This is a genomic window from Pseudomonas sp. NPDC047961 (genome assembly GCF_050272435.1).
Taxonomy (GTDB): Bacteria; Pseudomonadota; Gammaproteobacteria; order Pseudomonadales; family Pseudomonadaceae; genus Stutzerimonas.
In genome coordinates, this window is record NZ_JBNNMD010000002.1 from 340,138 (window position 1) to 396,228 (window position 56,091).

The 56,091-nt window shown below is 61.9% G+C and carries 55 protein-coding genes (1 of these 55 only partly in view); 33 read left to right on the forward strand and 22 right to left on the reverse strand.

The genetic code is table 11. The annotated features are described in order from the left end of the window. The first annotated feature begins 283 nt into the window (after positions 1–283). The 8 genes from ACQKIK_RS07905 to ACQKIK_RS07940 all read left to right on the forward strand — a co-directional run bounded on the left by ACQKIK_RS07905 (position 284) and on the right by ACQKIK_RS07940 (position 8,546). The gene (locus ACQKIK_RS07905; RefSeq protein WP_499135514.1) at positions 284–1,117 is read left to right on the forward strand and encodes an urease accessory protein UreD; all 834 of its coding nucleotides are present in this window, start codon (positions 284–286) and stop codon (positions 1,115–1,117) included. A gap of 139 nt (positions 1,118–1,256) precedes the next feature. After that, positions 1,257–1,559 carry an urease subunit gamma gene (ureA, locus tag ACQKIK_RS07910; RefSeq protein ID WP_127840168.1) on the forward strand — a complete coding sequence of 101 codons (303 nt, stop codon included), beginning with the start codon at positions 1,257–1,259 and terminating at the stop codon, positions 1,557–1,559. A 72-nt stretch (positions 1,560–1,631) separates the two neighbouring features. After that, positions 1,632–2,144 carry a GNAT family N-acetyltransferase gene (locus tag ACQKIK_RS07915; protein ID WP_046161800.1) on the forward strand — a complete coding sequence of 171 codons (513 nt, stop codon included), beginning with the start codon at positions 1,632–1,634 and terminating at the stop codon, positions 2,142–2,144. Continuing rightward, positions 2,141–2,713 (forward strand): GNAT family N-acetyltransferase, encoded by a 573-nt coding sequence (locus ACQKIK_RS07920; protein ID WP_499135515.1) that lies wholly within the window; start codon positions 2,141–2,143, stop codon positions 2,711–2,713. Before ACQKIK_RS07915 ends, ACQKIK_RS07920 begins: the two co-directional genes overlap by 4 nt. After that, positions 2,710–3,015 carry an urease subunit beta gene (locus ACQKIK_RS07925; RefSeq protein ID WP_127840170.1) on the forward strand — a complete coding sequence of 102 codons (306 nt, stop codon included), beginning with the start codon at positions 2,710–2,712 and terminating at the stop codon, positions 3,013–3,015. Before ACQKIK_RS07920 ends, ACQKIK_RS07925 begins: the two co-directional genes overlap by 4 nt. Before the next feature lie 121 nt (positions 3,016–3,136). Beyond that, complete coding sequence (gene ureC, locus ACQKIK_RS07930) at positions 3,137–4,837, forward strand: urease subunit alpha (protein WP_499135516.1); 1,701 nt, start codon at positions 3,137–3,139, stop codon at positions 4,835–4,837. A gap of 935 nt (positions 4,838–5,772) precedes the next feature. Then, on the forward strand, positions 5,773–7,245 hold the full coding sequence (locus tag ACQKIK_RS07935; protein ID WP_045424143.1) for an NCS1 family nucleobase:cation symporter-1: 1,473 nt from the start codon (positions 5,773–5,775) through the stop codon (positions 7,243–7,245). Positions 7,246–7,358: 113 nt separating this feature from the next. Further along, complete coding sequence (locus ACQKIK_RS07940; protein WP_499135517.1) at positions 7,359–8,546, forward strand: GAF domain-containing sensor histidine kinase; 1,188 nt, start codon at positions 7,359–7,361, stop codon at positions 8,544–8,546. Here ACQKIK_RS07940 and ACQKIK_RS07945 read toward each other — a convergent pair. Next, positions 8,543–8,989: a hemerythrin domain-containing protein gene (locus tag ACQKIK_RS07945; protein ID WP_499135518.1), complete on the reverse strand. Its 447-nt coding sequence runs from the start codon at positions 8,987–8,989 to the stop codon at positions 8,543–8,545. The two genes, ACQKIK_RS07940 and ACQKIK_RS07945, sit on opposite strands and share 4 nt — an antisense overlap. A gap of 97 nt (positions 8,990–9,086) precedes the next feature. Next, positions 9,087–9,353, reverse strand: coding sequence for a DksA/TraR family C4-type zinc finger protein (locus ACQKIK_RS07950; RefSeq protein WP_045424134.1), 267 nt, complete (start codon positions 9,351–9,353; stop codon positions 9,087–9,089). Between the two features lie 284 nt (positions 9,354–9,637). Here ACQKIK_RS07950 and ACQKIK_RS07955 point away from each other — a divergent pair, with 284 nt between their 5' ends. Then, positions 9,638–10,357, forward strand: coding sequence for a TorF family putative porin (locus tag ACQKIK_RS07955; RefSeq protein WP_046161795.1), 720 nt, complete (start codon positions 9,638–9,640; stop codon positions 10,355–10,357). Positions 10,358–10,368: 11 nt separating this feature from the next. Here the strand turns inward: ACQKIK_RS07955 and ACQKIK_RS07960 are convergent, their stop codons facing one another. The 3 genes from ACQKIK_RS07960 to ACQKIK_RS07970 all read right to left on the reverse strand — a co-directional run bounded on the left by ACQKIK_RS07960 (position 10,369) and on the right by ACQKIK_RS07970 (position 13,417). After that, positions 10,369–11,526 (reverse strand): MFS transporter, encoded by a 1,158-nt coding sequence (locus ACQKIK_RS07960; RefSeq protein WP_499135519.1) that lies wholly within the window; start codon positions 11,524–11,526, stop codon positions 10,369–10,371. Between the two features lie 60 nt (positions 11,527–11,586). After that, entirely contained in the window at positions 11,587–12,450 is an 864-nt protein-coding gene (locus tag ACQKIK_RS07965) for an isocitrate lyase/PEP mutase family protein (RefSeq protein ID WP_046161793.1), read from the reverse strand. 94 nt (positions 12,451–12,544) lie between these two features. Further along, on the reverse strand, positions 12,545–13,417 hold the full coding sequence (locus ACQKIK_RS07970; RefSeq protein WP_499135520.1) for a DMT family transporter: 873 nt from the start codon (positions 13,415–13,417) through the stop codon (positions 12,545–12,547). A 319-nt stretch (positions 13,418–13,736) separates the two neighbouring features. Here ACQKIK_RS07970 and ACQKIK_RS07975 point away from each other — a divergent pair, with 319 nt between their 5' ends. The 7 genes from ACQKIK_RS07975 (at position 13,737) to ACQKIK_RS08005 (ending at position 19,504) form a co-directional block, all read left to right on the forward strand. Continuing rightward, positions 13,737–14,219: a GNAT family N-acetyltransferase gene (locus ACQKIK_RS07975; protein WP_064480660.1), complete on the forward strand. Its 483-nt coding sequence runs from the start codon at positions 13,737–13,739 to the stop codon at positions 14,217–14,219. 165 nt (positions 14,220–14,384) lie between these two features. Beyond that, positions 14,385–14,885 (forward strand): urease accessory protein UreE, encoded by a 501-nt coding sequence (gene ureE, locus ACQKIK_RS07980; RefSeq protein WP_463287971.1) that lies wholly within the window; start codon positions 14,385–14,387, stop codon positions 14,883–14,885. Next, on the forward strand, positions 14,882–15,559 hold the full coding sequence (locus tag ACQKIK_RS07985; protein ID WP_499135521.1) for an urease accessory protein UreF: 678 nt from the start codon (positions 14,882–14,884) through the stop codon (positions 15,557–15,559). Before ureE ends, ACQKIK_RS07985 begins: the two co-directional genes overlap by 4 nt. A gap of 28 nt (positions 15,560–15,587) precedes the next feature. Then, entirely contained in the window at positions 15,588–16,202 is a 615-nt protein-coding gene (gene ureG / locus ACQKIK_RS07990; protein ID WP_499135522.1) for an urease accessory protein UreG, read from the forward strand. Positions 16,203–16,369: 167 nt separating this feature from the next. Beyond that, positions 16,370–16,945 carry a HupE/UreJ family protein gene (locus tag ACQKIK_RS07995; RefSeq protein WP_499135523.1) on the forward strand — a complete coding sequence of 192 codons (576 nt, stop codon included), beginning with the start codon at positions 16,370–16,372 and terminating at the stop codon, positions 16,943–16,945. Between the two features lie 121 nt (positions 16,946–17,066). Continuing rightward, the gene (locus ACQKIK_RS08000) at positions 17,067–17,438 is read left to right on the forward strand and encodes a glucose dehydrogenase (RefSeq protein WP_499135524.1); all 372 of its coding nucleotides are present in this window, start codon (positions 17,067–17,069) and stop codon (positions 17,436–17,438) included. Next, positions 17,435–19,504, forward strand: coding sequence for a pyrroloquinoline quinone-dependent dehydrogenase (locus ACQKIK_RS08005; RefSeq protein ID WP_499135525.1), 2,070 nt, complete (start codon positions 17,435–17,437; stop codon positions 19,502–19,504). The genes ACQKIK_RS08000 and ACQKIK_RS08005 overlap by 4 nt, the downstream gene beginning before the upstream one ends. Before the next feature lie 23 nt (positions 19,505–19,527). Here the strand turns inward: ACQKIK_RS08005 and amn are convergent, their stop codons facing one another. After that, on the reverse strand, positions 19,528–21,000 hold the full coding sequence (gene amn, locus ACQKIK_RS08010; RefSeq protein ID WP_499135526.1) for an AMP nucleosidase: 1,473 nt from the start codon (positions 20,998–21,000) through the stop codon (positions 19,528–19,530). A gap of 76 nt (positions 21,001–21,076) precedes the next feature. Beyond that, positions 21,077–22,417, reverse strand: coding sequence for an aminotransferase-like domain-containing protein (locus ACQKIK_RS08015; RefSeq protein WP_499135527.1), 1,341 nt, complete (start codon positions 22,415–22,417; stop codon positions 21,077–21,079). An 80-nt stretch (positions 22,418–22,497) separates the two neighbouring features. Here ACQKIK_RS08015 and ACQKIK_RS08020 point away from each other — a divergent pair, with 80 nt between their 5' ends. Then, on the forward strand, positions 22,498–23,478 hold the full coding sequence (locus tag ACQKIK_RS08020; RefSeq protein ID WP_499135528.1) for a threonine dehydratase: 981 nt from the start codon (positions 22,498–22,500) through the stop codon (positions 23,476–23,478). Positions 23,479–23,481: 3 nt separating this feature from the next. Here the strand turns inward: ACQKIK_RS08020 and ACQKIK_RS08025 are convergent, their stop codons facing one another. Together ACQKIK_RS08025 and ACQKIK_RS08030 are read right to left on the reverse strand one after the other, a co-directional pair. Next, a complete protein-coding gene (locus ACQKIK_RS08025; RefSeq protein ID WP_499135529.1) occupies positions 23,482–25,131 on the reverse strand; it encodes an acyl-CoA dehydrogenase family protein in 1,650 nt (549 codons plus the stop codon). A gap of 241 nt (positions 25,132–25,372) precedes the next feature. Further along, positions 25,373–27,313: a sensor histidine kinase gene (locus ACQKIK_RS08030; protein WP_499135530.1), complete on the reverse strand. Its 1,941-nt coding sequence runs from the start codon at positions 27,311–27,313 to the stop codon at positions 25,373–25,375. A gap of 265 nt (positions 27,314–27,578) precedes the next feature. Between ACQKIK_RS08030 and ACQKIK_RS08035 the strand changes: the two genes are divergently transcribed. The 10 genes from ACQKIK_RS08035 (at position 27,579) to lnt (ending at position 37,253) form a co-directional block, all read left to right on the forward strand. Further along, positions 27,579–28,373 (forward strand): hydroxymethylpyrimidine/phosphomethylpyrimidine kinase, encoded by a 795-nt coding sequence (locus tag ACQKIK_RS08035; RefSeq protein ID WP_045424087.1) that lies wholly within the window; start codon positions 27,579–27,581, stop codon positions 28,371–28,373. A 13-nt stretch (positions 28,374–28,386) separates the two neighbouring features. Next, positions 28,387–29,025, forward strand: coding sequence for a thiamine phosphate synthase (thiE, locus tag ACQKIK_RS08040; RefSeq protein ID WP_463287978.1), 639 nt, complete (start codon positions 28,387–28,389; stop codon positions 29,023–29,025). A 60-nt stretch (positions 29,026–29,085) separates the two neighbouring features. Next, positions 29,086–30,369 (forward strand): glutamate-1-semialdehyde 2,1-aminomutase, encoded by a 1,284-nt coding sequence (gene hemL, locus ACQKIK_RS08045; protein WP_499135531.1) that lies wholly within the window; start codon positions 29,086–29,088, stop codon positions 30,367–30,369. Continuing rightward, on the forward strand, positions 30,366–31,004 hold the full coding sequence (locus tag ACQKIK_RS08050) for a hypothetical protein (protein ID WP_499135532.1): 639 nt from the start codon (positions 30,366–30,368) through the stop codon (positions 31,002–31,004). Before hemL ends, ACQKIK_RS08050 begins: the two co-directional genes overlap by 4 nt. A gap of 123 nt (positions 31,005–31,127) precedes the next feature. Continuing rightward, entirely contained in the window at positions 31,128–31,652 is a 525-nt protein-coding gene (locus ACQKIK_RS08055) for a tetratricopeptide repeat protein (RefSeq protein WP_046161781.1), read from the forward strand. A gap of 165 nt (positions 31,653–31,817) precedes the next feature. After that, entirely contained in the window at positions 31,818–33,158 is a 1,341-nt protein-coding gene (miaB, locus tag ACQKIK_RS08060) for a tRNA (N6-isopentenyl adenosine(37)-C2)-methylthiotransferase MiaB (protein ID WP_499135533.1), read from the forward strand. Between the two features lie 144 nt (positions 33,159–33,302). Continuing rightward, on the forward strand, positions 33,303–34,310 hold the full coding sequence (locus ACQKIK_RS08065) for a PhoH family protein (RefSeq protein ID WP_499135534.1): 1,008 nt from the start codon (positions 33,303–33,305) through the stop codon (positions 34,308–34,310). After that, a complete protein-coding gene (ybeY, locus tag ACQKIK_RS08070; protein ID WP_499135535.1) occupies positions 34,303–34,755 on the forward strand; it encodes an rRNA maturation RNase YbeY in 453 nt (150 codons plus the stop codon). The genes ACQKIK_RS08065 and ybeY overlap by 8 nt, the downstream gene beginning before the upstream one ends. 39 nt (positions 34,756–34,794) lie before the next feature. After that, a complete protein-coding gene (locus ACQKIK_RS08075; protein WP_045424070.1) occupies positions 34,795–35,643 on the forward strand; it encodes a CorC family transporter in 849 nt (282 codons plus the stop codon). A gap of 98 nt (positions 35,644–35,741) precedes the next feature. Then, a complete protein-coding gene (lnt, locus tag ACQKIK_RS08080) occupies positions 35,742–37,253 on the forward strand; it encodes an apolipoprotein N-acyltransferase (RefSeq protein ID WP_499135536.1) in 1,512 nt (503 codons plus the stop codon). A gap of 33 nt (positions 37,254–37,286) precedes the next feature. Here the strand turns inward: lnt and ACQKIK_RS08085 are convergent, their stop codons facing one another. Both ACQKIK_RS08085 and ACQKIK_RS08090 read right to left on the reverse strand, forming a co-directional pair. Then, complete coding sequence (locus ACQKIK_RS08085) at positions 37,287–38,060, reverse strand: YdcF family protein (protein ID WP_499135537.1); 774 nt, start codon at positions 38,058–38,060, stop codon at positions 37,287–37,289. A gap of 71 nt (positions 38,061–38,131) precedes the next feature. After that, positions 38,132–38,584: a hypothetical protein gene (locus ACQKIK_RS08090; protein WP_499135538.1), complete on the reverse strand. Its 453-nt coding sequence runs from the start codon at positions 38,582–38,584 to the stop codon at positions 38,132–38,134. Between the two features lie 256 nt (positions 38,585–38,840). Here ACQKIK_RS08090 and leuS point away from each other — a divergent pair, with 256 nt between their 5' ends. From leuS to lipA, 6 genes are all read left to right on the forward strand, one after another. Continuing rightward, positions 38,841–41,447, forward strand: coding sequence for a leucine--tRNA ligase (gene leuS, locus ACQKIK_RS08095; RefSeq protein ID WP_499135539.1), 2,607 nt, complete (start codon positions 38,841–38,843; stop codon positions 41,445–41,447). 42 nt (positions 41,448–41,489) lie between these two features. Then, positions 41,490–42,095, forward strand: coding sequence for an LPS-assembly lipoprotein LptE (locus tag ACQKIK_RS08100; RefSeq protein ID WP_499135540.1), 606 nt, complete (start codon positions 41,490–41,492; stop codon positions 42,093–42,095). Positions 42,096–42,135: 40 nt separating this feature from the next. Beyond that, on the forward strand, positions 42,136–43,164 hold the full coding sequence (holA, locus tag ACQKIK_RS08105) for a DNA polymerase III subunit delta (RefSeq protein WP_499135541.1): 1,029 nt from the start codon (positions 42,136–42,138) through the stop codon (positions 43,162–43,164). 156 nt (positions 43,165–43,320) lie between these two features. Continuing rightward, on the forward strand, positions 43,321–43,479 hold the full coding sequence (gene arfA / locus ACQKIK_RS08110) for an alternative ribosome rescue factor ArfA (RefSeq protein WP_021209677.1): 159 nt from the start codon (positions 43,321–43,323) through the stop codon (positions 43,477–43,479). Positions 43,480–43,539: 60 nt separating this feature from the next. After that, complete coding sequence (locus ACQKIK_RS08115) at positions 43,540–44,841, forward strand: lytic murein transglycosylase (RefSeq protein WP_499135542.1); 1,302 nt, start codon at positions 43,540–43,542, stop codon at positions 44,839–44,841. A gap of 277 nt (positions 44,842–45,118) precedes the next feature. Continuing rightward, entirely contained in the window at positions 45,119–46,171 is a 1,053-nt protein-coding gene (lipA, locus tag ACQKIK_RS08120; protein WP_127840198.1) for a lipoyl synthase, read from the forward strand. Positions 46,172–46,263: 92 nt separating this feature from the next. Here lipA and lipB read toward each other — a convergent pair whose 3' ends face one another. The 11 genes from lipB to ACQKIK_RS08175 all read right to left on the reverse strand — a co-directional run. Next, positions 46,264–46,920, reverse strand: coding sequence for a lipoyl(octanoyl) transferase LipB (lipB, locus tag ACQKIK_RS08125; RefSeq protein WP_045424053.1), 657 nt, complete (start codon positions 46,918–46,920; stop codon positions 46,264–46,266). Between the two features lie 61 nt (positions 46,921–46,981). After that, a complete protein-coding gene (locus tag ACQKIK_RS08130) occupies positions 46,982–47,266 on the reverse strand; it encodes a DUF493 domain-containing protein (protein WP_045424051.1) in 285 nt (94 codons plus the stop codon). Positions 47,267–47,326: 60 nt separating this feature from the next. Then, positions 47,327–48,484: a D-alanyl-D-alanine carboxypeptidase family protein gene (locus ACQKIK_RS08135; protein ID WP_499135543.1), complete on the reverse strand. Its 1,158-nt coding sequence runs from the start codon at positions 48,482–48,484 to the stop codon at positions 47,327–47,329. 75 nt (positions 48,485–48,559) lie between these two features. Continuing rightward, positions 48,560–49,543: a septal ring lytic transglycosylase RlpA family protein gene (locus ACQKIK_RS08140; protein WP_499135544.1), complete on the reverse strand. Its 984-nt coding sequence runs from the start codon at positions 49,541–49,543 to the stop codon at positions 48,560–48,562. Beyond that, complete coding sequence (gene mltB, locus ACQKIK_RS08145) at positions 49,540–50,589, reverse strand: lytic murein transglycosylase B (RefSeq protein ID WP_499135545.1); 1,050 nt, start codon at positions 50,587–50,589, stop codon at positions 49,540–49,542. Before mltB ends, ACQKIK_RS08140 begins: the two co-directional genes overlap by 4 nt. Then, positions 50,571–51,674 carry a rod shape-determining protein RodA gene (gene rodA, locus ACQKIK_RS08150; protein ID WP_177327056.1) on the reverse strand — a complete coding sequence of 368 codons (1,104 nt, stop codon included), beginning with the start codon at positions 51,672–51,674 and terminating at the stop codon, positions 50,571–50,573. The genes mltB and rodA overlap by 19 nt, the downstream gene beginning before the upstream one ends. A gap of 38 nt (positions 51,675–51,712) precedes the next feature. Next, on the reverse strand, positions 51,713–53,602 hold the full coding sequence (mrdA, locus tag ACQKIK_RS08155; RefSeq protein WP_499135546.1) for a penicillin-binding protein 2: 1,890 nt from the start codon (positions 53,600–53,602) through the stop codon (positions 51,713–51,715). Between the two features lie 16 nt (positions 53,603–53,618). Next, a complete protein-coding gene (gene rlmH, locus ACQKIK_RS08160) occupies positions 53,619–54,086 on the reverse strand; it encodes a 23S rRNA (pseudouridine(1915)-N(3))-methyltransferase RlmH (RefSeq protein WP_499135547.1) in 468 nt (155 codons plus the stop codon). Between the two features lie 7 nt (positions 54,087–54,093). Continuing rightward, positions 54,094–54,453 carry a ribosome silencing factor gene (gene rsfS / locus ACQKIK_RS08165; RefSeq protein WP_045424039.1) on the reverse strand — a complete coding sequence of 120 codons (360 nt, stop codon included), beginning with the start codon at positions 54,451–54,453 and terminating at the stop codon, positions 54,094–54,096. Between the two features lie 14 nt (positions 54,454–54,467). Further along, positions 54,468–55,127 (reverse strand): nicotinate-nucleotide adenylyltransferase, encoded by a 660-nt coding sequence (gene nadD / locus ACQKIK_RS08170; protein ID WP_064480684.1) that lies wholly within the window; start codon positions 55,125–55,127, stop codon positions 54,468–54,470. Continuing rightward, positions 55,127–56,091, reverse strand: partial view of a glutamate-5-semialdehyde dehydrogenase gene (locus ACQKIK_RS08175; protein WP_499135886.1) — the 3' portion only. 301 nt of this gene lie beyond the right edge of the window; the window shows 965 of its 1,266 coding nt (coding positions 302–1,266); its start codon lies beyond the right edge, outside the window; its stop codon occupies positions 55,127–55,129. Before ACQKIK_RS08175 ends, nadD begins: the two co-directional genes overlap by 1 nt.

Below are 56,091 nucleotides of genomic sequence, written 5' to 3' on the forward strand. Positions count from 1 at the left end.
TATTCCAGTGACTGCTCGGTCGCTCAGATCAAGCTTCAACGAATCGCCGCTCGATCAAGCCGAGCACGTCGCAACAAGGCCTCACTGAAGCGCACCAAAGTGGATCACTCGTCACGCAAAACCTTTCGCGCGCACCATTGGAGGGCATCAAAAGCGGGCGACCTCACCATCGACCGGCACTCTTACTCGCCCACCAGGCTAGTAAGCGCCGCAGCGCACCGCGTTGGCGCGAGAGGCACGACTATTGCTCGCTTGGTTCAACCACTTGCTGATCTCACGGTTCATGACTGCTCTGACTCCGCTGTTCACGCCCCACTGGAACGCCGAACTCGAACTGGGCTATGCCCGCTTTGACGGTGGGACACGCCCGGTATTACGCCGTCACAGCGGCCCATTGAGGGTCCAGAAGCATCTCTATCCTGAGGGTCCGGAGGTTTGTCAGCACATCATCGTGCACCCACCGGGCGGGATTGCCGGCGGTGATCGGTTGGACATCAGTGTCACGGTCGGCAGCGGCGCCTGGGCCCAGCTGACCAGTCCTGGCGCGGCGAAGTGGTATCGCGCTGGCGGCCCGGCTTTTCAGAACGTGCACTTGCGCGTCGAGGCCGGCGCGACGCTGGAATGGCTGCCACAAGAAACCATCGTTTATTGCGCAGCGCAGGCCGAGCTGAGCACATCCATCGAATTAGAAGGCGATGCGCGGCTGTTCTACTGGGACATCATCGCGCTGGGGCGACCGGCCAGCGGCGAGCGCTTCGACGCGGGCCATTTCCAGGCACAGCTGAACATCAGCCGCGACGGCGAACTGCTCTGGCACGAGCGTCAGCGTGTAACAGGCAACGACGGGCTACTGGACTCGCCGATCGGTCTCGACGGCCACCCCGTATTCGCCACCATGATTGTCAGTGGCGAGATCAGTGCCGAGCTGCTGGACCGCTGTCGTGCACTACCGAACCGGGTGCGGGCCGATCTGACACAGTTGCCGGGCATGCTCGTCGGGCGTTGCCTGGCTGGCGAGGCGTTGCATGCACGGGCCTGGCTGATCGATCTGTGGCGGTTGTTGCGACCTGAACTGCTTGATCGCGACGCGGTGCCACCGAGGATCTGGAGTACATGAACTACGGTGGGTAAGGCTCCGCCGTTACCCACCCTACGCCGGCCAGCAGGTGCATGGCCGCCCCGCAATTCGCTGTGTGGTTGCCACCACCAGCCGGTGGATGCGAAAAGCGATATCCACCGCCACGATTGGAGCCGTTATGGATTTGTCGCCGAGAGAAAAAGACAAGATGTTGATTTTCACCGCAGGGCTGGTGGCTGAGCGTCGCCTCGCCCGCGGTGTAAAGCTCAACTACCCGGAAGCCATGGCCTACATCTCCGCGGCGCTGCTGGAAGGGGCGCGCGACGGCCAGACGGTCGCCGAGCTGATGCACTACGGCACAACACTGCTGGCTCGTGATCAGGTCATGGAAGGCGTGCCGGAAATGATCCCAGAGATCCAGGTCGAGGCCACTTTCCCGGACGGCACCAAGCTGGTCACCGTACATCAACCAATCGCTTGAAACACGGGTCAATGTCTACTGCGGCGAAAGCCGCAACGATGATGATCCCGAAACGCTTGGAAGGAATTGAACGTGCAGATACGTGACGCCCTGGACGCCGACCTCGGAGGCATCCTAGAAATATACAACGACGCGGTACAGAACAGCACGGCGATCTGGAACGACCAGCCGGTCGACCTCGACAACCGCCGCGCGTGGCTGGCCGAGCGCCACGAACAAGGCTATCCCGTGCTGGTCGCGATCGACGAGGACGGACAGGTCGCGGGCTACGCCTCGTTCGGCCCGTGGCGCCCCCACGACGGCTTTCGTCATACCGTCGAAAATTCAGTGTATGTCAGCCCTGACCACCGCGGCAGCGGCATCGGCCGCAGCCTAATGCAGACCCTTATCGAGCGCGCCCGGCAGCTTGGTAAGCACGTAATGGTCGCGGCAATCGAAAGCGAGAACCGCGCGTCGGTCCATATGCACCAACAACTCGGATTCACTCATGCAGCCCAGATGCGCCAGGTGGGCTGCAAATTCGATCGCTGGCTGGATCTGACTTTGATGCAGCTGGTACTGACACCGGAGAGGAAGCTGCCATGACTGCTCCGCTCGACCAGGTCGTCGGCCATCGAAACGATGTGATCAACATCGTCTCGGTGGATGCCGGTGAATTCGCCTCGTACCGCGACGGCCTGGTCGAGTTGCTGCTTGATGCGGTCAGACAGGGCGCTTCTGTCGGTTTCCTTGATGATCTGGAGGCAGGACAGGCGCACGCCTACTTCGACGGGGTCGAGCAGGCGCTCCGCGCCCGTCAGTCTCTCCTGTGGGTGGCAACCGAGGGCCAAAGCGTCATCGGAAGCGTCCAGCTTGCACTTTGTCTCAAACCCAACGGACTCAATCGCGCCGAGGTCAACAAACTACTGGTCCATCAGGCTGCTCGCCGGCGCGGCATCGGCGCGCGTTTGATGCAGGCGCTTGAGCATCAAGCGGTACGCACGCAACGCGGTTTGCTGTACCTCGATACAGAAGCGGGCAGTCCCGCTGAAGCCTTTTACCAACGGCTCGGGTATCAACGTGCAGGAGAAATCCCCGACTACGCCGCACGGCCTGACGGCACCTATCACCCCACCGTTCTCTACTACAAACGTCTCTCCATGAGGTCTTCATGATTCCCGGTGAATACCAGATCCAGGACGGCGACATCGAGCTCAACGCCGGCCGCCGTACTCTGACCCTCTGTGTGGCCAACAGCGGCGACCGTCCGATCCAGGTCGGCTCGCACTACCACTTTTTCGAAACCAACGATGCGCTCGCCTTCGACCGCGCCGCAGCGCGTGGCATGCGGCTGAACATTCCGGCCGGCACCGCCGTGCGTTTCGAGCCGGGTCAGAGCCGCGACGTGGAGCTGGTCGATTTGGCCGGGGACCGCCGGGTGTTCGGCTTTGCCGGACGGGTGATGGGCGCACTCTGACGCAGCGTTATTTCGTTGGGTGGATGGCCACCCCCGTGGAAAACGCCGAAGGCTTTTCCACCACCCAGATTGCTGGTGGACAAGCTTCGCGTTGTCCACCCTACGGACAGGATGAGATTCAATGAAGATTTCCCGCCAAGCCTACGCCGACATGTTCGGCCCCACCGTCGGCGACAAGGTGCGCCTGGCCGACACCGAGTTGTGGATTGAGGTCGAGAAAGACTTCACCACCTATGGCGAGGAAGTGAAATTCGGCGGCGGCAAGGTGATCCGTGACGGTATGGGCCAGGGGCAGCTGTGCGCCGCCGACGTGGTCGACACCCTGATTACCAACGCGCTGATCCTCGATCACTGGGGCATCGTCAAGGCGGACGTGGGCCTTAAGGACGGGCGCATCGCCGCCATCGGCAAGGCCGGCAATCCGGACATCCAGCCGGACGTGACCATTGCCATCGGCGCCGCGACCGAAGTCATCGCCGGTGAAGGGATGATCCTCACCGCCGGCGGCATCGACTCGCACATCCACTTCATCTGCCCGCAGCAGATCGAAGAAGCCTTGATGAGCGGCGTCACCACCATGATTGGCGGCGGCACCGGACCGGCCACCGGCACCAACGCCACCACGGTGACACCCGGCCCCTGGCACATGGCGATGATGCTCAAGGCCGCTGACGCCTTCCCGATGAATATCGGCTTCACCGGCAAGGGCAACGCCTCGCTGCCCGAGCCGCTGATCGAGCAAGTCAAGGCCGGCGCCATCGGCCTCAAGCTGCACGAAGACTGGGGCACCACGCCGGCGGCCATCGATAACTGCCTGAACGTGGCGGACCAGTACGACGTGCAGGTGGCGATCCATACCGACACCCTGAACGAATCCGGCTTCGTCGAGACGACCCTGGGCGCATTCAAGGGCCGCACCATCCACACCTACCACACCGAGGGTGCCGGCGGCGGCCACGCGCCGGACATCATCAAGGCCTGCGGTTTGCCCAATGTGCTGCCCAGCTCCACCAACCCCACCCGACCATTCACCCGCAACACCATCGACGAGCATCTGGACATGCTCATGGTCTGCCACCACCTCGACCCAAGCATTGCCGAGGACGTCGCCTTCGCCGAGAGCCGTATCCGCCGCGAGACCATCGCCGCCGAAGACATCCTCCACGACCTCGGCGCCTTCTCGATGATCAGCTCGGACAGCCAGGCCATGGGCCGCGTCGGCGAGGTGATCACCCGCACCTGGCAGACCGCCGACAAGATGAAAAAGCAGCGCGGCGCCCTGCCCGGTGACGGCGCGGGCAACGACAACTTCCGCGCCAAGCGCTACATCGCCAAGTACACCATCAACCCGGCGATTACCCATGGCGTCAGCCACGAGGTGGGCTCGATCGAAGTGGGCAAGTGGGCCGATCTGGTGCTCTGGCGCCCGGCGTTCTTTGGCGTGAAGCCGACGCTGATCCTCAAGGGCGGCGCTATTGCCGCGAGCCTGATGGGCGATGCCAACGCCTCGATCCCGACACCGCAGCCGGTGCACTACCGCCCAATGTTCGCCAGCTACGGCGGCTCGCTGCACGCATCGAGCTTTACCTTCATCAGCCAGGCGGCGTTCGACGCTGGCGTGCCCGAGCAGCTGGGATTGAAGAAGAAGATCGGCGTGGTGAAGGGCTGCCGTTCGGTGCAGAAAAAGGACCTGATCCACAACGACTACACGCCGGACATCGAGGTCGACCCGCAGAACTACCAGGTGCGCGCCGACGGGCAATTGCTCTGGTGCGAGCCGGCCGAGGTGCTGCCGATGGCGCAGCGGTACTTCCTGTTCTGATCAGATAGCCAGGCGGGAATCTTGAGTAGTGAGGGGCGGCAGCGAAGAGCAGCAGTCCGGGCTGCCCCCCGCCACACCACCCCGCAGGAGCCAGGGGGACGCCCAGTCCTTGCTGGCGATCCATGTTCGGTTGTTGCGAAGCCGCGCCAGCACCTGATCGCGAGCAAGCTCGCTCCTACGAAAAGCGCTGTGCTCGGTTCGCAATGATCGCCGCGGCATCTGTAGGAGCCAGGGGGACGCCCGGTCCTTGCTGGCGATCCATGTTCTGTTGCTACGAAGCCGCGCCAGCACCTGATCGCGAGCAAGCTCGCTCCTACGAAAAGCGCTGTGCTCGGTTCGCGATGATCGCCGTGGCATCTGTAGGAGCCAGGGGGACGCCCAGTCCTTGCTGGCGATCCAAGTTCAGTTGATACGAAGCCGCGCCGGCACCTGATCGCGAGCAAGCTCGCTCCTACGAAAAGCGCCGTGCTTGGTTCGCAATGATCGCCGCGGCATCTGTAGGAGCCAGGGGGACGCCCAGTCTTTGCTGGCGATCCATGTTCTGTTGTTACGAAGCCGCGCCAGCACCTGATCGCGAGCAAGCTCGCTCCTACAGGGGCGACAACGGTGTCCGTTGACGCTCAGAGCTACTGGTTGGTCGTGCCGTAGACATTCACACCCGCTCATGCAGCTAAGAATTGCCCCCGACTGCACGCTTAGCGTGCGTCATCGAACGCCGTGCTTCAGGAATGAGCAAAGGATTAACCGAATCGCTCAGCATCACACCATTCTTTGTATACAAAAAAATCTAACGATAACTCCCGCCGTGTCTAACCTTTGTTGAGGCGTAGACCAGATTGACCATCGGTCGACCCTTAAATTCTCGCGATCCTGCCATACGCGGAACAAGAACTGCATACAAAAAGCGAACAATAATCTGCACAGAGCGCCCACCTATGAATCACGACGATTTCCGAATCAAGCAAATAGACCCCACTCTGTACAACGAAGACCTCGCCCCGCTCGCCCCCGCCAAACGCAAGTGGGGGTGGTTCGAGATCTTCAACGTCTGGTCGAACGATATCCAGAGTCTGTTCGGCTACACCCTCGCCGCGACTCTGTTCATCAGTTACGGCCTGAACGGTTGGGCCGTGCTTGCCGGGATCGTGCTGGCGGGTTTCATCGTCATGGGGCTGGTGCAGCTGACCGGCAAACCCAGCGTCAAATACGGCATCCCCTTCCCGGTCATGGCGCGCGCCAGCATGGGCGTACGCGGCGCTAACTTTCCGGCTGTGGTGCGCGGCATCGTGGCGATCTTCTGGTACGGGGTGCAGACCTATTTCGCCTCGACCGCGGTGGCGCTGCTGATCCGCACTCTGGCGGGCCCTGGCTCGGAAGCCACGCTGCTGGGACTGACCGCCATCGACTGGATCGCCTATGTGATCGTCTGCGTCTTCCAGGTTGCGCTGTTCATCAGAGGCGTGGACTGGGTGACGCGCTTTCTGAACTGGGCTGGGCCGCTGGTCTATCTGGTGATGATCGCGATGATGATCGCCATCTGCTACAAGGCGGGCCCCAGCCTTGCTGGCGCGCTGGGTACGATCTTCAGCGGCACTGGCAGCTACGCTGGTGGTCCCATCGCTGCCTTCGCCGCCGTGGTCGGCACCATGGTGGCGTACTTCGCAGCCGTGGTGATCAATTACGGCGACTTTGCCCGCTTCGTGAAGAGCGAGCGCCAGATGCGCATCGGCAATTTTCTCGGTTTGCCGGTGAGTCTGGCGATCTTTTCGCTGATTGCGCTGGTGATCACCGCCGGTACCGTTGTGGTGTTCGGCGAGACGCTGACCAACCCGACCGACATCGTTGCGCGCATCGACAACGTCGGCCTCACGCTGATCGCTGCGATTACCTTCTTCGCCGCCACAGTGGGCATCAACCTGGTCGCCAACTTCATCCCGCCAGCCTACGACATCGCCAATCTGGCGCCAGCACACATCAGCGCCCGCACCGGCGGTTTCATCACCGCCGCTATCGCGTTTTTCATCGGTGCGTTGTGGGTATCGTTCATCAGTGCGGTGGGCATCGCCGCCTTCGTCGATACGCTGGGCGCCGTGCTGGCACCGCTATACGGCATCATCGTCGCCGACTATTACCTGGTTCGTCGGCAGCGGCTGGACGTACAACAACTGTTCTGCGCGGAACCCGGATCGACCTACTACTTCAACGCCGGCTGGAACCGTAAAGCGGTCATCGCGTTTGGCGTGAGCTCGATCTTTTCCGTTGCGTCGGTCTGGACGCCGGGGCTGGAAAGCCTGTCGGGCTTCGCCTGGTTGTTGGGCGCCTTGTTTGGCGCCGTGGTGCATTACCTGCTGATGCGCAAACAAATCGTTCCGGCCGTTGCTAACCCTCCCCTGACGACCCAAGCGTAATGCCCTGAACGGGTCGGGTCGGGGCGGGTCGGCAGGTGGTCGGCTCGATTCCGCTCTTCGAAACGGTGCGTGATAAAGTGCACGGCCATCATCACGCGCCGCCATGACATTGCATGAACCGATCGATAACCGACGACATTTCGGCGATCAGCCGTATCAACGCCGTGCCGGCGATCCTCCGGGTGATCTCAGAGACCACCGGGTTACGGTTCGCCGCCGTTGCGCGAGTTACCGAAGATTCCTGGACAGCGTGCGCCGTGCTCGACCGGACCAACTTCGGTCTGCAGGTCGGCGGCGAGCTGGACGTGACCACTACGCTGTGCCACGAAATCCGCGCATCTCACGAAACCATCATCATCAGCAAGGTGAGTGAGGACGGGCGTTACTGCAACCATCACACGCCCAAGATGTATGGCTTCGAGAGCTACATTTCGACCCCGGTGTTTCGCACCGATGGCAGTTTTTTCGGCACCGTCTGCGCACTCGATCCGCTGCCTGCGAATCTGTCGGAAATGCCGATCCTGCCGATGATGGAATCGTTCGCCAAGCTGCTGGCCATTCAGCTGGAGGCGGAAGAGCAGTTCGAAGCCACCGAGGCAGCCCTGCTCGATGCGCAGCAGACGGCAGAACTGCGGGAGCAATTCATCGCCCTGCTCGGGCATGACCTTCGCAATCCGCTCTCCTCGATTCTGTCCGGCGCGCAGCTGTTGATGAGGCGCACCAAGGACGCCTCGATCACCGGCATTGCCGAGCACATGCTCACTGCGACCCGTCGCGCATCACGCCTGGTTGACGATGTACTGGACTTCGCTCGCGGCCGGCTGGGCAATGGCATTCCGCTGCAGAACCGCGAATGCAAGGACCTTCACGTCACCCTGACGCATATCGTTTCGGAGATGCAGAGCGTCAATCCGCAACGCGCAATCGAAGCCGACATCGCTCCGCTCGACGGGGTCCGCTGCGATGCGGATCGCGTCGCGCAGTTGCTGTCCAACCTGCTCGCCAATGCGCTGGTGCATGGGTCAACGGATGGCCGGGTACAGGTCCGCGCGGTGATCGAAAATGAATGGCTGTTGCTGTCGGTGAACAACCAGGGCGAGCCGATTCCACCGGAACGGCTGGATCATCTGTTTCAGCCTTACTGGCGCGAGCCCTCGAGCAGCCAGTCCGGCCTCGGTCTGGGGCTCTACATCGCCAATGAAATTGCGCGCTCGCATGGCGGCAGCATGCGCGCAGAATCAACAGCCGAAGCGGGCACGACCTTCGTTTTCAGCATGCCCACCGAAGCGCGTGCGCTCTAGGCGTGCTCAGCCTTCATGACGTCGTAAGCGCCCAGGTACGCACCGGCTAGCTGACTCTTTTGCTGATCGCTGAGGATCTTGCCGGCCATCTGGAAGAATTTGTGCTCTTCTTCCTGAAGATGGTGATGAACCTTGTCTGACAGTTTGCGTGCCTGCACAAGCCAGCTCGGACTGCTGGGATCGGTTGCTTCCAACGCCTCGACCATCTCATCCATTTCATGGTGTTCGGCGATCGCATGACGGGACAGGTCGACCCCGCTGTCATCACGCATTAGCGGGATATAGAAATGGCGCTCTTCGGCCACCGAATGCACCCAGAGTTCGTGCTTGAGCTCAGCGAAAATCGCTTGCCGCTCGGCGCTGTCGCCGCGGGTCTGTACCAACTTTTCAGACAGATCACGCTGGATATCGTGGCTTTGGCGCAACGCTTCGAAAATCATCATGGGTATATTCCTCTTCCGTGAACCTGTGGGGACGCGGTGTGTGACAGGCACAGGAGCGCCGAGTGCGCCCTTACCGGCGCGTTTTTTTGTCACGCACTCAGCGCAGCTGGCTGTCCTTGCTGCCGCGGCGGTTGTAACCGCTGAATTTGGCTTCCTGCTTGTCCCGTTCGGTTTGGCATTTGACGCACAACCTGACACCAGGCACGGCCTGCCGCCGCGCCTCGGGAATCTTTGCGTCGCATTCCTCGCAGTGCGTCAGGCTCTCGCCCTGCCCCAGCCGACTGCGCGCTCGCTGCACAGCATCTTCGATGGTGCTGTCGATCTGTTCCTGAACCGCACCCTCATTCGCCCAACCCGTAGCCATCGCGACCTCCCAGCAAGCCAGGTCTAACTGTGTATTAGCTTGGAACATCTGCCCCGGGCACCGTTCAGTAATGCGACTGACGTGACGCGCAGTCCGTTTCGCCAACCGAAAACCACCCGTCGATCCGTTGGCGTCAAATCGACGAACGGACCTCAGCGCCACATTGCATTGTCTATCCTTCCAGCCGATTGAACGGCAAGCCCACCACAGATGCTCTATCTCGGGACTTGCCTCGTCGAGGTCGTCCGCCGACCTTCTGTAAACACACCCCCAGGGAAGCGGTGATGCACACGAAGATCCTGCCGGCGCTGTTAATTGGCCTGAGCGGATGCGCCAGCCAGCCGGAAGTGCTTGAACGCGAAGTCGGCCAATTCGACCTGCGTCTCGGCACGACCCCCACCCGTAGCATGGCCCAAGGGCTGGTGAACCCGACGGCCGCCAGCACCTTCCGCGGCGGACTGGACCTGACTCACGACAGTGGCCTGTATGTCGGCCAGTGGGCGCCCAGCATGGGCATCATCGAGGGCAACCAGTTGGAGCTGGACAGCTACATCGGCTATGTCCAGCCCCGCTTCGACCAGGCGCCAGGCTACGAGCTGGGTGTGATCCGCTACAGCTTCCCCGAGCTGGACGGAGCGGATCATCACGAAGTCTATGCAGGCTTCAATCTGGCTGGCAGTCGGCTGGGTGGCGCGTTGAGCAGCCGACCGGGGCGCACCGACAGCACCCTGCTGCTGGAGCTGGGTGCTCTCAGCCCACTCGATCTGGACCTGCGCCTGAAATATGCCAGCCACTCGATGGACAGTCCGATGTACCACCCCGGTGGCAGTGTTGAAGTTTTTAATGACTGGTCGTTGAACCTGTCTCGCCCCTGGCTGGGCGTGCGCCTGGATCTTTCCTACACCGACTCGAGCCTTCGCGGCCGCGAGTGCGGCGTCTACTCCGGGCAGAACACCTATTGCGAGAGCTATTTCATGTTCAAGGCCGAGCGGTCGCTGTTCTAACGATGCTCCGATCAGCCTTGCTTGAAGCGCATCCTCGCGTGCCATACGGCGACAAGAAAGGCCGTGGCCGCAAAGCCATACAGCAGGCCAAGATTGCCGTCCTGGTAGAGCCATGAGCCAAGCACCGGCCCGGTGGCCATGCCCATGAAGCGGAAGAAGTTGTAGCTGCCCACGGCGGTGGCGCGATTGTGCGGGTACAGGTCCATCAGCAGGCTGGTCTGCACCGGCAGCGAAAGGCCGAGAAACAGCCCGAACGCACTCACCGCGACCACCAGCGCCGCCAGCGACCACTGCGCAACCGCGAGAAACAGCAGCAGACTGAGCGCATTGAGTGCCGCGGTCGTCACCAGCACCGGACGGGGACGCCAGCGCCCCAACAGTCGCCCACCGGCGAAGCTGCCGATCACAACAGCAATCGACAGTGGCAGAAACACCAAGCCCTTTTCGCTGGCACTCAGCCCATAGCTGGCATCGAGCACGCGTGGCATGAACACCAGGTAATTGTAGAACGCGTAGTACTGAACAAAGCTCAGCACCATGATCGCCAGGCCCTGGCGATTGCGCGCCACATCCAGGTACTCCCTGGGATGAAAGGCGCGAGGCGTGCTCCCGGCCGGGCGGGTTTCCTGCAGCCAGATGGCGTTGCTCAGCAGCGCAACGCCACCGACCACCGCGAGCAGCAGAAATACGTAATGGAAGTCGACGTGCTCGCCGATGAAGCCGCCCACCACCGGGCCAACCACCGGCCCCAGCGCCACCATCATCTGGAACGAGCCCATCGCCCGAACACGCTCGGCGCCTTCGAACCGATCCCCGATCACCGTCACTGCCACCACCGCACCGGCAGCGATACCCACCGCCTGCAGCGCACGAAACACTAGCAGCGTCTCGATATTGGTCGAGAGAAAACAGCCGATGGAAGCGCCGATGTAGCACGCCAGCCCCAGCAACAGGGTGCGCCTGCGGCCACTTCGATCCACCAGCGGGCCGTAGACGATCTGCATGAATGCCAACACGAAGGTGAAGATCGAAATGCTGAGGTTGATCAGCAGCGGCGTCGTCTGCAGCGCCTCGCCCAACTCCGGCAAAATCGGTGCGTAGACCGTCTGCGTGAACGGGCCGAGAAAGGCGGCGAATGCCACCATGAAGGTCAGCAGGCGTGGGCTCATCGGATCTCCGCTAACGCATCGAAAAGAGGCCTGGCGGCGCGCGCCGCCAGGCGGGAGGGGTCACTCCTTGACCTGCATGTATTCCTCGGCCCATACCATGTATTCCTCGGCGGTCGAATATTTGACCGAAAGCTGCGAGGCGTTGAGATCGGACGCATCGATCTGACGCTGCTCGCGCAGGCAGTCGTAGGTCGCCTTGATCGCGGCAAAGTAGGCCGCGTGACCGTTGACCACGATGCGCACGCCAAGCGCAGCCAGACGGGTGTTGTCGCGCAACTTGGGGTTGCCATAGGTCACCAGCATCAGCGGTACGCTGAGTTTTTCCGCGACCTGCTCCAGCTGCTCGAAATCCTCGATACCGACCAGGCAGATCCCATCGGCGCCAGCTGCCTCGTAGGCCTGCACGCGCGCGATCACCTCTTCCAGGCCGATCACACCCGCGTTGGTCCGCGCGATGATCGCGAGCTCCGGATCGATACGCGCCTCTAGCGCCGCACGGATCTTGCCGACCGCCTCGAACATGCCGATCAGGTCGGTGGACTTGCGCCCGAATTTGGCCGGCAGCAGCGTGTCTTCGATCGTCAGCGCCGCGATGCCGGCGCGCTCCAGCTCGACCACCGTGCGCATCACGTTGAGCGCGTTGCCATAGCCATGGTCGGCGTCGGCGATGATTGGCAGCCGCGATACGCGACCGATGCGTGTGGCCTGCTCGACAAATTCACTCAGGGTGATCAGCGCAAAGTCGGGCGCGGCCAGGACCTGTAACGAGGCGACCGAGCCACCGAGAATGCCGACTTCGAATTCCAGATCGGCGGCGATACGCGCCGACATCGGGTCGAATACCGATGCAGTGTGGTAGCAGCGATCGGAGGCCAGCAGCCGACGAAACTCGCTGCGCAGGGTGTGGTGAGAGATACGTTGCATGGGGGTTCCTGATGAATCGCACGCAAGGGTCGAGTCGCCCTTGTCTGTTCAGTGTTGGTAACGGTACGGACGGCCTATTGCACGTCTCGGTGTTTCACAGTGCCGGGCGCGGTTGTCGCCCTTGCACATACGCCATGACCAGCCCGCTGACGATGATGATGGCCATGCCGACAATGGCGCCGAAATCCGGCGTATGTCCAAAGGCAACCAGGCCTACCACCCCGGCAAAGATGATCTGCGAATAGGTGAAGGGTGCCAGCGCGGCGGCACTGGCAAAGCGAAACGCATTGGTCAGCAACAGATGACCGCTCATGGCCATGGCACCAAGCCCGGCCATCATTAGCGCGTCATGCAGCGTTGGCGTCTGCCAGTTGAAGAAGACCAACACGCTCATCACCAGACTGCCAACCACGCTGGTGATGAAGTTGCTGGTGACCGGGTGATCCGTGGCGCTGAGTCGAAGGGTGATCAACTGATAGACCGTGAAGCTCAGCGCCGCGCCGAACGGCAACAAGATCGCCGGCGTGAACAAGGCTCCGCCCGGCCGCACGATGATCATCACGCCGATCAGCCCACAGCCGACCGCCAGCCATTGGGCACGACTGACCTGTTCGCCGAGCAAGGCGGACGCGATGGTAACCAGCAATGGGGTCAGGAAGATGACTGCAGTCGCTTCGGCCAGTGGGATGTAACTCAGACCGCTGATGAACAGCATGCTGACGCTGACCAGGCTCAGGCCACGGCAGATCTGCAGCTTCGGCCGCAGGGTATGAAACACACGACGCCCCATGTGTGGCGTGAACAGGGTGAGCATCAGCACCGTCTGCGCCATATAACGCGCCCAGATAACCAGAAACACGGGGTAGAGCTGCGTCAGATACTTGGACAGCCCGTCGTGACTGGCGAGCGTCAGGCAAGAAACCAGAATCAGCGACACGCCAAGCAGGGGCCGGTGAGAGTTATTCAATGAGGGAAACCGCGACAATAGGTAGCAAGCTATGAATTATGCCCATAAATCGGCATTTCGTCAGTGGTGACGTGAGCCGATCCGACCAGAAGAGGTGCGCCCCAGCCTGCCACGCAGGTTCATCTCACACGTCGATGCGTCTGCTGAACGTCGATTCGTGACCTGATCACGCAACTGTCATCCCGCCAGGCTGAAATGCGCTACGTCTGTCGGCGCCCGCTCCGCTCGCCCGACAATCGCGTATGATCGCCGCCCCCGTGCGAGCCTCGTTACCGGCCGCTTCAGTCCGAGTGTTGTTTTGATGTTCAAGATACGAGCGATGCAGGTGCGCGATATACCTGCGGTGATGTCGATTCAGGAAGAATCCTATGCTGCCGAAGTCCACGAGGACGAAGCGGTGATCCTCAACCGCCTCGCCGCCTGTCCGCAGCTGGCCTGGGTGGCCGAGGACGATCAGGGCGTTTGCGCCTATCTCTTCGCCTACCACTCACGGGTCGGCAAGGTGACGCCACTGGATGGCGACTTCGAATCCCACGCCAAAGCCGACTGCCTGTATCTGCACGACCTTGCCGTATCCCGGCGGGCCAGTGGCCAGGGCATCGGGCCGGCGCTGGTGCAGAAGAACCTCGAGCAGGCACGCACTCAGAAGCTGCGCTACTCGGCGCTGGTTTCGGTGCAGGAGTCCGAGGCCTTCTGGTCTCGCCTCGGCTATGCAGCGCACACGGAACTCGAGCCGCCCCAAGCCAGCAACCTTGCCAGCTATCAGATTCCCGCCGTCTATATGGTGCGGGCGCTGCACTGAATGCACGCATATGGTGCGACCAAGATGCAGACGCACCATAACAGGACAGCCTAAAGCCCCATATTCAAGCACGGACAACCCGCAAGCTGCGGGGCGCTTCTGTTGTGGCGGGTTGGCAAGGGCCTTGCTCTGCTTGTGCCAATCGCACAACCGGAACTGCTCGCTATGCTGGTCATCCATCACCGCACCTCCCCGCAGGCCAATGCCGACGCCGAGCTGGAGTTGACCTTCGAAGCCCGTAGCAAATCGCGTCTGCGGTGCTTCTCCACCACAGGAGAAGATGTCGGCCTGTTCCTCGAGCGCGGCCAGCAACCGCTGCATGACGGCGAATGCCTGCGCGCCGAGGATGGCCGTATCGTCCGTGTGCGGGCCCGCGCCGAACAGCTCCTTCATGTGACCTGCAGCAGCGCGTTCGAACTGACGCGCGCCGCCTATCACTTGGGCAACCGCCATGTGGCACTGCAGGTCGGCGACGGCTGGCTGAGGCTGCTCGACGACTACGTACTGAAAGACATGCTGCTGCAGCTGGGCGCCAGTGTCGAAGCCATCGAGGCGCCCTTCCAGCCCGAGCACGGCGCCTACGGGGGCGGCCATCATCACTCCCACGCAGGCGAAGCCGAGTTCAGCTACGCACCACGTCTGCATCAGTTTGGTGTACGCACGTGAATCCGGCTGCGTTCGCGCTGCTGCGGCTTGCCAGCCCGCAGTTGCCGATCGGTGGATACAGTTATTCGCAAGGCCTGGAAATGGCGGTCGAATGCGAGCGAGTACGCGACGAAGCCAGCGCCCGCCGTTGGCTGGGCGACCAGCTGTTACTGAATCTGACGCGCTTTGAAGCGCCGCTGCTGCTGGCGCACTGCCAGGCGGCAGCGGCTGAAGACTGGACAGAACTCGAGCGACTTGCCGATTGCCATCGCGCCAGTCGCGAAACCCGTGAGCTACGGCTGGAAAGCCGGCAGATGGGCTTTTCACTGAAGCAACTGCTGGACAATCTGCCCGAACTCGACGCCCCTGCCCGCGCTCTGTTTCAGCGCATCGACGAGCCAGGCCTCGCCCTTGGCTGGGCTCTGGCCGCACGTGCCTGGGACATCGGCCCCGAGGATGCACTGACCGCCTGGCTTTGGGGCTGGCTGGAAAACCAGCTGGCGGTGCTGATGAAAACCCTGCCGCTCGGCCAGCAAGCGGCACAACGCTTGACCTCCCAACTGCTGCCGACCCTGCAGCAGGCCCAGCGCGACGCAACCCTTATCGAGCCGGAGCACTGGGGCAGCGCCGCCTTTGGCCTGTCCCTGACGAGCATGGCGCATGAGCGCCAATACAGCCGGCTGTTCCGCTCATGAGCACCGCTTTCACACGAGGAAACAGACGATGAACACCCAACCCCTGCGCATCGGCATCGGCGGGCCGGTCGGCTCCGGCAAAACTGCCCTGACACTCGCCCTCTGCCTGGCCCTGCGCGAGCGCTACAACCTGGCCGTGGTCACCAACGACATCTACACCCAGGAAGACGCGCAATTTCTGGTACGCAACGAGGCCCTGGCGCCCGAGCGCATCATCGGCGTGGAAACCGGCGGCTGCCCGCACACCGCGATCCGCGAGGATGCTTCGATCAATCTGGAAGCCGTCGAACAGCTAAACCGGCGCTTCCCAGGGCTGGACCTGATCATCGTCGAGTCCGGTGGCGACAATCTGTCGGCCACCTTCAGTCCGGAGCTGTCGGACCTGACCATCTATGTGATCGACGTATCGGCCGGCGACAAGCTGCCACGCAAGGGCGGGCCGGGCATCTGCAAATCCGATCTGCTGGTGATCAACAAGGTCGACCTGGCTCCCATGGTCGGCGCCTCGCTGGAGGTCATGGATCGCGACACCCGCAAGATGCGCGGCGACAAACCCTTCGTGTTCAGCAATCAGAAGGTTGGCCAGGGCCTCGACGAGATCATCGCCTTCATCGAAAAAAAGGGAATGCTCAGCGCTGCCTGAATGGAACCACTGCGGAGGGAGCGAGGGGGGCGCCCAGTCCCTGCGCGCGGAGTAGCAACGGCTCTAAGCGCTTCGTTAGCAAGCTGGCTCCTACGAAAACTAGCCATCCGGCTCCTGTGGATCGCCTGCGACGATCCGCGAGCCATGCACACCAGAGGCAACACCCTATGAAACTGAAGAGAAAACTCGTCGTTGCGTCCGCCCTGTTGCTGAGCCCTGCCTTGGCCATCGCCCATCCTGGCCACGACCACGCCGGCGTGATGTCGGGTATCGCCCATCCGGTCTTCGGCCTCGACCATCTGCTGGCGATGCTGGCCGTCGGCCTCTGGGCGGCACAGCAGCAGGGCAGCGCGCGCTGGATGTTGCCGCTGACCTTCGTCGCCACCATGCTATTCGGCGGGCTGCTCGGCTTCGCCGGCATTGAAATGCCGCTGATGGAAACCGGCATCGCCGGCTCGGTGTTGGCCCTCGGGCTCTTGGTGGCGTTGGCGGTGCGTCCGCCGCTCGCCGTTGCGGCTGGACCGACCGCGCTGTTTGCCCTCAGTCATGGCGTTGCCCATGGCCTGGAGCTGCCGGCACTGTCCAGCCCATGGGGTTACGCCGCTGGCTTCGTCATCGCCACCGCCGCGCTGCATGGCATCGGCTATGCCGTCGCCCGCAACCTGCCGCAACTCGCCACGCCCTTGGTTCGCATCGCAGGCGCTGCCTCCGCGCTGGCGGGTGCCTGGTTGCTTGCGACCTGAATTCGACACAAACCGAAACATTCACGGAACCTGAGCGCCCCCTGAGACCCAAAAGTTGAGTTACGCCGCCGATTGCATTCGGTGGTGCCTCATTCACCGGTCTTCAGGGAGCAAGCGCCACGTGTCCGGATCCTCTCACGCCCGCGGCTTCGCCTATTGGGCACTGAAAGTCTTCTCCATCATCGTCGCCCTGTTCGGGCTCGCCCTTGCTGCTGGCGGCGTCTGGCTCATCACCCTCGGCGGTTCCTGGTACTACCTCATCGCTGGAGCCGGCATGCTGGCTTCTGGCGTACTGCTGTTCATGCAGCGCATCAGCGGCGTCTTGCTCTACTGGCTGGTGTTTATCGGCACCTTGATCTGGGCGATCTGGGAGGTCGGCCTCGACCCTTGGGCGTTGGTGCCACGCCTGGTGGCGCTGGCCGTGATTGCCGTTCTGACACTGGCATTCATCCCGGTGCTGCGGCGCCACACTCGCAGGGAGGCGCACCCATGACTTATATGCTTCGACTCGTTGGCCTGTTAAGCCTGACCTGGCTACCGTTCAGCTACGCCCAAACGACTGCGGCGGACCCTTCACTCGAGCCCGCCACCACGGTTTCGCCGGGACCGGCGGGTGCCGAACCCGAACCAGCCGACTGGACGGCCTATGGACGCAACAATGCGGCCACGCGCTACTCGCCGCTGGAGCGGATCAACCGCGACAACGTTGCCGATCTCAAGCCGGTTTGGGGCTATCGCACCGGCAATCTGCCCGATCAGTCGGTGGTCGACAAGAAGTGGGCACCGGAAACCACGCCGCTCAAGGTCGGTGACAACCTCTACCTGTGCGATGCGCTGAACGTGCTGATCTCGCTGGACGCCAGCACCGGTCGGGAACGTTGGCGCTACGACCCGAAGGTTTCCACCGACCATATTCCCTATTCAGCGACCTGCCGCGGCGTGAGTTACTACGAGGTGCCGGATGCACCCGATGATGCCGCCTGCAAGCGCCGTGTCATCGAGGGCACACTCGATGCCGAGCTGGTGGCGGTGGATGCCGATACCGGCGTGCCCTGCGCCGATTTCGGCCACGCCGGGCACGTCGATCTGATGGAAGGCATGGGCGACTCCGTGCCCGGCTACGTCGCGGTGACTTCGCCGCCAACCATCGTCCGCGGCATCGCCGTGGTCGGGCATCAGGTGCTCGACGGCCAGAAGGAAGACGCGCCGTCCGGCGTGATTCGCGGGTACGACGCAGCCACCGGCGAGCTGGCCTGGGCCTGGGACATGGGCCGCCCTGGCGAGACCGGGCTGCCCGAAGGAGATGATGTCTACACCCGAGGTACCCCCAACGCCTGGACGATCTTCTCCGGCGACGAGGACCTCGGCCTTGTCTACGTGCCGATGGGCAATTCGTCGGTCGACTACTGGAGCGGCAACCGCAGAGAATTCGAGAAACCCTACTCGACCGCATTGGTGGCCCTGGACGTTACCAACGGATCATTGCGCTGGGTCTTTCAGACCGTGCATAACGATGTCTGGGACTATGACCTTGGCTCCCAAGGCAGCCTGATTGACTTCCCGGTCGACGGCCGCACAGTTCCAGCGGTCGTGTTGCCCACTAAAATGGGCGATATCTACGTCCTCGACCGCCGCACTGGCGAGCCGCTGACGCCTGTCGAGGAACGCCCGGTGCCGGCCAGCCCGCTGCCTGACGAAACGCTTTCAGAGACTCAGCCATTTTCCACCGGCATGCCGTCGATGCCGCGCGAGCCGCTGACCGAGAGCGATGCCTGGGGCGTGACGCCGCTGGACCAGCTGTGGTGCCGGATCCAGTTCAAGCGCGCCAACTATGAAGGCATGTACACACCGCCGAGCGTTGACAGGCCATTCCTGCAATGGCCGAGTTACAACGGCGGTAACGACTGGGGCAGCGCAGCGGTCAACACCGACCGCAACATCCTGGTGCTGAACTACAACCACATCGCCATGCATGACCAGCTTATCCCGCGTGACAAGGCCTACGAGCGCGGCATGGTCCCGCTTGGCGTACCGGGCGGCAGCACTTCGTCCGGCGGCTCGGTACCGCAGTCAGGTTCGCCCTACGCCGTGTCCATCCAGGCTTGGCGCAACAGCCTGACAGGCGTGCCCTGCTCCCGCCCGCCGTTTGGCGGCATCATGGCCATCGACCTCAACACCCGCGAGGTGCTGTGGAACGAACCGCTAGGCACCGCCCGGCGTAACGGGCCGTTCGGGATCTCGTCGCACCTGCCGGTGAAAGTGGGTACACCGAATAACGGTGGACCGGTGATTACCGCAGGTGGCTTGGTCTTCATCGCGGCGGCAACAGACAACCTAATCCGCGCGATCGATATCGATACCGGTGAGGTGCTGTGGGAGGACGTGCTGCCCGCCGGCGGGCAGGCGACGCCGATGACCTACGAGGCAAACGGGCGCCAGTACTTGGTGATCGTCGCCGGCGGCCATCACTTTATGGAGACGCCGCCGGGCGACTATGTGGTCGCCTACAGCCTTCCGGCCAAAGGCGACCCGAAATTGCCGGAGTTCCTGAAGGACTGAGCGTCTCGGCGAGCCGCCATCCGTTAGCGGAACGGCGGCTCGTCGAAGCTGCGCAGCTTGCGCGAGTGCAGCGAGTTGAGCTGAGTGCGCAAGAGGTCGAGCGCGGCGATGCCGATCTTCAGGTGCTGGGTCACGGCACGCTCATAGAAAGCGTTGGCCGAGCCTGGCAGCTTGATCTCGCTGTGCAGCGGCTTGTCCGACACGCAGAGCAGCGTCCCGTAGGGCACCCGCAGGCGATAACCCTGAGCGGCGATGGTGCCGCTTTCCATGTCCACCGCGACCGCACGGGAGAGGTTGATCAGCGGCCGCTCCTGAGCCCAGCGCAATTCCCAGTTGCGATCATCGTAGGTCAGCACCGTACCGGTGCGCAGGCGCCGCTTGAGCGCTTCGCCCTGCTCCCCGGTCACCTGCGCCGCGGCTTCCTGTAGCGCCTGCTGGACTTCCGCCAGCGCCGGCAGCGGGATATGCGGCGGCAGCACCCGGTCGAGAATGCCGTCACGGCGCATGTAAGCGTGGGCCAGCACGTAGTCGCCGATGGACTGCGACTGCCGCAAGCCGCCGCAGTGGCCGATCATCAACCAGCAATGCGGGCGCAGGACTGCTAGGTGATCGGTGATGTTCTTGGCATTCGATGGACCGACGCCGATATTCACCAGGGTGACGCCATCGCCATCTTTGGCCTGCAGGTGATAGGCCGGCATCTGGTAGCGATGCCAGAGCACACCGCCAATGATCGCCTGGGCTTCGCCCTCTTCCATGCCGCGCTCGATGATGATGTTACCCGGCAGCACCATGCGCACGAAACGGGTGTCGTCGCGCAGCATGTCGAGACCATGACGGATGAACTGATCGACGTAGCGGTGATAGTTGGTCAGCAGGATCCAGGGCTGCACGTGGCGCCAGTCGCTACCGGTGTAATGCACCAGCCGGCGCAGCGAGAAATCCACCCGCGCACCATCGAAGAGCGCCAGCGGGTAGGGATCGGCATGCTCCCAGTCATACAGGCCGTCGGCGATGTCATCGGTGGCGGCGGATAGATCGGTGCTGGGGAACACCCGCGCCAGTTCGGCAGCAGTCACACCGGTTCCGGCCAGTTCGTCGCCATGCTCGATCACATAGGGATAGGGAATATTGCGTTCACTGATGCCCACCTCGACTTTGACGCCGAAGTCCTTAATCAGCGGTCGCAGCTGGTCGAGCAGGTAGCTGCGAAACGACGCCGGATGGGTCACGGTCACGCTGTACACACCCGGCGCCTGCACCTTGGCGTAGGCACGGGTGGAAGCCGGCACCTCGCCATGGCACTCGTAGGTCAGGCGCAGCTCGGGATAGTGGAAAAGCGCGCGCTCGGCGGCATCGGGCTCTTCGCGCGTCGTGACGTAGCGCTTGAGCGCCTGATTCAGTGCACGGGTGGCCTGTTGATGCAGCTCGGCAAGGTGGTCCACGGCCGCTTCAGCGCTGGTGGCAATGCGAAAGGTCTCGCCTGCTGGATTCATGGTGGGTTTCCTTGTTGATTCGTTGAAAACATCTTGCCTGCTGTTCGATGACAGCGGTAGCACCGCAGTGCTGCGATCATCGATCAGACGCGGCTATTCGCAGCGCCAGCAACTCCAACCGCGCCTTCAACATCGCCAGGCTGGGCGCCGCAGTCAGGCTCAGACGCAGCGCATTCGGCGCGCCATGGCCGACCGAGAACACGGCCGCTGCAGCTGCTTCGATCCGCGCATCCCGGCACAGCTCCGGCAGACTTTGATCGTCTGCCAATTCCAGCCAGAGATGCGGCGAGGCATTTGACGAGGCAGACCCAAGCAGTTTCTGCGCCAGCCGCCAACGACGGGTCATCTGCTCACGTTGCCAGGCCAGCCGACGCGCCGCGGTGCCGTCTTCAAGCCATTCGCAGCCGATCTGCAGGCATAGCGTCGATAAGGCCCAACTGGTCGCCTGCCGTTCCGGATCGATACGCGACAACCACTCGTCCGGTCCGGCGATAAAGCCGAGGCGCAACCCAGGCGCGACCGTCTTCGACAGACTGCTGATCAGCAGGGTGCGTTCAGGCAACGTGGCGGCCAGTGGTGGCTCGCCGCCAAGTGCGCCGTAGATATCGTCTTCGATGATCAGCAAGCCTCGCCGTCGCGCCACGGCGGCGATAGCCTCGCGGCGCTGCGTATCCATGCTCACGGCGGTCGGGTTCTGCATGCACGGCGTCAGGACCGCCACGCGGGCCGAGGTAGCGCGGGCCAGACGGTCGAGATCGTCCGGCAGAATGCCGAACTCGTCCATTGCGACCCCGTGCAGCGGCAGTCGTAACTGACGCCCGGCGGCCTTGATACCGGGGGACGTCAGGGCTTCGACCAGTACCGGCTCGCCTGGCTCGCACAATCCGATCAGCGCAGCGAACACGCCCTGCTGCGCCCCGGCGCAGAGCATCACCTGCTGCGGCGGAAGCTCGAGCGCCCGACCACGCAACCAGGCGCTCACCGCCAGCTGGCCACGCTGCAGACTGCGCGCCGAGGGATAACCCTGCAGGCTCGCCAGCTCACCCATCGCGCACAGTGACGCCATGCTGCGTTGCATGGCGTCATCGTCGGGGTCGAGGACCGGCAGGTTGGTCGAGAGGTCGACCAGTTCCGGATGGGCCTCCGGCGTCTTCAGCCGGAACAGGCTGGCCTCGCGGCTGCTGGCGAGTACATAAGTACCACGCCCTACCTCGCCACCGACGAGATGCCGACGCGCCGCTTCGCGGTAGGCCTGCATTGCCGTGCTGGGATTGAGGCCGAGCGCCCAGGCCAGCCGCCGCTGCGGCGGCAGTCGATCCCCCGGCCGCAGCTCGCCACGTGCAATGGCCGATGCAATGGCATCGACCAGCGCCAGGTAGCGCGGTTGGTCATCAGATTCGAGTTTGGGTAACCACATTGTTTGCCATGCAATATAGATATTTACCCATACAATGCCCGCCACCTAGGATCGACGTCAAACCCGCCAAGGAGCCGTCGATGTTCGATCTACACCAACTGCGTCAGGCAGCCGAACTGATTCACCAGAGCGTACCGCCAACCCCGCAATACGCGTGGCCGCTGCTGGCCGAACGGCTTGGCTGCCAAGTCTGGGTCAAGCACGAGAACCACACGCCAGCCGGTGCTTTCAAGGTGCGCGGCGGTGTGCTCTATATCCATGAGCTGATCAAGCGTGAACCGCGCTTGCCGGGCCTCGTCACCGCAACCCGTGGCAATCACGGCATCAGCCTGGCGATGGCCGCACGCAACGCAGGTTTACGCCTGCAGGTTCTGGTCCCTGAAGGCAACTCGACGGAAAAGAACGCCGCCATGCGGGCCTGCGGTGCTGAGGTCGTCGAGCACGGTCGCGACTTCGATACTGCCCGCCAGCGCGCCGCGGAGCTGGCTGAGGTCAACGGCTGGCATTTTGTCCCTTCACTGCATCCGGACCTGATCAAAGGCGTCGCCACCTATGCGCTGGAATTCCTCGAAGCGGTGCCGGACCTGCGACGGGTTTATGTGCCCATCGGGCTCGGCTCAGGCATCTGCGGGATGATCCGAACCCGCGACTTGCTGGGTCTGAATACGGAGATCATAGGCGTGGTGTCCAGCGCTGCCGATGCCTATGCACAGAGCTTCGAGCAGGCGGGCATCGTCTGTACGGAAACAGCCAACACCTTTGCCGATGGGATGGCATGCCGCATGCCATCTCCCGACGCTCTGGAGATCATTCGCAAAGGCGCGGCGCGCATCGTGCGCGTCGATGACGCCGAAATCCGTCAGGCCATCGTCGCCTTCCATGAAGACACCCATAACCCCGCCGAAGGCGCCGGCGCTGCCGCGCTGGCCGCCGCGATGCAGGAGCGCGAACACAACCGTGGCGAGCGCATTGGAGTGGTGCTCAGTGGTGCCAACATCGACCGCGAGGTGTTGGCAGGGATTCTGGCTGAGCCGCGCCAAGCGGCTGGCCAGACCGCCTGAACCTCACTCGATGAACGGCCCACTGCGCGCCAGCAGCGCACTGATGTCGAGGCCGCGCGGCAGCGTGCCGAAGGCCCGGCCGTTGCCCGCCAGGCGGCTGGTGATGAACGCATCCGAGACTTTATCGTTACCCGCTTCAAGCAGCACCTTGGCCTGCAGCGCGACGGCTACACCTTCGGTGAGCTGACGCGCGCGGTACTGGATGTCGCCTTTATCGGCGAAAGCCGTTTGCAGCCCTTTGATGTGGTGCTGCAGACGCACATCGCCATGACCGTCGCCCAGCTCGGCGAACAGTACTTCCAGCACACCAGCCTCCTTGGACAGCGCACGCAGGACATCCAGGCACTGCACATTGCCTGAGCCTTCCCAGATGGAGTTCACCGGCGCTTCGCGATAGAGGCGCGGCATGATCGTCTCCTCAACGTAGCCGGCGCCGCCGAGGCATTCGCTGGCTTCGGCGACCATTTCCGGGGCGCGTTTGCAGATCCAGTATTTGCCGATCGCCGTGACCAGCCGGGCGAACTTCTCCTCCTGCTCGTCGAACGGATTGTCCAGCGCCCGACCCATGCGCATGGTCAGCGCCAGTGCTGCCTCGCTCTCCAGCGCCAGGTCGGCCAGCACGTTCTGCATCAGCGGTTGTTCAATCAAGGCTCGACCACCCACCTGCCGATGCGTGCAATGGTGCATGGCCTGGGTCAGCGCTTGGCGCATCAATGAGCTGGAGCCGATCATGCAATCAAAACGGGTCGAGGAGACCATTTCGATGATGGTCGGCACACCGCGCCCCTCCTCACCGATCATCCAGGCCAGCGCGCCGCGGTATTCGACTTCGCTGGATGCATTCGACCAGTTGCCCAGTTTGTTTTTCAGCCGCTGGATATAGAACTGGTTACGGCTGCCATCGGGTCTATGCCGCGGCAGAAGGAAGCATGACAAGCCTTGTTCGGTCTGCGCCAGGGTCAGGAAGGCATCACACATCGGCGCCGAACAGAACCACTTGTGCCCGACCAGCTCGTACTCCTGGCCTGGCCCGCGCGCCCCGACGGCGTGTGCACGAGTGGTGTTGGCACGCACGTCGGTGCCGCCCTGTTTTTCGGTCATGGCCATGCCGATGGTGACGCCGCTTTTCTGCTCCATCGGCAGGTTGCGTGGGTCGTATTCCCGGCTGAGGATCTTTGGCAGCCAGACGTCGGCAATCCCAGGCTGCTGTCGCAGGGCGGGAACGCTGGCGTAGGTCATGGTCAACGGGCAGCTGCTGCCGGCCTCGGCCTGATTGTGCAAATACATCAAACCGGCACGCGCCACCTGGGCGCCGGATTGCGGATCGGTCCAGGGCAGTGACGGGATGCCATGGGCAATTGCGGCACTCATCAGCTGGTGATAAGCCGGATGAAACTCCACCAGGTCAATGCGGTGTCCGTAGCGGTCATGGCTCTTGAACACCGGCTTGTTCTCGTTGGCCAGAAACCCGGCAGCCATCAGCGGCCCACCGGCCAACGCGCCGTAAGCATCCAGCCGCGATTCGGCCCAGCCGCCCCGGTATCGCCTCACCCAGTCCTGCAGCGGCAGGTCTAGACGGTACAGGTTGGCACCGTCCAATGGCGGGACCTGATTCAGCACCTCGTGGGTTTCAGCGTATTGCAGCAGGCTCATATCGGGTCTCCTCGGCAGATGCGGCAAGGGGCCCGACGGCATGCAACGGGGGATTAGCGTTGCTCACCGCTGTCACCGCGAATGAATCGCCGGGCCGATGCGGGGCACCGGCTGGTGGCACCCACCAAAGAAGTGAAGCACGCAGGTATGCCGGGCAAAAGTGAGGTTTCGGCCAAAAGTCTGCGCGTTGCAAGGGCGAAACAGGCCGCAGCCTTAGGCGCAGGCGCTTAGCGTTGCACCCTCAGGTCAGCTCTACCGGTAGCAATACCTGAAAGCGGCTGCCGCGACCCGGTTCGGATTGGCAGGAGACCGTTCCGCCCTGCAACTCAACCAGCTGTTTGCACAGAGACAGGCCGATTCCCAGCCCACCGTACTGGCGAGTCATGCTGCCATCGAGTTGACGGAAATACTCGAACAGCGAGTCATCGACCGGCGCGTCGAACCCCAATCCGGTATCGATCACCGTTACATCCAGCATGTAACCGGGCGCTGTCTCGTATCCGTTGACCGAAAGCGTGACGCCCCCGCGCAAGGTGAACTTGATGGCGTTGTCGAGCAGATAGCCAAGGCTCTGTTTTAGTTTGCCGGCGTCGCCAGCCAGTATTTCCGGTAGCTGCCCATCGAGTTCGAGATCGAAGCTCAACCCGCGCGTTGCAGCCCGCGCACCGTATTCCGCATAAAGCTCATCGGCCAACAGCCGCAAGCTGAACGGCGCATTGCGCACGCGCAACTTGCCCGCCTGCAGCTCAGTCAAGGCGAGGATGTCGTTGACCAGCTGCATCATGTCGCGTGCCGACCCGCTTGCGATTCGCTGGTACTGCTCAAGCTCGCCACTCAGCTCCAGGGTGCGCATCAGGTCGAGACTGCCGATCACGCCGTGCATCGGCGTTCGTAATTCGTGGGTGACGTTGGCGAGGAACTGATCCTTGAGACGGTTGCTCTCGGCCAGTTCGCGGTTCATGGCTTCGAGTTTACGCCCGGTATCCATGAGCACCTGGGCACGCTCTTCCTTCATCATGTTGATCCGGTCGGCCAGGGCCAACGACAACAGCGCCACCTCGAGCGCCGAGCCGATCTGGCCGGCATACATGGTGATGAACGTATGCGGCAGGTAACCCAGCACCATCAGTGTGTTGATCTGTCCGCCGATGAGAAAGGCCGACCAGGCGATCAGGAAATAGCGTGCAACGCGCATCCCTCGATGCCAGGCCACAATGGCGGCGACGAAAATAACCAGAATGAACCAGAGTGCAAGGAAGGTCGCCATCCGCAGCGCCAGCGCGTAACTGGAGGTTAGCGATACGATCATCGTCACCGCCCCCAGCCCCATCAGCAGCATCAGGGCACGGTCGATCCAGGGGCTGTGCTCGCTGGTATGCAGAAAGCTGCGCGCGAACTGACAGCCGAACAGACCTGCCGCACCGATGAGAAATGGCGTCGATGCATTGGCCCACCACGCCCAGTTCGGCCAGAGATACTGAACGCCAAGGCCGTTCACCGATACCTGATATAGGCCGAACGAGGCGATGTAGAGGATGTAATAGAGGTAGCTGCGATCACGGACGCTGAGGTAGATGAACAGGTTGTAGAACAGCATCACCAGCAACACGCCGTAGATGATCGCCAGCACATAGATGTGCCCGGATTGTTCTTCCAGGTAGGCCACCGGCGACCAAAGGGTGAGCGGGATCTGAATCGAGCCCTGACTTTCCAAACGCAGGTAGATTCGCTGTGGCTGGTTAGGCGCTAGCTGCAGGTCGAACAGATGATTGCGTTGCCTGATCTGGCGCTCATGGAACGGCAATGCGTCGCCGCTCTGCTGCGCAAGGCGATAACCACCGCGCCCATCCGGCAGATAGAGGTCGAGATGGTCGAGCGGCGGATACGCCAGCTCCAGCCACCAGCGGCTGTGTTCGGCTGGCGGCTCGGCACGGTAGTTCAGGTCGATACGCAGCCAGAACGCCGAGCGTGAGTAACCGGCATTGAGCACATCCTCATCGCTCTCGACGAAGCGCCCCGCGGCATCGAGCGCGACCACCTCTGCGATGGTGGCTTCGCGGCTAGGGTCCTCCAGCACCGCCATGACCTGCCCGAGCGGAAGACGCTGGGTATTGCTGCTGAGCTCGACGGCACCCGACATCGCTGGCAGCAGGGCGAGCAGTAAAAGAAGAATATGGTGCATGGGGAGGCAATCCGTCGAGCTGCGCCAGAAGAACCCCCGTTCTCCCGAATACACGCAGCCAAAGCTAAGTGCTGGCACTTTAACATGGTTCTGGCGCCACAGAATCGACGCCGTGCGCCCACCGGACGGACGTACGCGGTGGCAACCGCGAGCCGTGCCGGCGCGAGCTGCCCGGGAGGATTGGTGATAAGCTCGCACGCCATGAAAATCCGGCTGCGCCTAGCCTCGGCCGGACCCACCACACCATGACTCAGGGAACCCATCGATGTCCGGCCATTGCTCCCGCCCTGTCGTTCTTTGCCTTTCCGGCCACGACCCGAGTGGCGGTGCTGGGCTACAAGCCGACATCGAAGCGCTGATCGCCCAGGGCTGTCACGCCGCCCCGGCGGTCACTGCACTGACCGTTCAGGACACCGTCAACGTCACCGACTTTCGCGTGCTCGATCGCGAATGGGTGCTGGCTCAGGCTGACGCCGTCATAGCCGACTTGCCAGTAGCCGCAGTCAAATTGGGCATGCTCGGCTCGGTTGAGATGGTCGAGACCGTATTGGAAATCATGCAGAAGCTGCCTGGCATCCCTCTGGTCTGTGATCCGGTGCTGCGCGCCGGCGGCGGCGGCGCGCTGGGCAAGGACGAAGTCGGCTACGCCATGCGCGAACGACTGTTTCCTGTGTCCACCATTGCCACCCCGAACCTGCCTGAAGCACGGATTCTTGCCGAGCTTCCGGAAGGCAGCGCCGATGAATGCGCGGAAAAGCTGTTGCCCTTCATCCGCCACCTGCTGATCACCGGAGGCCATGGCGACGAGACCGAAGTCCACAACCGACTCTACTCGCGCGATGGCAGCCGCTACGATTTCAGCTGCCAGCGCCTGCCCGGCAGCTATCATGGGTCCGGCTGCACCCTGGCCAGTGCGTTATCCGGAAGGCTGGCGCTGGGCGAGGACCTGGCCAGCGCGGTGAAATCCGCCCTCGATTACACCTGGCGCACCCTGCGTGACGCCGAAGCACCAGGCCGTGGCCAATATATTCCACGACGCCTGCCGCTGGATCTGGCCTGACCGGAGCGCTGCCATGAAAGACACCAAACTGCGCGGGCTCTACGCGATCACCGACAGCAAGCTCTTGGCCGACGGGCGGCTGCTGCCCTATGCCGAGGCGGCGCTCAAAGGCGGTGCTCGGCTGCTGCAATACCGCGACAAGTCCGAGGATGACAGACGGCGTCTGCGCGAGGCCGAGGCCTTGCGCGAACTTTGCGATCGTCACGGCGCCCAGTTGATCATCAACGATGATGCCGAACTTGCAGCCCGCCTGGGCGTCGGCCTGCATCTCGGCCAGGAAGACGGCTCGCTCTCAGCGGCCCGCGCCCTGCTCGGCCGCAAGGCGATCATTGGAGCGACCTGTCATGCGCGCCTGGATCTGGCTGAGCAGGCCATCCGTGAGGGCGCCAGCTATATCGCGTTCGGCCGGTTCTTCGACTCCAACACCAAGCCCGGCGCGCCCTCGGCAACGCCTGAGCTGCTGGCAGAAGCGCGACAGCGGTTCAGCGTGCCGATCACCGCGATTGGCGGCGTGACGCTGGACAATGCGCCAGGCCTGATCGCCAAGGGCGCCAGTCTGATCGCCGTCGTCCACGCCTTGTTCGCTGCCGATTCGGCGAACGAGGTCGAACGCCGCGCGCAGGCCTTCAGCGAACTCTTCGCTATTAATTGAACACGGTACGGCTCCAGCCGCCGTGCTCCTCAAACCTATTCCTGTATCGAGAGAGGCACTATGTCCCGTTCCGAAACCCTCTTCGCAAGTGCTCAGAACCGAATTCCAGGCGGCGTGAACTCACCGGTACGCGCCTTCCGCAGCGTTGGCGGCACGCCGTTATTCTTCAAGCACGCCGAAGGCGCCTATGTCACCGACGAAGATGACAATCGCTACGTAGATTACGTCGGTTCCTGGGGCCCGATGATTCTGGGGCACAGCCATCCTGACGTACTCGACGCGGTCCGCAATCAGCTGCAACACGGATTGTCCTACGGTGCACCGACCGCCATGGAAACCGAAATGGCCGAGCTGGTCTGCAGCCTGGTGCCGTCCATGGAAATGATGCGCATGGTCAGCTCCGGCACCGAGGCGACCATGAGCGCGATCCGCCTGGCACGTGGCTATACCGGACGTGACAGCATCATCAAGTTCGAAGGCTGCTACCACGGCCACTCCGACAGCCTGCTGGTCAAGGCAGGCTCAGGTGCCCTGACCCAAGGCGTTCCCAGTTCTGCGGGGGTACCGGCAGCATTCGCCAAGCACACCCTGACGCTGCCCTTCAACGACCTGGCCGCTGTCGAGCAGATGCTCGCCGAAGTGGGCAGCGAAGTGGCCTGCATCATCGTCGAGCCGGTCGCAGGCAACATGAACTGCGTACCGCCTGCGCCCGGTTATTTACAGGGGCTGCGCGAGCAGTGCGACAAACACGGCGTGGTGCTTATCTTTGATGAAGTAATGACCGGCTTCCGCGTCGCCCTCGGCGGCGCTCAGGCCCATTACGGCGTTACCCCTGACCTGACCACCTTTGGCAAGATCATTGGCGGCGGCATGCCGGTCGGCTGTTTCGGCGGCAAGCGCACCATCATGGAGCGCATCGCCCCGCTGGGCCCGGTTTATCAGGCCGGCACCCTGTCAGGTAATCCGTTGGCGATGGCGGCCGGCTTGACGACGCTGAAGCTGATCAATCGCCCCGGTTTTCATGAAGAGCTCACCGCTTACACCACGCGCATGCTGCAGGGCCTGAAAGAGCGGGCTGAAGCCGCCGGCATCCCGTTCGTCACCACCCAGGTGGGCGGCATGTTCGGTCTGTATTTCAGCGAAGCGGACAACATCGTCACGTTCGACGACGTAATGACCAGCGACGCCGAGCGCTTCAAACGTTTCTTCCATCTGATGCTTGAGGGCGGCGTGTACCTGGCGCCCAGCGCGTTCGAAGCCGGCTTCACCTCCATCGCTCATGGCGACAAGGAGCTGCAGATCACCCTGGATGCCGCCGAGCACGCCTTCGCTCAGCTGAAATGAACCTGATCCCCGACCTACTACAAGCCGTGCTGCTGACCCTGACGGGGTTGGCGGGCGCCATCTGGATCGGCAGCGCCCGGCGCGGCTACGGCGAGCCGGATCAACCGGCTCTGTTCTCGGCACTGCTTGCGTTCAGTCTGGCGGCCGGGACAGGTGCATGCGCGACGGCACGCCTAGCGTTAGGTGCTGATACGCTCGAAGCGGAACGCTGGCTGCTGCAGGCAACCTTGCTGCTTGGCTTGCCGCTCGTCGGCGTAGTCGCGCTGACTTTGTCGCGCAGATGGATCTGGAGCCGCCCCACCTGGGGCCGTGTAGTGATTGGGTTATGTGCGTTTTTTGAACTAGCCAGGCAGCTGGGCTGGAGCGCGCCGTATGCGCTTTCGCTGGGTTTGCTGAGCGCTCTGCTGGTGGCTTATGCAGGCTTGCTGCAATGGCCTGCACGCCTGCAGGCCGCGGCGGGGTTGGCTGCCGGCGTTTTACTCATGGCTCTGCTCCCCTGGGGTGGGCTGCTGCTCAGCTCCAACCCGCTGCAGGCCTATCAGCAGCTGTGGCTGGCACTGGCCATTCCGATCATCGCCTGGCTATTGCTCCATCTACCCGGGAATATGCGAGAACAAAGCCCTGCGCCCACATAAAAAGCTGCAAGCCTGCCGTTAAAGCCTTTGTAAGCAGGCCACCGCTTATCCATAATGTGACAGTCGGCTCGTTTCACGCCGAACCTTTCAGTCACCGCCGTGATCTTCGAGGCGCCTTGATTCATGACTTGCACCGGTCGCAGCCTCACTCTTGGCTGCCTGCTGCTACTCACTCCCCTGCTGGGCATGGCGGGCGGCAACTCGCTGCTGATCCCTGCCACTTCCCGCTGCGCGCTCAACACCGTCCCGGAAGCGATGAACGAAGCGCTACGCGCCTGCGAACACGCCGCCAACGGGGGTGACCTGCAGGCGGCCTATGAGCTAGGTGACTATTACTACAACGGCCGGCGCGTTCCACGTGACCTGGCCAAAGCGCTTCACTGGTTCGAGCAGGCCTCACTGAAGGGACACGCATTGGCCCAGCATCGGCTCGGCGTGATGTTCTTTCGCGGCGAAGGGGTGCCGGCCAACAACGTCCAGGCTTACGTTGTGTTGAAGATGTCGGCGGTCAATGGCGAAGAAGAAGCGCTGGATACTGCCGATCGTGTCTCGGCGCAGATGGGCCGTGAGGAGCACGAAATCGCGACTCAGGTCCTCGGGCAGATCTTTCGCGACTATCTGATGGACCTGCAGACGGCAGGCGAATAGCAAGCTGCCAGCGAATGCGAGTTCCGCCTGGCCTCAATGTCACCAAACCCGCCTGTTTTCCCTTGCGACTCATGGCTTGAGGCGGGCCTTTGCGCTTGCGCTTTTATCGCCCACGCCCTGGTCGTATAATCGCCGGCCATTTTTTGCACAACGCCGGCCCGTAACATGACCCGCAAGCTCTATATCGAAACCCACGGTTGCCAGATGAACGAGTACGACAGCTCGCGCATGGTTGACCTGCTGGGTGAGCAGCAACCTCTCGAGATCACTTCAAATCCGGCGGAAGCCGACGTGATCCTGCTCAACACCTGCTCGATTCGTGAAAAGGCTCAGGAGAAGGTGTTCTCGCAACTCGGCCGCTGGCGGGAGCTCAAGCTTGAAAACCCGCAGCTGGTGATCGGTGTTGGCGGCTGCGTTGCCAGCCAGGAAGGCGCGGCGATCCGTGACCGGGCGCCCTATGTCGATGTGGTCTTCGGCCCGCAGACGCTGCACCGCCTACCCGAAATGATCGATGCAGCGCGCACGACGAAGAAACCGCAGGTCGACATTTCGTTTCCCGAGATCGAGAAATTTGACCGCTTGCCCGAGCCGCGCGTCGACGGCCCGACCGCGTTCGTCTCGGTCATGGAAGGCTGCAGCAAATACTGCACGTTCTGCGTGGTGCCTTACACCCGTGGCGAAGAAGTCAGCCGTCCGTTCGACGATGTGCTTGCCGAAGTCATTCACCTGGCCGAAAACGGCGTTCGGGAAGTCACATTGCTCGGACAGAACGTCAACGGCTACCGCGGCGCTACCCATGACGGCCGCACTGCCGATCTGGCCGAACTGATCCGCGTGGTCGCGGCAGTCGATGGCATCGACCGCATCCGCTACACCACCAGCCACCCACTGGAATTCTCCGATGCGCTGATCCAGGCTCACGCCGAGGTACCGGAGCTGGTGAAGTATCTGCATCTGCCGGTTCAGTCGGGTTCGGATCGGGTGCTGGCCGGGATGAAGCGCAACCACACCGCGCTCGAATACAAGTCACGCATCCGCAAGCTCAAGGCCGCCGTACCGGACATCCTGATCAGCTCTGACTTCATCGTTGGATTCCCAGGCGAAACCGAGAAGGACTTCGAGCAGACCATGAAGCTGATCGAGGACGTTGGTTTCGACTTCTCCTACTCCTTTGTCTACAGCTCGCGGCCGGGCACGCCAGCAGCGGATCTGGTGGACGAAACCCCAGACGACGTGAAGAAGCAGCGCCTGGCGATCCTGCAACAGCGGATCAACCAGCAGGGCTTCGAGAACAGCCGACGGATGGCGGGCACGCAGCAGCGCATTCTCGTCACGGACTACTCTAAGAAAGACCCAGGCATGCTACAGGGTCGTACCGAGCACAACCGGATCGTCAATTTCCGTTGCGACAATCCGCGGTTAATCGGACAGTTTGTCGACGTGCACATCGACGAAGCGCTGCCGCACTCGTTGCGCGGCACGCTGCTGGAGCCGGTCGTTAGCTGAGCACCGCGTTACGGCGGCCGATAGCCGAATGAGCTGCAGCCGCAGTAACGCAACGGCTCGCCACGACCGGCATGCCGCTGCTTTTTTCTTCACGCGGCGCTATTCTCCTCCCATCTTTTTGCAAAGCAGGTCAACTAAAAGCCCTTGAACGCCCCCACAGAACCTCATCGTTTTACCCTCGAACCCTTTGAAGCCAATCGCTTTGCCAATCTCTGCGGTCAGTTCGACGAGCATCTGCGCCTCATCGAACAACGCCTGGATCTGGAAATCCGCAACCGTGGCAACCAATTCGAGTTGGTCGGCCCGAGTGAAGTGGCCCAAGCTGCAGAGCATCTCCTGCGACGCCTGTATCGCGAGACCAAGAGCATTGAGCTCTCGCCAGACACGGTTCATTTGTTCCTGCAGGAGTCGGCAATGGAAGAGTTGAACAACTCGTCCACGACCCCGAACATTTCGTTGCGCACCCGCAAAGGCAATATCCGTCCACGCGGCGTCAATCAGCAGCGCTACGTGCAGTCGATCCTCGACAACGACATCAACTTCGGTATCGGCCCGGCCGGCACGGGCAAGACTTATCTGGCAGTCGCCTGCGCCGTCGATGCACTGGAGCGCGAGCAGATTCGCCGCATCCTGCTGGTACGTCCGGCAGTCGAGGCCGGTGAAAAGCTTGGCTTCCTGCCCGGCGATCTGGCCCAGAAGATCGACCCATACTTGCGCCCCTTGTATGACGCGCTCTACGAAATGCTCGGTTTCGAGCAGGTCGCTAAACTGATCGAGAAGCAGGTCATCGAGATCGCACCGCTGGCGTACATGCGTGGGCGCACGCTGAACAACAGTTTCATCATCCTCGATGAGAGTCAGAACACCACCCTCGAGCAGATGAAGATGTTTCTGACCCGCATCGGCTTCGGCTCGACAGCGGTGATCACCGGCGATATCACGCAGGTCGACCTGCCTCGTGGCACCAAGAGCGGTCTGGCCCACGTGATCGAAGTCCTGAAGGACGTCAACGGCATCAGCTTCACGCATTTCAAACCCAAGGACGTGGTACGCCATCCGCTAGTACAGCGAATTGTCGAAGCCTACGAGGCATTCGAGGGCGATCAGGCGCAGAACGGCAATCGCACGCTTCAGGAACATGGACGTGATTGAGCTCGACCTGCAATGCGAAAGCCAGGGAGCCATCCCGTCCGAAGCGGACCTGCGTCGCTGGTGCGAGCTTGGGCTGCGCCAGCGCACGGCCGACTCCGAGCTGACTATCCGCCTGGTCGACGAACCCGAAGGCCGCGAGCTGAACCGGACATGGCGACACAAGGATTACGCCACCAACGTGCTGTCCTTTCCGGCCGAAGTGCCAGACGGATTGCTGGACATTCCGCTGCTGGGCGATCTGGTGATCTGCGTACCGGTGCTTGAGCGGGAGGCAGTAGAACAAGGCAAGACACTGCAGGCGCACTGGGCGCATCTGGTCATCCATGGCTGTCTGCACCTGCTCGGCTACGATCATATCGATGACGACGAAGCCGAGGAAATGGAGAGCATCGAGCGTCAACTGTTGGCGGAGCTGGGTCACACCGATCCTTACGCCGACGAATAGCCCGCTACGGGCAACTGCAAGGACCATTGAGTCAAAGACATGAGCGAAGACCGATCGAGCAACGGGCAGAAGTCCTGGTTTGGGAAAATCAGCCAGGCTTTTGCCCATGAGCCGAAAAATCGTGAGGAGCTGCTGGAAGTATTGCGCGGCGCCCACCAGAACAAACTACTCGACAACGAAGCCCTGGCGATTGTCGAAGGCGCCATCCAGGTCGCCGATCTGCAGGTGCGCGACATCATGGTGCCGCGCTCGCAGGTAATGAGCATCAGGGCCGACCAGTCGCCGAAGGAGTTTCTCCCCGCGATCATTTCCGCAGCGCACTCGCGCTATCCGGTAGTGGGCGACAGCCTCGACGAAGTTATCGGCGTGCTGCTGGCCAAGGACTTGCTACCGCTGATCCTGCAAAACGATCAGCAGAATTTCGACATCAAGGACCTGTTACGCCCCGCCACCTTCGTGCCCGAATCCAAACGCCTCAACGTGCTGCTGCGCGAGTTCCGTGCCAATCACAGTCATATGGCGATCGTCATCGACGAATACGGCGGTGTCGCCGGACTGGTGACCATCGAAGACGTACTCGAACAGATTGTTGGGGATATCGAGGACGAGCACGACATCGAAGAAGACAGCTACATCCGGCCACTGCCCAGCGGCGACTTCCTGGTCAAGGCGCTGACACCGATCGACAGCTTCAACGAGTTCTTCCAGAGCGAATTTCCGGATGAAGAATTCGATACTGTTGCTGGCCTGGTGATGAGCACCTTCGGTCATCTGCCCAAGCGTAACGAGGTGACTGAGATAAATGGCTTCCGCTTCCGCGTGCTGAACGCCGACAGTCGCCGCGTGCATATGCTGCGCCTGACCCGTACCGAAGCTGAAAGCCGCTAGCGTTCTGCGGGGCGCTGTTGCACTGGCTTAGATAGATCCTTTTAGCATCCACCCGCCGCGCACCCTCGATGCTCGCGGCGGTTACCCAAGGAACATCCATGCGCTGGATTACCCGCCCCGGCTGGCTGGGCAACCTGTTGGCGCTCGCCGCCGGCGCCCTGACAACGCTGTCGCTTGCCCCTTTCGATATCTGGCCGCTGGCCTTGGTGTCGATGGGTGTAATTTATCTGGGCCTGCGCGAGCTGACGCCGAAACAGGCGGCCGGCCGCGGCTGGTGCTACGGCTTCGGCCTGTTCGCCTCGGGCGTCAGCTGGGTTTACGTCAGCATTCACGACTTTGGCTCGGCTCCGCCTGTCTTGGCCGGTGCGCTGACCTTGGGCTTCGTCGCCGGGCTGGCGCTGTTCTTCCTGTTGCTTGGCTGGGCCTGGGCCCGCTGGCTGCGACAACCGACGGCGCCGCTGCTCAACGCTCTGCTGTTCGCCGCGCTCTGGCTCGCCCTGGACGCACTGCGCGGCTGGGTACTGACGGGTTTCCCCTGGCTGTATGCCGGTTATAGCCAACTGGAAGGGCCGTTAGCGGGGCTTGCGCCGCTCGGTGGCGTCTGGTTGCTGACCTTTGCGCTGGCATTGACCGCATCACTGCTGGTCGCGCTACCCCAGCTTCTGCGTCACAAGGCATCGCTGGCCGGAGCATCGCTGCTCGTAGTGACCCTCTGGGGCGGCGCACTGGGCTTAGGCGACCACACCTGGACAACCGCAAAAGCCGAACCAATCAGCGTCGCCGCGATGCAGGGCAACGTCGCGCAAAGCATCAAATGGGACCCGAAAAAGCTCGAGATGCAGCTCCTGCTCTACCGCGACATGACCTTCCGCAGCCAACCTGCCGATCTCATCGTCTGGCCCGAGACCGCAGTGCCGATACTCAAGGAGCACGCTGAAGGTTACCTGACGATGATGAGCCGCTTCGCCCAGGACCGGCAGTCAGCCTTGATCACCGGCGTTCCGGTACGCCAGCCCAATGCCGACGGCGAGCTGCGCTACTACAACGGCCTGACCACTGCGGGCGACGCGCAAGGTACCTACCTGAAGCAGAAGCTGGTGCCGTTCGGTGAATACGTGCCGCTGCAAGACGTCTTGCGCGGGCTGATCGCCTTTTTCGACCTACCGATGTCGGACTTCGCGCGTGGCACGCCTGAGCAGCTGCTGTTGCAGGCGAAGGGGTTTCAGATCGCGCCATTCATTTGCTACGAAGTCGTCTACCCGGAGTTTGCCGCCAGCCTCGCAGCGCAAAGCGACATCTTGCTCACCGTTAGCAACGACGCCTGGTTCGGCCACTCGATAGGCCCGCTGCAACATCTGCAGATGGCGCAGATGCGAGCCCTTGAAGCCGGTCGCTGGATGATTCGCGCCACCAACAATGGCGTCACGGTGCTAATCGACCCCCACGGTCGCATCGTCGAGCAAATCCCGGCGTTCAAGGAAGCGGTGCTATACGGTGAAGTCACGCCCATGCAGGGATTGACGCCCTATCTGCAATGGCGCTCCTGGCCGCTGATAGTCGTCTGTGTGTTGTTGCTCGGTTGGGGCCTGGTGCGCCGTCGGCGGGGTTGATGCACAGCGGGGCCACCATCGGCCAACGCAGCGCTATTCAGAGTCGCCGTCATAAAGCAGCGGATAGACCAGCATGCCAACCGCTTCGTTGAGCAGCATGCCGGTCTGCCAGACGGCCTTCGCCTCGGGCAGCCAGCCACCAAAAGGTCGCCCGTTGGGGACACCCACGAATCCTACCGGGGCGGCGATCACCTCCAGCCCCACCTCCTCGAAACACCAGCGGGACCGTGGCATGTGCGATGCCGAAGTTACCAGCACGATACGTTCGATGCCCGCCGCCTTGAGCATTTCCGCACTGTAGCGCGCGTTCTCCCAAGTGGTCCGACTGCGCTCTTCGAGCCATTGCGTCGGTGTGTTGAAATCACGCTCCAGCGCCTCGGCAGCCAGTAGCGCTTCACTCGGCGGCTCGCCATAGTGCAGCCCACCACTCGCCAGGATCGGCAGACCCGATGCCTTTGCCAATCGCGAGGCGTAACGCAGCCGCTCGAGCGCAATATGGCTGGGCTGATCGGAACCCCAGCCAGGATCGGCCTGTTCACGACCTGCGCCCAACACGACAATCGCCTGGGCACGCTGGCCGAGGCCGCTCCACTCCGAGCGATCCAGCGCCACTTCGCTTTCAATTGCCCGCGCCGCCCACTCGACCGTCACCGGTAAGCTCATCAGCCACAGCCCGCCGAATCCCAGCACGAAACAGAACGCTGCCAGCCGTGGCGAGCGCCGCCGCAGCCACCAGGCTGCGAGCAACAGCAACAACAGCCCGCCGGGCGGTAGCAGCAATTGTTTGAAGAAATAGCGTATCGGCATGTGCAGCTCCGGTTGATCGTCGCCGCAACTTTACCTCCCGGGGCGCCCACTTGTCGGCAGCACGGACGCCTTCAATGCTTTGGGTAGGTATGCAACCGTTGCCTGGCACGCAGCAACTGCGAGCCACACGCCGAACAGGCCACCGGACCGGCCCCCTCTGGCCAATGCACGCTGGCGCCGCAGAGCGCGCAGGTCATAGTCTGCTGAAGCGCGGGTGGACTCTGCTTGCAGCGCTTGCCGGAGTGATGCCGCAGCACATTACGCAACGCGGGCCGGGTCGCCTGGCGGTCCAGCTGCGCCTGTTCCTCGGCAGCCGCGTGCCAACCGGACAGCCATTGCGCATCCTGTTGCAGATAGGCTCGGATCAGGTCGAACTCGGCAGGCGTCAACCCACCAACCTCCAATTCGGTAGTAGTCCCAGTGTCATCACCCGTCGTTCGTTCGGCTTCTTCCAGAGCCAGTGTCAGCCGTTGCAGCACGCGTCCGTACAGGTTTCCCTCATTCGCCTGGCGCTCTCTACCCATGATTCACCTCATGCTCATCCCGCCCCCTGTACAAGCGTAGTTCAGACTCGAACATCCACCTCGCACTCGACAAACGGGGCCGAACAATGCTGGCAAATCGGGTTTCCCTCGGTTGCGAAGGGTCATGTATGCTACGGCGCTTCCATGCGTTCGTATCAACCCCGTTGCGCCGCCGTTTGCGTCAGGCTTAGAGCCGGCGGTGCGGCAGCCCGAGTTGCGATGCGAGCAGCCAGCCTCTTTTCCAACGCCAGTAGCCATGCACGAACAGTATCAGCCCCGCGAGATCGAAGCCGCCGCGCAGTCCCACTGGGACGCGCAGAAATCCTTTGAAGTGAGCGAACAGCCAGGCAAGGACACCTTCTATTGCCTGTCGATGTTCCCCTACCCCAGCGGCAAGCTGCACATGGGGCACGTGCGCAACTACACCATCGGCGACGTGATTGCACGCTACCAGCGTATGCAGGGCAAGAACGTGCTGCAGCCCATGGGCTGGGACGCGTTCGGTATGCCAGCAGAAAACGCGGCCATGAAAAACAAGGTCGCGCCGGCCAAGTGGACCTACGAAAACATCGACTACATGCGCACCCAGCTGAAGAGCCTGGGCCTGGCAGTCGACTGGACGCGCGAAGTCACCACCTGCAAACCCGATTACTACCGTTGGGAACAATGGCTGTTTACCCGCCTGTATGAAAAAGGCGTGATCTACCGCAAGAACGGCACCGTCAACTGGGACCCGGTCGACCAGACGGTGCTGGCCAACGAGCAGGTCATCGATGGCCGCGGCTGGCGTTCCGGCGCGCTGATCGAGAAGCGCGAAATCCCCATGTACTACTTCAAGATCACCGCCTACGCGGATGAGCTGCTGGAAAGCCTGGACGAGCTGGACGGCTGGCCGGAACAGGTCAAGACCATGCAGCGCAACTGGATCGGCAAGTCGCGAGGGATGGAGATCAGCTTCCCTTACGACGTCGCCAGCATCGGCAGCGAAGGCGTGATGAAGGTCTTCACCACCCGCCCCGATACGCTGATGGGCGCGACCTATGTCGCCGTGGCGGCCGAACATCCGCTGGCCACACTCGCCGCCCAGAACAACGCCCAATTGCAGGCATTCATTGACGAGTGCAAGCGTGGCGGCGTGGCCGAAGCCGATATCGCCACTCAGGAAAAGAAAGGCCTCGCCACTTCCCTGCGTGTGCAGCACCCACTGACAGGCGAACTGCTGCCGGTCTGGGTCGCTAACTATGTATTGATGAATTACGGCGAAGGTGCCGTGATGGCCGTACCGGCCCACGACGAGCGCGACTTTGCCTTCGCCACCAAGTACGACCTGCCGATCAAGCCGGTGGTGCGCACCAGTGCCGGCGACGAAACGCCCGCGCCCTGGAACGATGCCTATGGCGAACATGGGGAGCTGATCAACTCTGGCGATTTCGACGGGCTGGACTTCGACGGCGCCTTTGATGCCATGGAAGCCGCGCTGCAGCGCAAAGGCCTGGGCCAAGCCCGCACCCAGTTCCGTCTGCGCGATTGGGGGATCAGCCGCCAACGTTACTGGGGCTGCCCGATCCCGATCATCCATTGCGAAACCTGCGGTGATGTCCCGGTGCCGGAAGAACAGTTGCCGGTCGTACTGCCCGAAGACGTCGTCCCTGACGGCGCCGGTTCGCCGCTGGCCCGTATGCCGGAATTCTATGACTGCAGCTGCCCCAAATGCGGCGCCGCAGCCAAGCGTGAAACCGACACCATGGACACCTTTGTCGAGTCGTCCTGGTACTTCGCCCGCTACGCCTCACCTCACTATGATCAGGGCATGGTCGACCCAGCCGCAGCTAACCACTGGCTGCCGGTGGATCAGTACATCGGCGGCATCGAGCACGCGATTCTGCACCTGCTCTACGCGCGCTTCTTCCACAAGCTGATGCGCGACGAAGGCCTGGTCAGCTCCAACGAGCCGTTCAAGAATCTGCTGACCCAGGGCATGGTGATTGCCGACACCTACTACCGCACCCTGGAAAACGGTGGCAAGGACTGGTTCAACCCGGCCGACGTTATTGTCGAGCGTGATGCCAAGGCCAAGGTCATTGGTGCGAAGCTCGCCAGCGATGGCCTGCCGGTGGAGATCGGCGGCACCGAGAAGATGTCCAAATCGAAAAACAACGGTGTCGACCCGCAAGCCATGATCGACAGCTATGGCGCCGATACCTGCCGCCTGTTCATGATGTTTGCCTCACCGCCGGACATGAGCCTGGAATGGTCCGATTCCGGCGTCGAGGGTGCGAGCCGCTTCCTTCGCCGCGTCTGGCGACTGGCACATGCCCATGTCAGTGCGGGTGCCGTTGCGAAACTGGATATTTCCGCCCTCAGCGATGAGCAGAAGGCTGTACGCCGCGCAATCCACCTTGCGATCAAGCAGGCCAGCCAGGATGTTGGGCAGCATCACAAATTCAACACCGCGATCGCCCAGGTGATGACGTTGATGAACGTGCTGGAGAAAGCGGCGGCTGCAACCGAGCAGGACCGTGCGCTGCTGCAGGAAGGCCTGGAAACCGTCGCACTGCTGCTGGCCCCTATCACACCTCACATCAGCCACGAACTCTGGCAACAGCTGGGCAACAACGGCTCGATCATTGATGCACAGTGGCCGGCCGTCGACGAGTCTGCTCTGGTTCAGGACAGCCTGACGCTGGTGGTGCAAGTCAACGGCAAGCTACGCGGACAAATCGAAGTGCCCGCCAGCGCCACACGTGAAGAAGTCGAAGCCACTGCCCGCGCGAACGAGAACGTAGTGCGTTTCACCGAGGGCCTGACGATTCGCAAGGTCATCGTGGTACTGGGCAAGCTGGTCAACATCGTCGCTAACTGATTCGCCTTGGCGCGTGCGCCAAGGCTGGCAAGGGGATACAACATGATCAAACGCAATCTGGTGGTGGTCGGCCTGGCCCTGCTGTTGAGCGCCTGCGGCTTTCAGCTTCGCGGGACAGGCGATACCAGTTTCGCGCTCGATGAAATTAATCTGCAAGCGCGCAACAGCTATGGCGAAACCGTGCAGCAACTTGAAGAACTGCTCAAGGACAGCGGCGTCAGGGTTTATCCGGGCGCTCGCTATACCCTGGACCTGGTACGCGAGCAGACCCGCCAGCGCACCGCCAGTTACACCACCGCTGCGCGCACTGCCGAATACGAACTGACCCAGACCCTCGACTATGAGATCCGTGGCCCGCAGAACACGGTGCTGCTGGAAAACCAAGTCGAAGTATCCAAGGTCTACGTTCATGACAGCAGCAACCTGATCAGTTCGGATCAGGAAGCCAGCCAGCTGCGCCGGGAAATGCGCCGCGAGCTTCTGCAGCAACTGAGCATGCGCCTACGCAACATCACGCCTGCTCAGCTCGACCAACTGCAGCAGACAGCGGAAGCGAAGAAGCGTGCTGAAGCCGAGACGATCGAGGCTCAGATGCGCGAACAGTCTGCGCGACCATTGCAGTCGCCCATCGAACTGCCCCTCCAATGACGACCGGGGAGCCCGCCAGCGCAGGCTCCCGGCCCTTCCGATGAAGCTACCTCCCGCCCAGCTCGCCAAGCACTTACAAGGCTCTCTTGCGCCGATTTATGTGGTCAGTGGCGACGAACACTTGCTCTGCCAGGAAGCCTGCGACGCGATACGTGCGGCTTGCCGTCAACAGGACTTCAGCGAACGCCAGGTTCTAAACGTCGAGACCGGTTTCGACTGGGGCCTACTCATCGAAGCCGGTGCCAGCCTTTCCCTGTTTGCGGAAAAACGCCTCCTGGAGCTGCGCATTTCCAACGGCAAGCCCGGCGACAAAGGCGCCGCGGCGCTGATCGACTACCTTGCGCGTCCCGCAGAAGACACGGTACTGCTGATCAGCCTGCCCAAGCTAGACGGCAATACCCAGAAGACCAAATGGGCCAAGGCGCTGATCGACGGCAAGCACGTGCAGTTCGTGCAGATCTGGCCGGTGGACGCGCAACAGCTGCCGCAGTGGATTCGCCAGCGCCTGGCGCAAGCCGGTCTTGCTGCGGACCAGGAAGCCGTGGAGTTGATCGCGGCTCGTGTCGAAGGCAACCTACTCGCCGCCGCGCAGGAAATCGAAAAACTCAAACTGCTCGCTGAAGCGGGCCAGGTAACCACCGAAACCGTCCAGGCTGCGGTTGCCGATAGCGCCCGCTACGACGTCTTCGGGCTGATTGATGCCGCGCTGCTGGGCCAGCCCGAACACATCCTGCAGATGCTTGCAGGACTGCGTGGCGAGGGGGTCGAAGCGCCGGTCATTCTCTGGGCCGTCGCGCGAGAAGTCCGCCAGCTGGCCAACATCGCCCAGCAGTACAGTCAAGGCGTACCGCTTGACCGGGCATTCAGCCAGGCCCGCCCGCCGGTATGGGACAAGCGCAAGCCGCTGGTCAGCAAAGCCTTGCAGCGCAACGATGCAGCGGGTTGGCAGCGGCTCCTGATGGATGCGCAGCGCATCGATGAGCAAATCAAAGGGCAGGCCGAAGGTGACCCATGGGTCGGCTTGACCGATCTCTGCCTTCAGCTGAGCGGACGGCAGATCAGGCTGTAGCACGAAGCGAAACAGTGTGGGTGTCGTCCCTCAGGTGCGGTCAGGCTCTCTGATTTGCGCTAAGCGCCAGAGGTTGCCTACCGTCCAGGTCTGGACATTTTTTATACAGTCCCTATGATGCCCCCGGCTGACCCATAGCAACCGAGAGGGTAATCGATGAGCAAGCAACGAAAGCGGCCAAACAAGGCCAAGAGTCTGGTGGCCCAACCCCTATTCCGCAGCCGCCAGGAACAGCCTAAAAAAGGCAAAGGCAGCTACCGCCGTGAAGCCTCCCAGTCCACCAACTGGGAGGCTTCGGTCCTTCTGGCGGCTTGAAAAGCCAAGTCACTCAAAGCGTGATAATGTCACGTGCCGATGACCTGCCGAGAGTGGTGCATGCTTTACACCTTCGTTCCCGTCCTGCTGCTGCGTACCCTGATTGCCGGATCAGCCCTGAGCATCATGGTCGCCTGCGCCGCCGAACCGGTCGCACCGAGCGCGCTGGCCTCCGCTAGCCCTCCATCCCCTAGCACCGTCGAACTCACCGCCTTGTCATCCGAAGCCGAGCCTGAACAGCTGAGCTTCGCAGAATGGCGCAACAGGTTTCGTAGCCAAGCCCTTAACGCGGGTATCTCGGCGCAGGTCTTCGACCGTGCCTTTGCAGGCGTCACGCCTGATCCAAGCATCATCATCGCTGATCGCAGCCAGCCGGAATTCACCCGCCCGGTCTGGCAGTACTTGGATGGCGCCCTGTCGAAACAGCGTGTCGATCGCGGCAGACGTCTGCTCGAGCAGCACCAAGCGACGCTGAACGATATAGAAGCGCGTTACGCTGTTGATCGTAATATGCTGGTCGCGATCTGGGGTCTTGAAAGCAGCTACGGGCAGATCATGGGCGACAAGGGCGTGATCCGTTCGCTCGCCACACTGGCACATGAGGGTCGACGCCCTGGATTTGCCAAAAGCCAGCTGTTGGCGGCCTTGGAAATCCTCCAGCACGGCGATGTAAGCGCAGATCAGCTGAGGGGATCCTGGGCCGGCGCCATGGGACAGACCCAGTTCATCCCGACCACCTATAACACCCACGCGGTGGATTTCGACGGCGATGGCCGCCGGGATATCTGGAGCAGTACCGCCGACGCCCTGGCATCAGCCGCACATTATCTGCAAGCCTCTGGCTGGAAAGCCGGGCAACCGTGGGGCTTCGAAGTCACCTTGCCGGAAGGATTCGACTACGCCCAGGCCGACAATGCTATCCGCAAGCCAGTATCCGAATGGCGTCAACTGGGACTAACCGGACTGCCGTCGGGTACCGCCATGGATGGCGCAAGCGCGACGCTGTTGCTTCCCGCCGGGTACCGCGGCCCAGCATTTCTGGTCCTGGATAATTTCCGCGCGATACTGCGATACAACAATTCATCGTCCTATGCGCTGGCGATCGGCCTGCTGTCGGAGCGCTTCGATGGCGCCGGCAGGGTCCGTGCAAACTGGCCACAAGGGGAGCAGCCCTTGAGCCGCTCAGAGCGTCTCGAGCTGCAGGAACGCCTTTCCAACCGAGGCTTCGATCCAGGCACTGCAGACGGCATCATCGGTGCCAACACCCGCAGCGCTATCCGCGGCTTCCAGCAACAGCTCGGCTGGCCCGCCGACGGGCATCCGACGCAGGAATTGCTGGGACGGCTGCGCGCAGAGCCTTAGCGAGCATGGCCGAACTCATCGGCCATGCACTGCACCAAGCCGCTCGGCTCCGCAACCGGGTGACTCGCATTTGTTGGCAAACAAAGTGACGGTAGCGCAGGTAAACGCGAATAGGACACTCGTGCACGACCAGATCGCCTGTGCGGCTCCCCGCTGCGGCGATGTCGATCCGTGCATGCCTCGTCACGCAGACTGACCGGTCAGCGCCTGTGATAAACTGCGCGGCGGCCACAAGCCGTCTCGTCCCACGGAGCCTCTAGCGGAGCCCAGATTGCCGATGTCCGATATCTCCCAGCCCAAAACCGTTGCCAGCGGCGATAAATTCCGAACCACTCAGGGCATCACCGCGATCAAGGACGGGCAAAAACGCCGCGCCTCAAGCGAACCCCAGGTGTTCGAACCCAAACCCAAGTGGCTGCGGGTCAAGGCGCCCAGCGGCAGCCGCTTCGAAGCGGTCAAGCGCAACGTAGGCGAGCACCGCCTCAGTACCGTATGCCAGGAGTCGCACTGCCCGAACATGGGCGAATGCTGGTCCAACGGCACCGCTACCATCATGCTCATGGGCTCGGTGTGCACCCGCGCGTGCCGCTTCTGCGCGGTGGATACTGGCAACCCCAACGGCTGGCTGGATCAGGAGGAGCCACAGAACACCGCCAAGTCGGTGGAACTCATGGCGCTGCGCTATATCGTACTGACCTCGGTGGACCGTGACGATCTTGACGACGGCGGTGCCGCGCACTACGCCGCCTGTGTGCGCGCAATCAAGGAGCGCACCCCGCAGGTGGTCGTTGAGGCCCTGACTCCAGACTTCGACGGCGACCTGCAAGCCATCGAACGCGTGGCGGACTCTGGCCTTGAAGTCTTCGCGCAGAACGTCGAGACGGTCAAGCGCCTGACCCATGAAGTGCGCGACCCTCGCGCCGGCTATGAGAAGACCCTTCGCGTGCTGGAGCATGCCAAGCGCCATCGCCCGGAGATGCTGACCAAAACCAGCCTGATGCTGGGCTTGGGCGAAAGTGACGAGGAAGTGCTGCAGACTATGGATGACCTGCGCGCCATCGGCGTCGACATCCTCACCCTCGGCCAGTATCTGCAGCCGACCCGCAACCACCTGTCGGTCAAGCGTTGGGTCAGTCCCGAAGAATTCAACCGTTTCCGCGATATCGGGCTGGAAAAGGGCTTTATGGAAGTCGCCGCCGGCCCGCTGGTGCGCTCCAGCTACCGAGCCGACCGGGTGTTCGAGAAGAACAACCTGGGCTTGGCCGCTCCGGTGCCGGTACCGGGCCAGCCGTTCGACAGCAGCCTAATACCAACCCTCAATCTGAACTGATCGTGCCGAACATCGCCTACCCTTCTATCTTGACTGGGTAGGCGTTTTATATCCGTCATGCCCCGCTGACATATTGTATAAGCCTGCCTTAGCTAGCTTATTGCTGCGCCTGTGAGGGTCTGCTGCTGCGCGTAGCCGAGGTGCTTGACCAGCTGTTCACGCAGGCGGGCACCAACCTCGGCAAAGGCTACCGGCCCCTCAACCAGATCGGCTAATTGGGTCATAGCCATGCCGGCGTAGCCGCAAGGATTGATCCGCCCGAAGGGTTCCAGGTCCATGTCCACATTGAGCGCCAGGCCATGGAACGAGCGTCCGTTACGAATGCGCAGGCCGAGGGACGCGATCTTCGCACCCTCGACGTACACGCCAGGCGCGTCCGGTTTGGCCAAGGCCTGCACATCGTAGCTGGCAAGCAAATCGATCAGGCTCTGTTCGATGCGGCTGACCAGTTCGCGCACACCAAAGCCTAGCCGACGGACGTCCAGCATCAGGTAGCACACCAGTTGCCCGGGGCCATGATAGGTCACCTGTCCACCCCGATCTGCCTGTATCACGGGGATATCGCCGGGCAACAGCAGGTGCTCGGCCTTGCCGGCCTGCCCCTGGGTGAACACCCGCGGATGCTGCAGCAGCCAGATCTCATCAACAGTGTCCGGCTGCCGTTCGTTGGTAAAGCGCTGCATGGCTTGCCAGGCGACGGGATAGTCCACCAGACCGAGCTCACGCACCCCCAGCAGCGAGATACTCATGACTAAGCACCTGCGCCTGGAGGACTTACAACCAGACGTGCATTGGTGGGATGCCGGCCCATTACAACACCATGTGCACGCGCCCGGTGGCGCGCAGATCCACATGGATCGCTTGCAACTGCTCGACACTCGTCGCCGTAATCAGTACCTGCACGGATAGAAAACGTCCGTTACGACTGTCGCGGCTTACCAACGTAGTTTCATCAAAATTCGGCGCATGCCGGCGGATCACTTCTACCACCGTCTCGCTGAAGCCTTCGCCCGCATCGCCGATCACCTTGATCGGATAGCGCTCGCAGGGGAACTCGATTTTGGGTGCTTGTGTTTCGCTTTTGCTTTCGGTCATGGCAACAGACTCATGATCCGCAAGCGCGCCCGGCGAATAGCGAGGGCACGCTCCAGAGGTTCAGTTAAAGAGGTTGAAGAAGAACAGCTGAATGCTATCCCATAGACGGCTGAACAACCCACCTTCCTCTACCGCCTGCAAAGCAATCAGGTCAGTGCTTTGCAGCACCTCGCCATCGAGACTTACCTCGACCTTGCCGATTACATCACCCTGCTGGATTGGCGCGGTGAGTTCGGAATTAAAGGTAAGGCCGGCCTGGAGTTTGTCCATCTGTCCACGCGGCAGCGTCATGGTCAGGTCGTTCGCCAGTCCAGCACTGACCTGGTCCTGCTGGCCCTTCCAGACACGGGACGTCGCCAGCTCAACACCCTTCTGATAGAAGGTCCGGGTCTCGAAGAAGCGGAAGCCATAGGTCAGCAGTTTCTGCGTCTCGGCGGCACGTGCCTGCTCACTGTTGGTGCCGAAGACAGCGGTGATCAGACGCATGTCATCCCGAACTGCGGAGGCGACCAGGCAGTAGCCAGCCTCTTCGGTATGGCCGGTCTTCAAACCGTCGACGGTCTTGTCGCGCCACAGTAGAAGGTTGCGGTTGGGCTGTTTGATGTTGTTCCAGAAGAATTCCTTCTGGGCATAAATGCCGTAGTGTGCGGGATCCTCATGAATGATCGCGCGGGCCAGCTTGGCCATATCGGCGGCGGAAGAATAGTGTTCTGGATGAGGCAGCCCTGTGGCATTCATGAAGTGCGTATTGGTCATGCCCAGTCGCTGAGCCGTGCTGTTCATGAGGTCGGCAAAGGCCTCTTCGCTGCCGGCAATATGTTCTGCCATGGCCACGCTGGCGTCATTGCCAGACTGAATAATGATGCCGTGCAGCAGATCGTCTACCGAAACCTGCGTATTGACCTGGATGAACATCCGCGAGCCACCGGTGCGCCAGGCTTTTTCGCTAATAGTCACCATGTCGCTTTCGGAAATCTGCCCCTTCTTGATTTCCAGCGTGGCGATATAAGCCGTCATCAGTTTTGTCAGACTGGCCGGCGGCAGGCGTTCATCACCAGCATTCTCGACCAGCACCTTGCCGCTGGCGGCATCCATCAAAACGTAGGACTTGGCCGCCAGCTGTGGCGGTGAAGGAATGATCGGCTCGGCCCAGGCGGTGGGCGCTACGGCCAGCACGGTGAGAAGGAACAGCCGGTGCACGAAGGTGGTGATAGTCATTGCGCTCTCAAAAAGGTGGGTGTGGCAAAAACGGTTACAGGTCAGCGTCGCTTATCGATCAGCGATGATCAGCCTTCAATCGCCGCGTACTCGGCGCGGGTTTCCCAAATTGGCGAGACGGACGCTCTGTTCGAGCTGTGTGGCTTCATCGGGGGAATCGATTGGCCCTAGGCGCACCCGGTGCAGAATCTGCTCTTGGTGCACAACCGAACTCACGAATACCGGCGCTTCGGTCAGACTGCTGAGCTTGTCGCGCAGCAACTGAGCGGCATCAGGGTTGGCAAACGCACCGACCTGGAGATAGACACCGGTCCCGCTTGCAGCGCGCTTGTCGCCGGTTTCAACCTCCATCGGCACGGTGGCGCCAGCATGCTGTGTGGGTGGCGGCGTGTATTGTTCGACAGGTTGCGCCAGCGCAGCAGCCGAGGGTTTGGCGACCTTTTGCGGCTGGGCCAGGACCATAGGCGCCGGCCTGCCTCGCTCGGCCCACCATCGCTCGGGGTCGATACCTTCGACCTTGACCCGTGCGGTCCCGTTTTCTGCATAACCCAGTTTCTTCGCCGCCGCGAACGACAGGTCGATGATCCGATCCGAGTAGAACGGACCGCGGTCATTGACCCGCAGCACCACTGTCTTGCCGTTGTCGAGGTTGGTTACCCGAACATAGCTGGGCAGCGGCAGCGTTTTGTGCGCCGCGCTCATGCCGTACAGATCGTATTTTTCGCCGTTGGCGGTCGGCTGACCATGAAACTTGGTGCCGTACCAGGATGCCGTTCCGGTCGCCCGATAGTTGCGCCCGTCACCGATGGGGTAATAGGTTTTGCCCAGCACGGTATAGGGATTGGCCTTGAACGGGCCGTTGTGCGGCGTGGGTGTTGCGTCAGGGATACGGGACACGTCGACATCCCACCAAGGCGCGCCGTCCTTGTGCGGCCGCGAGTAGTCACCTGGACCACTGATAGCTGCACTTTTGGTGGGGGCCGGCGACGGTGTCGGCGCCGACGAGCATCCGACAACCAGCACAGCGACAATCGCTACCGCCAGCAAACGAGAGGTCATTGCGCACCCCGCGCCTGGAGCAATTGCTCGGAAAGCTGATGGACAGCCATCGCGTACATCACGCTGCGGTTATAACGGGTAATGACATAGAAGTTGGGCAAGCCGACCCAGTACTCGTCGCCGTCAGCCCCGTCCAGACGAAAGGCAGTTACCGCAATGTCGTTGGCCATCTCCGTTTCGGCCGGCCATTGCCAACCCAGCTCGCGCAATTCAGCGGCCTTCAGGACCGGTTCAAGCCCCTCGGTCAGACCTTCGCTATGCCGCTCGCCACTTACTGTGGCCCGCGCCACCACCGGTGCACCAGCGGTCCAACCGTGTTGTTTGAAATAATTGGCGGCGCTGCCGATGGCGTCGACAGGGTTCTTCCAAATGTCGATACGTCCGTCCGCATCGAAATCCACGGCATAGGCGCGGAAGCTACTCGGCATGAATTGCGGCAGCCCCATGGCACCGGCGTAAGAACCGGTCAGTGTCAGTGGGTCGACTTGCTCTTCACGGGCCAGCAACAGGAATTCCTTTAGCTGCTGACGGAAGAATGGCTGGCGCGGTGGATAGTCGAAGCCCAGGGTCGACAAGGCATCTATGACGCGATAGTTACCGGTGTTGCGGCCATAAAAGGTTTCGACGCCGATGATGGCGACGATAACCTGTGCCGGCACACCAAATTCCTGTTCGGCTCGCGCCAGCGCTGCCTCGTTCTCGCGCCAGAAATCCACACCCTGAGCGACCCGTGAATCGGTCATGAAGATCGGCCGATATTCTTTCCACGCCTTGACCCGTTCTGCCGGCCGGGAGATAGCATCGAGAATCACCTGTTTGCGCTCTGCCTGCGCCAGCACTTCGATCACCTGCTCACTGGCGAACCCATAGTCCTGGGTCATTTCGCGCACAAAATCTTCGACTTTTTCGCCTTGATAATCTGCCGCAAAAACCGCCGGAGCATGTCCGAACGCTGCGAAAAAACCCGCTCCGCAGAGCGCTCGCGTCAACCAGCCACGTCGTAATCGATCCAAGAAATTCACTCTAGTCAAACCTGTGCGATCCATTTGCGATGGGTGTGGATCGACATCAAAACCCCGAACCCTGATAGCAGGGTTACCAATGAAGTGCCACCAAAACTGATGAAGGGCAACGGCACCCCTACCACCGGCAACAGACCGCTGACCATGCCGATGTTGATGAATACGTAAACGAAAAAGGTCATCGTCAGCGCACCGGCCAGCAACTTGCCAAACAGGGTCTGCGCCTGAACGGTAATGACCAGGCCGCGCATGATCAGCAGCAAATAAAGCAGCAGCAGCAAGCAGACGCCCACTAGGCCGAACTCCTCAGCCAGAACCGCAATAATAAAGTCCGTATGGCTTTCCGGCAAAAAATCCAGATGGGACTGGGTGCCCAGCAACCAACCCTTGCCAAACACACCGCCTGAACCAATCGCCGCCTTCGACTGGATGATGTTCCAGCCGGTTCCCAGCGGGTCGCTTTCTGGGTCGAGGAATGTATGCACGCGCTGTTTCTGGTAGTTGTGCAGAACGAAATACCACATAGCCACGGCGATCGGCACCAGCGCCGCAACTGCGCTCAGAATCCAACGCCAGCGCAGCCCGGCGATGAACAGCACGAAAGCACCGGAGACCAGCACCAGCAAGGAAGTGCCCAGATCCGGCTGCTTGAGGATCAGCACGAAGGGCGTGAGGATCAGGCCAAGGCTGACCATGGTGTGCTTGATGCCTGGCGGCAATGCGCGCGCGGATAAATACCAGGCGATCGTCATCGGCATGATGATTTTCATGAACTCGGACGGCTGGAAGCGAATCACGCCAGGGATATTGATCCAGCGGGTCGCGCCCATCGCGGTGTATCCGACGAATTCCACCGCGACCAGCAGCGCGACAACCGCCAAGTAGCCAGCCGGGACCCAGCGCGCCATGAATCTTGGTTCCAGCTGAGCGATGACCAGCATGGCGCCCAGGCCGAAGCCATAGGAAGTCGCCTGCTTGATCAGCAGATCGACGTTTTTGCCGCCGGCCGAATAAAGAACGAACAAGCTGCCGGCCGCTAGCGTCAGCAGAAGCAACAGCAGCACCCCATCGATATGCATGCGCTGTAACAGCGTCGCCCGACGGCGCATCACATCGGTGGTTGAAAGCGTGCGGTCAAATGTTCCGCTCATGGCTTGGGCCCCTGTGCCGCCAGCGCCGGCGCATACTCGGCCTTCAGCTCGCCCGCCTCGTTCAACAGCCAGGCGTCCATGATCTGCTTGGCCACCGGAGCCGCGACGCCAGACCCAGACTCACCGTTCTCGACCATCACAGCCACTGCTATCTGCGGGTCATGCACGGGGGCGAAGGCGACGAACAAGGCGTGGTCACGATGGCGTTCGGCGAGTTTGCCGCTGTCATACTTCTCGCCCTGCTTGATGGCCACCACCTGCGCCGTACCGCTTTTACCGGCGATAAGGTACGCGGCGGTATCGCCTACTTTCTTTGCCGTGCCGCGAGGGCCGTGCAGCACCTTCACCATGCCGTTGATGGAGGCATCCCAGTAACTTGGGTCGCGGAGCTGAATATCAGGCATCGGTTCCGGATCGACAGGCATTTCACCTTCGATGCTTTTCGCCAGGTGCGGTCTGATCCATTTGCCGTGAGTCGCCATCAACGCGGTAGCCTGGGCCAGCTGCAACGGAGTGGTCTGCATGTAGCCCTGACCGATGCCGAGGATAACGGTCTCGCCCGGGTACCAGGCCTGCCGGTAACGGCCACGCTTCCAGTCTCGCGACGGCATCAGGCCAGCGGTCTCCTCGAACATATCCAACGCAACGCGCTGGCCGAGGCCAAAGCGACTCATGTAGTCATGCATACGGTCGATGCCCATCTTGTGGGCAAGGTCGTAAAAGTAGGTGTCGTTCGACCGCATGATCGCTGTTTCCAGATCCACCCAGCCGTCGCCGCCGCGATTCCAGTTCCGATACTTGTGCTTTACATTGGGCAGTTGAAAGAAGCCGGGGTCGAACACGCGACTGTTCTCGGTTACCACACCGGTATCCAGCCCAGCCACCGCCATCATCGGCTTGATCGTTGACCCCGGTGGGTACAGCCCACGCAACACCCGGTTGAACAGCGGCTGATCGATCGAGTCACGCAACTCGCCGTAAGCCTTGAAGCTGATGCCGGTCACGAACAGGTTGGGATCGAAGCTGGGCTGGCTGACCATTGCCAGCACCTCGCCGGTCGACGGCTGCAAGGCGACGATGGCGCCGCGACGTCCCGCCAACGCGGCTTCGGCCGCCTCCTGCAGCTCAAGATCGAGCGTCAGGGTGATGTCCTTGCCCGGAATAGGATCGGTGCGCTTGAGTACCCGCAGCACCCGACCCCGAGCGTTGGTTTCGACTTCCTCGTAACCCACCTGACCGTGCAGGACATCTTCATAGAAGCGCTCGATGCCGGTCTTGCCGATATGGTGGGTGCCGCTGTAGTTGACCGGATCAAGCTGCTTGACCTCCGCCTCGTTGATCCGACCGACGTAGCCGACCGAGTGCGCGAAATGCTTGCCCTGTGGGTAGTGTCGAACCAGTTGCGCCGCCACCTCCACGCCGGGCAGACGGAACTGATCCACCGCGATGCGGGCGATCTGCTCTTCCGACAACTCGTACATGATCGGCACCGGCTCGAATGGCCTCCGCCCCTGAAGCACGCGCTTTTCGAAGAGCGCACGCTCTTCGCTGGAGAGCTCCAGCACCTCGACCACCGTGTCGAGTGTCTTGCGCCAATCTTCAGCTCGCTCGCGAGTCACCGTAAGACTGAAGCTCGGCCGGTTGTCGGCGATGAGTTTGCCAGTCCGGTCGAAAATCAGCCCGCGATTCGGTGGAATCGGCTGGACGTGAACACGGTTGCTTTCGGATAGCGTCGAGTGATGCTCGTACTGCACGACCTGCAGGTAGTAAAGCCGCGCAATCAAGGCGCCGATCAGGAGCAGCACCAAAACCCCGCCCACAATCACCCGCTGACGCACCAGGCGGGCGTCCTTTTCGTGGTCCTGGAGAGGGATCGACTTGGACATCTTGGGTTTGGCTGTACTACTTGTGGTAAGGGTGACCCGACAGCAACGTCCAGGCGCGATAGATCTGCTCGCCGATAAGAATGCGCACCAGCGGATGGGGCAATGTCAGCGGCGACAGCGACCAGCGCTGCTCGCTGCGGGCACACACCTCAGGGGCCAGCCCTTCCGGGCCACCCACCATGAGATTGACATTGCGCGCATCGAGCCGCCATCGCTCCAGCTCGCTAGACAGTTGCTCGGTGCTCCACGGCCGCCCCGTCACTTCAAGCGTGACGATGCGCTCGCCGGGTTGCACCTTCGCCAGCATGGCCTCGCCTTCCTGACGAATCAACCGCGCCACGTCGGCATTCTTGCCACGGGTGTTAAGCGATATTTCATGAAGCTCCAAAGGCAGCTCAGACGGCAGGCGCTTGGCATATTCTTGCCAACCGTCCTCCACCCAGCGCGGCATCTTCGAACCCACCGCAATCAGCTTGATCCGCACGGATCGACTATTCCTGTTCGCCCGCGTGCTGCGCACGGCTCTGCTCGGCGCCTTGCCAGAGGCGCTCGAGATCGTAGAACTGGCGAGTTGGCACCTGCATCACATGCACCACCACATCACCCAGGTCGAGCAGAGCCCATTCGCCTCCGTCCAGGCCTTCGCTACCAAGAGGGCGTACGCCCTGCTCCTTGACCTTCTCGAGCACGTTCTCGGCGAGCGATTTCACGTGACGGCTGGACGTGCCGCTAGCGATAACCATGAAGTCGGTGACGCTGGTCTTGCCACGGACATCGATAGTCGTGATATCGGTGCCTTTCAGATCTTCCAGGGCGCTAACGGCCAGCTGGGCCAACGAATCATTTTGCATAATGTGAAACAACCTCAGTTCGACGCCCGGTACAGTCCGTGCGCGTTGATATAAGCCAGCACGGCGTCCGGTACGAGAAAGCGTACAGACCGGCCGCTGGCCAGAAATTGACGAATACGTGTTGCCGACACCCCTAGCGGGGCCTGCCAGACGAAAGCAATTTGCCCACCGCTGCCGGTAAGCGTCAGCGGATCGTTCACGCTGCGTGCCGCCAGCAGGTCCCGCAGTGCTTCCGGCGACTCGCTGTCGGCATCCGGCCGTTGCATGACCAGAATATGGCAATGATCGAGCAGCTCATCCCAGCGATGCCAACCGGGAAGCCCGCAGAAGGCATCCCAACCCATGATCAGAAAGACCTGATCGTCATCATCCAGCTCGGCACGCAAAGACTCCAGCGTGTCGATGGTGTAAGACGGCTTGTCACGCTCCAACTCGCGTGCATCGACCGAAAGCGGAGCCAAGTCCTGCACCGCCAGCCGAACCATGCTCAAGCGATCCTGCGCAGTGCTGTATGGCGTTTCACGGTGCGGTGGTCGGTAGTTAGGGACCAGGCGAACCTCGTCGAGGCCGACCATTTCTGCTACTTCCAGAGCGCCGCGTAAATGCCCGATATGCACCGGGTCAAAGGTGCCACCGAGAAGGCCGATGCGCCGAGGGGTGCCAGTTGCCCTCATCAAGTACGCACGTGGCCGTCGCCGAATACCACGTACTTCTCGCTGGTCAGTCCTTCCAGGCCGACCGGACCACGGGCGTGCAGTTTATCGGTGGAAATGCCGATCTCAGCGCCCAACCCGTACTCGAAGCCATCGGCAAAACGAGTGGAGGCGTTGATCATTACCGACGCCGAATCGACCTCAGTAATGAAGCGCCGCGCATCGGTGAAGTTTTCAGTGACGATCGCGTCAGTGTGCTGCGAACCGTAGCGGTTGATGTGCTGGATCGCTTCATCCAGGGAATCGACAATGCGGATCGACAGGATCGGCGCGTTGTATTCGGTGGACCAATCCTCTTCGCTCGCAACCAACACATCGCTACCAAGCAATTCACAGGTCCGAGGGCAGCCACGCAGTTCGACGCCCTTCTCCCGGTAGATGGCTGCTAGCGGCGGCAACGCGCGAGCGGCGATGGATGCATGAACCAACAACGTTTCCATGGTGTTGCACGGCGCATAGCGCTGGGTCTTGGCGTTGTCGGCGATGCGAACAGCCTTGTCGAGGTCGGCCGCCCGATCGATGAACACGTGGCAGATTCCGTCCAGATGCTTGATCACCGGCACCTTGGCGTCGCGACTGATGCGCTCGATCAGCCCCTTACCACCGCGCGGCACGATCACATCCACGTATTCCGGCATGGTAATCAATGCCCCAACGGCGGCGCGGTCGGTGGTCTCGACAACTTGCACCGCAGCAGCTGGCAGTTGGGCCTCGGCTAGGCCCAGTTGAATGCAGCGAGCAATGGCCTGGTTCGAGTGGATCGCTTCCGAGCCGCCACGCAAAATAGTGGCGTTGCCCGACTTGAGACACAGGCTGGCGGCATCGATGGTCACGTTGGGCCGTGACTCGTAGATGATCCCAACCACGCCCAGCGGCACGCGCATCTTGCCAACCTGAATGCCAGAAGGCAGATAGCGCATGTCGC

Excerpts from the sequence above, each read along its gene's own strand:
- ACQKIK_RS07905 (WP_499135514.1), top strand. The coding sequence starts at position 284 with ATGACTGCTCTGACTCCGCTGTTCACGCCCCACTGGAACGCCGAACTC.
- ureA (WP_127840168.1), top strand. The coding sequence starts at position 1,257 with ATGGATTTGTCGCCGAGAGAAAAAGACAAGATGTTGATTTTCACCGCA.
- ACQKIK_RS07920 (WP_499135515.1), top strand. The coding sequence starts at position 2,141 with ATGACTGCTCCGCTCGACCAGGTCGTCGGCCATCGAAACGATGTGATC.
- ACQKIK_RS07925 (WP_127840170.1), top strand. The coding sequence starts at position 2,710 with ATGATTCCCGGTGAATACCAGATCCAGGACGGCGACATCGAGCTCAAC.
- ureC (WP_499135516.1), top strand. The coding sequence starts at position 3,137 with ATGAAGATTTCCCGCCAAGCCTACGCCGACATGTTCGGCCCCACCGTC.
- ACQKIK_RS07935 (WP_045424143.1), top strand. The coding sequence starts at position 5,773 with ATGAATCACGACGATTTCCGAATCAAGCAAATAGACCCCACTCTGTAC.
- ACQKIK_RS07940 (WP_499135517.1), top strand. The coding sequence starts at position 7,359 with ATGAACCGATCGATAACCGACGACATTTCGGCGATCAGCCGTATCAAC.
- ACQKIK_RS07945 (WP_499135518.1), bottom strand. The coding sequence starts at position 8,989 with ATGATGATTTTCGAAGCGTTGCGCCAAAGCCACGATATCCAGCGTGAT.
- ACQKIK_RS07950 (WP_045424134.1), bottom strand. The coding sequence starts at position 9,353 with ATGGCTACGGGTTGGGCGAATGAGGGTGCGGTTCAGGAACAGATCGAC.
- ACQKIK_RS07955 (WP_046161795.1), top strand. The coding sequence starts at position 9,638 with ATGCACACGAAGATCCTGCCGGCGCTGTTAATTGGCCTGAGCGGATGC.
- ACQKIK_RS07960 (WP_499135519.1), bottom strand. The coding sequence starts at position 11,526 with ATGAGCCCACGCCTGCTGACCTTCATGGTGGCATTCGCCGCCTTTCTC.
- ACQKIK_RS07965 (WP_046161793.1), bottom strand. The coding sequence starts at position 12,450 with ATGCAACGTATCTCTCACCACACCCTGCGCAGCGAGTTTCGTCGGCTG.
- ACQKIK_RS07975 (WP_064480660.1), top strand. The coding sequence starts at position 13,737 with ATGCAGGTGCGCGATATACCTGCGGTGATGTCGATTCAGGAAGAATCC.
- ureE (WP_463287971.1), top strand. The coding sequence starts at position 14,385 with ATGCTGGTCATCCATCACCGCACCTCCCCGCAGGCCAATGCCGACGCC.
- ureG (WP_499135522.1), top strand. The coding sequence starts at position 15,588 with ATGAACACCCAACCCCTGCGCATCGGCATCGGCGGGCCGGTCGGCTCC.
- ACQKIK_RS07995 (WP_499135523.1), top strand. The coding sequence starts at position 16,370 with ATGAAACTGAAGAGAAAACTCGTCGTTGCGTCCGCCCTGTTGCTGAGC.
- ACQKIK_RS08005 (WP_499135525.1), top strand. The coding sequence starts at position 17,435 with ATGACTTATATGCTTCGACTCGTTGGCCTGTTAAGCCTGACCTGGCTA.
- amn (WP_499135526.1), bottom strand. The coding sequence starts at position 21,000 with ATGAATCCAGCAGGCGAGACCTTTCGCATTGCCACCAGCGCTGAAGCG.
- ACQKIK_RS08015 (WP_499135527.1), bottom strand. The coding sequence starts at position 22,417 with ATGTGGTTACCCAAACTCGAATCTGATGACCAACCGCGCTACCTGGCG.
- ACQKIK_RS08020 (WP_499135528.1), top strand. The coding sequence starts at position 22,498 with ATGTTCGATCTACACCAACTGCGTCAGGCAGCCGAACTGATTCACCAG.
- ACQKIK_RS08025 (WP_499135529.1), bottom strand. The coding sequence starts at position 25,131 with ATGAGCCTGCTGCAATACGCTGAAACCCACGAGGTGCTGAATCAGGTC.
- ACQKIK_RS08030 (WP_499135530.1), bottom strand. The coding sequence starts at position 27,313 with ATGCACCATATTCTTCTTTTACTGCTCGCCCTGCTGCCAGCGATGTCG.
- ACQKIK_RS08035 (WP_045424087.1), top strand. The coding sequence starts at position 27,579 with ATGTCCGGCCATTGCTCCCGCCCTGTCGTTCTTTGCCTTTCCGGCCAC.
- thiE (WP_463287978.1), top strand. The coding sequence starts at position 28,387 with ATGAAAGACACCAAACTGCGCGGGCTCTACGCGATCACCGACAGCAAG.
- hemL (WP_499135531.1), top strand. The coding sequence starts at position 29,086 with ATGTCCCGTTCCGAAACCCTCTTCGCAAGTGCTCAGAACCGAATTCCA.
- ACQKIK_RS08050 (WP_499135532.1), top strand. The coding sequence starts at position 30,366 with ATGAACCTGATCCCCGACCTACTACAAGCCGTGCTGCTGACCCTGACG.
- ACQKIK_RS08055 (WP_046161781.1), top strand. The coding sequence starts at position 31,128 with ATGACTTGCACCGGTCGCAGCCTCACTCTTGGCTGCCTGCTGCTACTC.
- miaB (WP_499135533.1), top strand. The coding sequence starts at position 31,818 with ATGACCCGCAAGCTCTATATCGAAACCCACGGTTGCCAGATGAACGAG.
- ACQKIK_RS08075 (WP_045424070.1), top strand. The coding sequence starts at position 34,795 with ATGAGCGAAGACCGATCGAGCAACGGGCAGAAGTCCTGGTTTGGGAAA.
- lnt (WP_499135536.1), top strand. The coding sequence starts at position 35,742 with ATGCGCTGGATTACCCGCCCCGGCTGGCTGGGCAACCTGTTGGCGCTC.
- ACQKIK_RS08085 (WP_499135537.1), bottom strand. The coding sequence starts at position 38,060 with ATGCCGATACGCTATTTCTTCAAACAATTGCTGCTACCGCCCGGCGGG.
- ACQKIK_RS08090 (WP_499135538.1), bottom strand. The coding sequence starts at position 38,584 with ATGGGTAGAGAGCGCCAGGCGAATGAGGGAAACCTGTACGGACGCGTG.
- leuS (WP_499135539.1), top strand. The coding sequence starts at position 38,841 with ATGCACGAACAGTATCAGCCCCGCGAGATCGAAGCCGCCGCGCAGTCC.
- ACQKIK_RS08100 (WP_499135540.1), top strand. The coding sequence starts at position 41,490 with ATGATCAAACGCAATCTGGTGGTGGTCGGCCTGGCCCTGCTGTTGAGC.
- holA (WP_499135541.1), top strand. The coding sequence starts at position 42,136 with ATGAAGCTACCTCCCGCCCAGCTCGCCAAGCACTTACAAGGCTCTCTT.
- arfA (WP_021209677.1), top strand. The coding sequence starts at position 43,321 with ATGAGCAAGCAACGAAAGCGGCCAAACAAGGCCAAGAGTCTGGTGGCC.
- ACQKIK_RS08115 (WP_499135542.1), top strand. The coding sequence starts at position 43,540 with ATGCTTTACACCTTCGTTCCCGTCCTGCTGCTGCGTACCCTGATTGCC.
- lipA (WP_127840198.1), top strand. The coding sequence starts at position 45,119 with ATGTCCGATATCTCCCAGCCCAAAACCGTTGCCAGCGGCGATAAATTC.
- lipB (WP_045424053.1), bottom strand. The coding sequence starts at position 46,920 with ATGAGTATCTCGCTGCTGGGGGTGCGTGAGCTCGGTCTGGTGGACTAT.
- ACQKIK_RS08130 (WP_045424051.1), bottom strand. The coding sequence starts at position 47,266 with ATGACCGAAAGCAAAAGCGAAACACAAGCACCCAAAATCGAGTTCCCC.
- ACQKIK_RS08135 (WP_499135543.1), bottom strand. The coding sequence starts at position 48,484 with ATGACTATCACCACCTTCGTGCACCGGCTGTTCCTTCTCACCGTGCTG.
- ACQKIK_RS08140 (WP_499135544.1), bottom strand. The coding sequence starts at position 49,543 with ATGACCTCTCGTTTGCTGGCGGTAGCGATTGTCGCTGTGCTGGTTGTC.
- mltB (WP_499135545.1), bottom strand. The coding sequence starts at position 50,589 with ATGGATCGCACAGGTTTGACTAGAGTGAATTTCTTGGATCGATTACGA.
- rodA (WP_177327056.1), bottom strand. The coding sequence starts at position 51,674 with ATGCGCCGTCGGGCGACGCTGTTACAGCGCATGCATATCGATGGGGTG.
- mrdA (WP_499135546.1), bottom strand. The coding sequence starts at position 53,602 with ATGTCCAAGTCGATCCCTCTCCAGGACCACGAAAAGGACGCCCGCCTG.
- rsfS (WP_045424039.1), bottom strand. The coding sequence starts at position 54,453 with ATGCAAAATGATTCGTTGGCCCAGCTGGCCGTTAGCGCCCTGGAAGAT.
- nadD (WP_064480684.1), bottom strand. The coding sequence starts at position 55,127 with ATGAGGGCAACTGGCACCCCTCGGCGCATCGGCCTTCTCGGTGGCACC.